This window comes from Aquimarina spongiae, assembly GCF_900141785.1.
Taxonomy (GTDB): Bacteria; Bacteroidota; Bacteroidia; order Flavobacteriales; family Flavobacteriaceae; genus Aquimarina; species Aquimarina spongiae.
Window position 1 is genome coordinate 1 of record NZ_FQYP01000013.1, and the last position, 57,671, is coordinate 57,671.

The 57,671-nt window shown below is 35.5% G+C and carries 57 protein-coding genes (1 of these 57 running past the window's edge); 25 read left to right on the top strand and 32 right to left on the bottom strand.

Annotation, left to right across the window (positions count from 1 at the left end):
* A partial coding sequence (locus tag BUE24_RS22040) for a T9SS type A sorting domain-containing protein (protein ID WP_139242086.1) occupies positions 1 to 1,152 on the top strand: 1,152 nt, incomplete at its 5' end.
* A 196-nt stretch (positions 1,153 to 1,348) separates the two neighbouring features.
* On the opposite strand, the gene BUE24_RS22045 is transcribed toward BUE24_RS22040, so the two are convergent.
* The 3 genes from BUE24_RS22045 to BUE24_RS22055 form a co-directional block, all read right to left on the bottom strand.
* On the bottom strand, positions 1,349 to 1,534 hold the full coding sequence (locus BUE24_RS22045; RefSeq protein ID WP_073321422.1) for a hypothetical protein: 186 nt from the start codon (positions 1,532 to 1,534) through the stop codon (positions 1,349 to 1,351).
* A gap of 166 nt (positions 1,535 to 1,700) precedes the next feature.
* Entirely contained in the window at positions 1,701 to 2,555 is an 855-nt protein-coding gene (locus tag BUE24_RS22050) for a DUF4249 domain-containing protein (RefSeq protein WP_073321424.1), read from the bottom strand.
* 3 nt (positions 2,556 to 2,558) lie between these two features.
* Positions 2,559 to 4,964 (bottom strand): TonB-dependent receptor, encoded by a 2,406-nt coding sequence (locus BUE24_RS22055; protein ID WP_073321426.1) that lies wholly within the window; start codon positions 4,962 to 4,964, stop codon positions 2,559 to 2,561.
* Between the two features lie 160 nt (positions 4,965 to 5,124).
* On the opposite strand from BUE24_RS22055, the gene BUE24_RS22060 reads away from it, so the two are divergent.
* The 5 genes from BUE24_RS22060 to BUE24_RS24115 all read left to right on the top strand — a co-directional run bounded on the left by BUE24_RS22060 (position 5,125) and on the right by BUE24_RS24115 (position 8,166).
* A complete protein-coding gene (locus tag BUE24_RS22060; protein WP_073321428.1) occupies positions 5,125 to 5,664 on the top strand; it encodes an RNA polymerase sigma factor in 540 nt (179 codons plus the stop codon).
* A complete protein-coding gene (locus BUE24_RS22065) occupies positions 5,664 to 6,209 on the top strand; it encodes a hypothetical protein (RefSeq protein ID WP_073321430.1) in 546 nt (181 codons plus the stop codon). The genes BUE24_RS22060 and BUE24_RS22065 overlap by 1 nt, the downstream gene beginning before the upstream one ends.
* Complete coding sequence (locus BUE24_RS22070) at positions 6,193 to 7,278, top strand: hypothetical protein (protein ID WP_170864656.1); 1,086 nt, start codon at positions 6,193 to 6,195, stop codon at positions 7,276 to 7,278. The genes BUE24_RS22065 and BUE24_RS22070 overlap by 17 nt, the downstream gene beginning before the upstream one ends.
* Before the next feature lie 64 nt (positions 7,279 to 7,342).
* Positions 7,343 to 8,005, top strand: coding sequence for a hypothetical protein (locus BUE24_RS22075; protein WP_073321434.1), 663 nt, complete (start codon positions 7,343 to 7,345; stop codon positions 8,003 to 8,005).
* Entirely contained in the window at positions 8,005 to 8,166 is a 162-nt protein-coding gene (locus tag BUE24_RS24115) for a hypothetical protein (RefSeq protein WP_170864657.1), read from the top strand. Before BUE24_RS22075 ends, BUE24_RS24115 begins: the two co-directional genes overlap by 1 nt.
* 85 nt (positions 8,167 to 8,251) lie before the next feature.
* Here the strand turns inward: BUE24_RS24115 and BUE24_RS23650 are convergent, their stop codons facing one another.
* Positions 8,252 to 8,764, bottom strand: a complete 513-nt coding sequence (locus tag BUE24_RS23650) for a hypothetical protein (RefSeq protein ID WP_084549660.1) — start codon at positions 8,762 to 8,764, stop codon at positions 8,252 to 8,254.
* Positions 8,765 to 8,998: 234 nt separating this feature from the next.
* Here BUE24_RS23650 and BUE24_RS22085 point away from each other — a divergent pair, with 234 nt between their 5' ends.
* The gene (locus tag BUE24_RS22085; RefSeq protein ID WP_073321438.1) at positions 8,999 to 9,385 is read left to right on the top strand and encodes a Fur family transcriptional regulator; all 387 of its coding nucleotides are present in this window, start codon (positions 8,999 to 9,001) and stop codon (positions 9,383 to 9,385) included.
* 78 nt (positions 9,386 to 9,463) lie between these two features.
* Here BUE24_RS22085 and BUE24_RS22090 read toward each other — a convergent pair whose 3' ends face one another.
* Positions 9,464 to 10,732 (bottom strand): S8 family serine peptidase, encoded by a 1,269-nt coding sequence (locus tag BUE24_RS22090; RefSeq protein ID WP_073321440.1) that lies wholly within the window; start codon positions 10,730 to 10,732, stop codon positions 9,464 to 9,466.
* Positions 10,733 to 11,170: 438 nt separating this feature from the next.
* Here BUE24_RS22090 and BUE24_RS23770 point away from each other — a divergent pair, with 438 nt between their 5' ends.
* From BUE24_RS23770 to BUE24_RS22120, 7 genes are all read left to right on the top strand, one after another.
* Entirely contained in the window at positions 11,171 to 11,479 is a 309-nt protein-coding gene (locus BUE24_RS23770; RefSeq protein WP_139242087.1) for a hypothetical protein, read from the top strand.
* A 151-nt stretch (positions 11,480 to 11,630) separates the two neighbouring features.
* The gene (locus BUE24_RS22095) at positions 11,631 to 12,848 is read left to right on the top strand and encodes a GTP-binding protein (protein ID WP_073321443.1); all 1,218 of its coding nucleotides are present in this window, start codon (positions 11,631 to 11,633) and stop codon (positions 12,846 to 12,848) included.
* A 145-nt stretch (positions 12,849 to 12,993) separates the two neighbouring features.
* On the top strand, positions 12,994 to 13,530 hold the full coding sequence (locus tag BUE24_RS22100) for a hypothetical protein (RefSeq protein WP_073321446.1): 537 nt from the start codon (positions 12,994 to 12,996) through the stop codon (positions 13,528 to 13,530).
* A gap of 11 nt (positions 13,531 to 13,541) precedes the next feature.
* Complete coding sequence (locus BUE24_RS22105; RefSeq protein ID WP_073321449.1) at positions 13,542 to 15,746, top strand: DUF5916 domain-containing protein; 2,205 nt, start codon at positions 13,542 to 13,544, stop codon at positions 15,744 to 15,746.
* Positions 15,747 to 15,812: 66 nt separating this feature from the next.
* A complete protein-coding gene (locus BUE24_RS22110; protein ID WP_139242088.1) occupies positions 15,813 to 16,331 on the top strand; it encodes a DUF6702 family protein in 519 nt (172 codons plus the stop codon).
* 19 nt (positions 16,332 to 16,350) lie between these two features.
* A complete protein-coding gene (locus BUE24_RS22115; protein WP_073321455.1) occupies positions 16,351 to 16,935 on the top strand; it encodes a HupE/UreJ family protein in 585 nt (194 codons plus the stop codon).
* A 227-nt stretch (positions 16,936 to 17,162) separates the two neighbouring features.
* Positions 17,163 to 17,984 (top strand): hypothetical protein, encoded by an 822-nt coding sequence (locus BUE24_RS22120; RefSeq protein ID WP_073321458.1) that lies wholly within the window; start codon positions 17,163 to 17,165, stop codon positions 17,982 to 17,984.
* A gap of 67 nt (positions 17,985 to 18,051) precedes the next feature.
* On the opposite strand, the gene BUE24_RS22125 is transcribed toward BUE24_RS22120, so the two are convergent.
* From BUE24_RS22125 to BUE24_RS22140, 4 genes are all read right to left on the bottom strand, one after another.
* Positions 18,052 to 19,929: a purple acid phosphatase family protein gene (locus tag BUE24_RS22125; RefSeq protein ID WP_073321460.1), complete on the bottom strand. Its 1,878-nt coding sequence runs from the start codon at positions 19,927 to 19,929 to the stop codon at positions 18,052 to 18,054.
* Between the two features lie 109 nt (positions 19,930 to 20,038).
* On the bottom strand, positions 20,039 to 20,479 hold the full coding sequence (locus BUE24_RS22130) for a hypothetical protein (RefSeq protein ID WP_073321462.1): 441 nt from the start codon (positions 20,477 to 20,479) through the stop codon (positions 20,039 to 20,041).
* Entirely contained in the window at positions 20,472 to 21,737 is a 1,266-nt protein-coding gene (locus BUE24_RS22135; protein ID WP_280174052.1) for an ABC transporter permease, read from the bottom strand. Before BUE24_RS22135 ends, BUE24_RS22130 begins: the two co-directional genes overlap by 8 nt.
* Before the next feature lie 2 nt (positions 21,738 to 21,739).
* Positions 21,740 to 22,372, bottom strand: coding sequence for an ABC transporter ATP-binding protein (locus tag BUE24_RS22140; RefSeq protein ID WP_073321466.1), 633 nt, complete (start codon positions 22,370 to 22,372; stop codon positions 21,740 to 21,742).
* A 101-nt stretch (positions 22,373 to 22,473) separates the two neighbouring features.
* Between BUE24_RS22140 and BUE24_RS22145 the strand changes: the two genes are divergently transcribed.
* The 4 genes from BUE24_RS22145 (at position 22,474) to BUE24_RS22160 (ending at position 25,343) form a co-directional block, all read left to right on the top strand.
* Positions 22,474 to 22,878 carry a MerC domain-containing protein gene (locus BUE24_RS22145; protein ID WP_244548196.1) on the top strand — a complete coding sequence of 135 codons (405 nt, stop codon included), beginning with the start codon at positions 22,474 to 22,476 and terminating at the stop codon, positions 22,876 to 22,878.
* Between the two features lie 6 nt (positions 22,879 to 22,884).
* Positions 22,885 to 23,547, top strand: a complete 663-nt coding sequence (gene folE, locus BUE24_RS22150; RefSeq protein ID WP_073321468.1) for a GTP cyclohydrolase I FolE — start codon at positions 22,885 to 22,887, stop codon at positions 23,545 to 23,547.
* Between the two features lie 155 nt (positions 23,548 to 23,702).
* Entirely contained in the window at positions 23,703 to 24,578 is an 876-nt protein-coding gene (locus BUE24_RS22155) for a zinc-dependent peptidase (RefSeq protein ID WP_084549662.1), read from the top strand.
* Positions 24,579 to 24,632: 54 nt separating this feature from the next.
* Positions 24,633 to 25,343, top strand: coding sequence for a Bax inhibitor-1/YccA family protein (locus BUE24_RS22160; RefSeq protein WP_073321470.1), 711 nt, complete (start codon positions 24,633 to 24,635; stop codon positions 25,341 to 25,343).
* A gap of 54 nt (positions 25,344 to 25,397) precedes the next feature.
* On the opposite strand, the gene BUE24_RS22165 is transcribed toward BUE24_RS22160, so the two are convergent.
* The 11 genes from BUE24_RS22165 to BUE24_RS22215 form a co-directional block, all read right to left on the bottom strand.
* Complete coding sequence (locus tag BUE24_RS22165; protein ID WP_073321473.1) at positions 25,398 to 26,369, bottom strand: YpdA family putative bacillithiol disulfide reductase; 972 nt, start codon at positions 26,367 to 26,369, stop codon at positions 25,398 to 25,400.
* Positions 26,370 to 26,523: 154 nt separating this feature from the next.
* Entirely contained in the window at positions 26,524 to 28,284 is a 1,761-nt protein-coding gene (locus BUE24_RS22170; protein WP_084549663.1) for an FG-GAP-like repeat-containing protein, read from the bottom strand.
* A gap of 81 nt (positions 28,285 to 28,365) precedes the next feature.
* Positions 28,366 to 29,496 (bottom strand): AraC family transcriptional regulator, encoded by a 1,131-nt coding sequence (locus BUE24_RS22175; RefSeq protein WP_073321479.1) that lies wholly within the window; start codon positions 29,494 to 29,496, stop codon positions 28,366 to 28,368.
* A 12-nt stretch (positions 29,497 to 29,508) separates the two neighbouring features.
* The gene (gene rpe, locus BUE24_RS22180; protein ID WP_073321482.1) at positions 29,509 to 30,171 is read right to left on the bottom strand and encodes a ribulose-phosphate 3-epimerase; all 663 of its coding nucleotides are present in this window, start codon (positions 30,169 to 30,171) and stop codon (positions 29,509 to 29,511) included.
* Between the two features lie 49 nt (positions 30,172 to 30,220).
* Positions 30,221 to 30,628 carry a BLUF domain-containing protein gene (locus BUE24_RS22185; protein WP_073321485.1) on the bottom strand — a complete coding sequence of 136 codons (408 nt, stop codon included), beginning with the start codon at positions 30,626 to 30,628 and terminating at the stop codon, positions 30,221 to 30,223.
* 261 nt (positions 30,629 to 30,889) lie between these two features.
* Complete coding sequence (locus tag BUE24_RS22190; RefSeq protein ID WP_073321488.1) at positions 30,890 to 31,285, bottom strand: helix-turn-helix domain-containing protein; 396 nt, start codon at positions 31,283 to 31,285, stop codon at positions 30,890 to 30,892.
* A 60-nt stretch (positions 31,286 to 31,345) separates the two neighbouring features.
* Positions 31,346 to 31,708 carry a hypothetical protein gene (locus tag BUE24_RS22195; protein ID WP_073321491.1) on the bottom strand — a complete coding sequence of 121 codons (363 nt, stop codon included), beginning with the start codon at positions 31,706 to 31,708 and terminating at the stop codon, positions 31,346 to 31,348.
* A gap of 568 nt (positions 31,709 to 32,276) precedes the next feature.
* The gene (locus BUE24_RS22200; RefSeq protein ID WP_027395748.1) at positions 32,277 to 33,140 is read right to left on the bottom strand and encodes a sigma-70 family RNA polymerase sigma factor; all 864 of its coding nucleotides are present in this window, start codon (positions 33,138 to 33,140) and stop codon (positions 32,277 to 32,279) included.
* A gap of 230 nt (positions 33,141 to 33,370) precedes the next feature.
* Positions 33,371 to 34,687 (bottom strand): hypothetical protein, encoded by a 1,317-nt coding sequence (locus BUE24_RS22205; protein WP_073321494.1) that lies wholly within the window; start codon positions 34,685 to 34,687, stop codon positions 33,371 to 33,373.
* Positions 34,677 to 35,234, bottom strand: coding sequence for an RNA polymerase sigma factor (locus BUE24_RS22210; protein WP_073321497.1), 558 nt, complete (start codon positions 35,232 to 35,234; stop codon positions 34,677 to 34,679). Before BUE24_RS22210 ends, BUE24_RS22205 begins: the two co-directional genes overlap by 11 nt.
* A 154-nt stretch (positions 35,235 to 35,388) precedes the next feature.
* Positions 35,389 to 36,444, bottom strand: coding sequence for a hypothetical protein (locus tag BUE24_RS22215; RefSeq protein WP_139242089.1), 1,056 nt, complete (start codon positions 36,442 to 36,444; stop codon positions 35,389 to 35,391).
* Between the two features lie 188 nt (positions 36,445 to 36,632).
* On the opposite strand from BUE24_RS22215, the gene BUE24_RS22220 reads away from it, so the two are divergent.
* The gene (locus BUE24_RS22220; protein ID WP_139242090.1) at positions 36,633 to 37,019 is read left to right on the top strand and encodes a hypothetical protein; all 387 of its coding nucleotides are present in this window, start codon (positions 36,633 to 36,635) and stop codon (positions 37,017 to 37,019) included.
* Positions 37,020 to 37,085: 66 nt separating this feature from the next.
* Here the strand turns inward: BUE24_RS22220 and BUE24_RS22225 are convergent, their stop codons facing one another.
* Positions 37,086 to 39,257, bottom strand: a complete 2,172-nt coding sequence (locus tag BUE24_RS22225) for a polyribonucleotide nucleotidyltransferase (protein ID WP_073321505.1) — start codon at positions 39,255 to 39,257, stop codon at positions 37,086 to 37,088.
* 229 nt (positions 39,258 to 39,486) lie between these two features.
* Entirely contained in the window at positions 39,487 to 39,756 is a 270-nt protein-coding gene (gene rpsO, locus BUE24_RS22230; RefSeq protein WP_073321640.1) for a 30S ribosomal protein S15, read from the bottom strand.
* Between the two features lie 165 nt (positions 39,757 to 39,921).
* Between rpsO and BUE24_RS22235 the strand changes: the two genes are divergently transcribed.
* Positions 39,922 to 40,752 carry a hypothetical protein gene (locus BUE24_RS22235; RefSeq protein WP_139242091.1) on the top strand — a complete coding sequence of 277 codons (831 nt, stop codon included), beginning with the start codon at positions 39,922 to 39,924 and terminating at the stop codon, positions 40,750 to 40,752.
* A 62-nt stretch (positions 40,753 to 40,814) separates the two neighbouring features.
* On the opposite strand, the gene accD is transcribed toward BUE24_RS22235, so the two are convergent.
* The 3 genes from accD to tamL all read right to left on the bottom strand — a co-directional run bounded on the left by accD (position 40,815) and on the right by tamL (position 45,669).
* Positions 40,815 to 41,672 carry an acetyl-CoA carboxylase, carboxyltransferase subunit beta gene (gene accD / locus BUE24_RS22240; protein WP_073321511.1) on the bottom strand — a complete coding sequence of 286 codons (858 nt, stop codon included), beginning with the start codon at positions 41,670 to 41,672 and terminating at the stop codon, positions 40,815 to 40,817.
* Between the two features lie 64 nt (positions 41,673 to 41,736).
* Positions 41,737 to 42,804: a class II fructose-bisphosphate aldolase gene (gene fbaA, locus BUE24_RS22245; RefSeq protein ID WP_073321514.1), complete on the bottom strand. Its 1,068-nt coding sequence runs from the start codon at positions 42,802 to 42,804 to the stop codon at positions 41,737 to 41,739.
* Between the two features lie 285 nt (positions 42,805 to 43,089).
* On the bottom strand, positions 43,090 to 45,669 hold the full coding sequence (tamL, locus tag BUE24_RS22250; protein ID WP_073321517.1) for a translocation and assembly module lipoprotein TamL: 2,580 nt from the start codon (positions 45,667 to 45,669) through the stop codon (positions 43,090 to 43,092).
* Between the two features lie 37 nt (positions 45,670 to 45,706).
* On the opposite strand from tamL, the gene BUE24_RS22255 reads away from it, so the two are divergent.
* Complete coding sequence (locus tag BUE24_RS22255) at positions 45,707 to 46,444, top strand: TrmH family RNA methyltransferase (RefSeq protein ID WP_073321520.1); 738 nt, start codon at positions 45,707 to 45,709, stop codon at positions 46,442 to 46,444.
* Position 46,445: 1 nt separating this feature from the next.
* Here the strand turns inward: BUE24_RS22255 and porT are convergent, their stop codons facing one another.
* A complete protein-coding gene (porT, locus tag BUE24_RS22260; protein WP_073321524.1) occupies positions 46,446 to 47,153 on the bottom strand; it encodes a type IX secretion/gliding motility protein PorT/SprT in 708 nt (235 codons plus the stop codon).
* A gap of 1 nt (position 47,154) precedes the next feature.
* Positions 47,155 to 47,883: a bifunctional demethylmenaquinone methyltransferase/2-methoxy-6-polyprenyl-1,4-benzoquinol methylase UbiE gene (gene ubiE, locus BUE24_RS22265; RefSeq protein ID WP_073321527.1), complete on the bottom strand. Its 729-nt coding sequence runs from the start codon at positions 47,881 to 47,883 to the stop codon at positions 47,155 to 47,157.
* 197 nt (positions 47,884 to 48,080) lie between these two features.
* Between ubiE and trkA the strand changes: the two genes are divergently transcribed.
* Both trkA and BUE24_RS22275 read left to right on the top strand, forming a co-directional pair.
* Positions 48,081 to 49,430, top strand: coding sequence for a Trk system potassium transporter TrkA (gene trkA / locus BUE24_RS22270; RefSeq protein ID WP_073321529.1), 1,350 nt, complete (start codon positions 48,081 to 48,083; stop codon positions 49,428 to 49,430).
* 3 nt (positions 49,431 to 49,433) lie between these two features.
* Entirely contained in the window at positions 49,434 to 50,930 is a 1,497-nt protein-coding gene (locus tag BUE24_RS22275; RefSeq protein ID WP_073321532.1) for a TrkH family potassium uptake protein, read from the top strand.
* A 35-nt stretch (positions 50,931 to 50,965) separates the two neighbouring features.
* On the opposite strand, the gene BUE24_RS22280 is transcribed toward BUE24_RS22275, so the two are convergent.
* The 3 genes from BUE24_RS22280 to BUE24_RS22290 all read right to left on the bottom strand — a co-directional run bounded on the left by BUE24_RS22280 (position 50,966) and on the right by BUE24_RS22290 (position 53,789).
* A complete protein-coding gene (locus BUE24_RS22280) occupies positions 50,966 to 51,235 on the bottom strand; it encodes a hypothetical protein (RefSeq protein WP_073321535.1) in 270 nt (89 codons plus the stop codon).
* Between the two features lie 221 nt (positions 51,236 to 51,456).
* A complete protein-coding gene (locus tag BUE24_RS22285) occupies positions 51,457 to 52,647 on the bottom strand; it encodes a pyridoxal phosphate-dependent aminotransferase (RefSeq protein WP_073321538.1) in 1,191 nt (396 codons plus the stop codon).
* A 41-nt stretch (positions 52,648 to 52,688) separates the two neighbouring features.
* On the bottom strand, positions 52,689 to 53,789 hold the full coding sequence (locus BUE24_RS22290; RefSeq protein WP_073321541.1) for a fatty acid desaturase family protein: 1,101 nt from the start codon (positions 53,787 to 53,789) through the stop codon (positions 52,689 to 52,691).
* A 168-nt stretch (positions 53,790 to 53,957) separates the two neighbouring features.
* On the opposite strand from BUE24_RS22290, the gene rsmG reads away from it, so the two are divergent.
* Positions 53,958 to 54,587, top strand: a complete 630-nt coding sequence (gene rsmG / locus BUE24_RS22295; protein ID WP_073321544.1) for a 16S rRNA (guanine(527)-N(7))-methyltransferase RsmG — start codon at positions 53,958 to 53,960, stop codon at positions 54,585 to 54,587.
* Between the two features lie 5 nt (positions 54,588 to 54,592).
* Here the strand turns inward: rsmG and BUE24_RS22300 are convergent, their stop codons facing one another.
* Complete coding sequence (locus BUE24_RS22300; RefSeq protein ID WP_073321547.1) at positions 54,593 to 55,348, bottom strand: LytR/AlgR family response regulator transcription factor; 756 nt, start codon at positions 55,346 to 55,348, stop codon at positions 54,593 to 54,595.
* A gap of 171 nt (positions 55,349 to 55,519) precedes the next feature.
* Here BUE24_RS22300 and BUE24_RS22305 point away from each other — a divergent pair, with 171 nt between their 5' ends.
* Positions 55,520 to 56,827, top strand: coding sequence for an alpha/beta fold hydrolase (locus BUE24_RS22305; protein WP_073321550.1), 1,308 nt, complete (start codon positions 55,520 to 55,522; stop codon positions 56,825 to 56,827).
* Positions 56,828 to 56,838: 11 nt separating this feature from the next.
* On the opposite strand, the gene BUE24_RS22310 is transcribed toward BUE24_RS22305, so the two are convergent.
* Positions 56,839 to 57,671: the 3' portion of an AraC family transcriptional regulator gene (locus tag BUE24_RS22310; RefSeq protein ID WP_084549664.1), read on the bottom strand. The gene runs 49 nt beyond the window's last position; the window shows 833 of its 882 coding nt (coding positions 50–882); its start codon lies beyond the right edge, outside the window — the gene reads right to left on this strand; it ends in the stop codon at positions 56,839 to 56,841.

Consider the following 57,671-nt stretch of genomic DNA (forward strand, 5'->3'; position numbering starts at 1 on the left):
GGAGATACTACTGCACCAACCACTAGTATTAGTGCTAGTGGAGGGACTACGCAAGCTGGTGATTTTACGGCCAACTTTACGGATAATGATAATGTTGGGGTAACGAGAAGGTTTTATCAGGCTTTAGAGAAATATGGTGATAACTGGTATGCTAATCGGGGTAATGGATTTTTTAATGATAACTGTAATGTGCTCTATTCTGGCTATACGATTGGAGCAGGAAACTGGTCGATTAGTAATAAGCATCTTCGGCAATCCAACACAGGTTCTGATAACACTCAACTTAGCTCGTTTTTATCTCAGAACTCAGGATTGCCCTATTTGTATGAGTTTGCCGCCAAAGTAGAATCGACCTCTGGTTCTCGTAAGTTTGGGATACATATCATGGCAAGTGATGGTAGTTTATCTCAACGGGGTAATTCTTACCTGATATGGTTTAGTGGCGAAGATAATAAGGTGCGTATTTATGAAACGGTGAATAATGTCCTTAATACCAGAGCTATTGGTGATGCGCCACAGGATAACAAATGGGCGAACTACAAAATTACCTATAGCCCAGCATTTGGAGTATTAGAAATCTTTAAGAATAATAGGTCTTTGTTGAAATGGACAGATACTTCTCCGATCAAGAATGGTAGTTCTATTTCGTTAAGAACCAATAAAACGGTTGTAGAGTTTGATGATCTTAAGGTGTACAAATTCAGAGCTGGAAATAGCCAAGTCATTACAGCAGGAAGTGCAGTGACCAAGGATATGAGGAGGAGAAATGGTAAGGTAAAAAGTCTGGTAAGAGATGCAACAGGAAACTGGTCTGCACCAGGAAATCTAGATGTAACGATTAGTAGTTTGTCTAAGCAAAACAATACGATAATAGATGATACTTTTCTTACGAATACCGTGGTGGTTTATCCTAACCCTACTAATGGTAAACAATTGATGCTTACCTACGATAGTGACTATACATCAAAAGCAACCATATCCTTATTTGATCTCGCAGGTAAACTAATACATCAAAAGTCAAATCAATCCGGTAAGGAGCCAGAAAGAAATATAGATATAAGCGATATGGTACATGAGATTCCCACAGGGACTTATTTCCTCAAAGTGAATAATGGTGCCCAAATTAGTACTACTCGTATCATTAAGCAATAGCTGTGAGCAATGATCTAAATAGAAAGAACCCTTCAAAACTACTACAACAATCCCAGTTTTGATTTGAATATTGTTTACCTGATCTAAAATTCTAAAGAATTTAGGTTTGCATCTTAGTTTACTCATTTAGGATAACCAACAAAAAGCGAGCATAAATTCATGCTCGCTTTTTTCTTTTCATATCGTTTACGAATAACTAGATACAAGGAGAGTTCCAGGGGAGTTCGCATAAACCTCCATTGAGCGGAGTAGGAATCCAGCTGATACCTCCGCATCGATAACAATCTTCTTCGGTTTGAGGCCAGGCACCTCCATGTATTGTTTTTTTCTGATTGGTGTCAAGCGTTTTTACTCCATTAAGATTTAAAATACGGTGTAACATAGTATTTGGTTTTAAGATTCGATAAATAATTTACATAAAAATTAGCTGTTTTGAGTATAATTAACAAAAAGTAACATTTTGATAACGAAGCATGCGATGCAAATACAGATTCAAAAAAAAGTGCCAGGCCCTAGGAACCTGACACTCGACATCAAACCAACCAAACCTATTCTTCTGTAAACGTATAGCTCGTTCTTACCACTTCAGTCAATCTGAAGTAACCGAATGGGTAATTATCTGGATTTGTTTCGTTAATACAGTTTCCTCTTACCGCAACAGGAGTGGATTCAAAAAGACCAACACCTCCTATTTGAGAGATTAAAATTTTGATATAATCATAATACTGTCTGGATATTCCGAAAAATTCGATATCTACAGTATCTCCTGGGGCAAAGGGCCCTTGGTTTTCTCCGTCCTCATCATCATCTTCTAGTTCATACCACCAATCGATTTCATTTCCATTTACGAACTCATCTTCTGCGACTTCTAATTCGGGTAACAAATCTCCTCTACGTTGAAACTTGAATAGGTAATTGTTCTCTTCATCTACAGGATCGGTAAACACAAGGTGAACTTCTAGAAGCTCCTCGTCGAACCCATCTTCTCGATCTTGAAAAACATTGGTAATATCAGCAACAGATGTCATGGTCTCTGTGGCCGTATAAATTTCTCCGTCATGGGCTATACGAAGTGAATAAGATTGCCCTAAAACAGGTACAAAAGAATCCGTAGTATAGGTTCCATCGTTCTGATCTGTAAAAACAAACTGTTCTTGAGTATTGGTATTGGTTATGTCTACTGTAGCTCCTGTTACTGCTGTGTTAGTATTGGTATCAAAAAACGGTGTTGATTTACGTAATCGGATTGTTTGTTCGTTGCCAGGAGTTCCTTTCTCCCAATCTATAGAGGCTTCTATGACCAGTCGTTCAGGACCTTGTTGTACTTCTACATCAATAACATCTTCGCAAGATGTAAATAAGATGGCGATTGTTACTATAAAAAGTTTAACTACTGTTTTCATGGCTTAAAATGTAAAGTTGTATGTTATAGAGGGAACAATACCAAAAATGGCAGTTCGGGTAGCTTCGTTAGCTCCGGTTTCCAGATTTTGTCCAAAAGAAATGGAGGCTGCATTTTTTCTATGATATAAGTTGTAGACACTTAATACCCATTCTCCTTTAAACTTTTTGTTTTGATATTTTTTAGGTTTATAGTTTAAAGAAATATCCATTCGATGGTAGGCAGGCAAGCGATCTGAGTTTCTTGGCGAATAACTCGCAATAGATAAATCCTCATACTCATATTGACCATTGGGATAGGTAACAGGTCTACCGGTTTGGAAGACCATATTGGCGCCAAAACTCCATTGATCGTTGAATCGATACGAGCCAGAAATAGAAATGTCGTGAGTCCTATCAAAAACGGCATTATACCATTCTCCGTTATTGATACCAGGCCCACCTGCAATTCCTCCAGGAGTACGTTGCTCTGATTTGGAAAGAGTGTAGGCAATCCATCCTTTGAAATTACCTTTGTTTTTGCGAAGTAACACTTCAAGACCATAGGCACGCATTTCACCATTTAGAATTTCGGTTTCAATATTGTTTTGTCCTATAAGTTCGGATCCATCGATATAATCAATACGATTGTCTACGGTTTTATAATAGGTTTCTACCTCCAGGGAATATTTTTTATCCAAAAAATTACGGAAATATCCTATGGCGTATTGATTTGATAATTGAGGTTCGATAAATGGGCCACTAGGTGTCCAAACATCCAATGGTGTAACCGATGAGGTATTAGATAATAAGTGAATATACTGAGCGGTTCTGGAAAAGCCTGCTTTTATAGAAGAATTCTCATTTAATAAATACGCAAGAGATATTCTGGGCTCAAAGTTCCCAAAAGTTTTTATTGCGTCACTTTTGGAAAAAGTTTCTTCTCCAATTTCTTGGCCTCTTTCATAAATCCCCAGCGTTGGATTATACACTACAGGTTGATTATTGGCATATTGAGCTATAGGTTGTCCTCCTAATCTTGAAAATGTACTATAGCGCAATCCTAGTTGTGTGCTTAAATTTTGTGTAATTTTATATTCTGCGTTGATGTATGCGCCACCTTCGATTGCACGTTTTGGATCTAATGTCAATGGGTTAACCGGAGAAGTATCTGAAGTAGTCTTAATTTGACCGGGATCAAAGTCATAATAAATTCCATTCACCCCAAAATCAAAAGTAAGTGCATCGCTCGAATAATACTTAACGTCGTATTTAAGGTTGTAATTCGTGATGGAAGAGATCCATTCAAATTGATCTTGAGAAAACCCTAAATCATAATCATATTTACTCCATATTGCCGACAGATTAGAAAATATTCTATCATTAAAAATATGATTCCATCGTAAGTTTCCAGAGGTATTTCCATAACTGCTATCAAAGTTATTTCCAAGTTCGAATGCATCTCTACCAAAATACCCACTCAAAAATAATTTGTTGTTTTTGTTGATCTTGTAATTTGTTTTAAGGTTGAGATCATAAAAGGATACACTGTTGTCTTCGCCTGACGCTTTTAGGATCAAATCGATATACGATCTTCTTCCCGCTACCAAAAAGGAACCGTTATCTCCAAAGAGAGGCCCTTCTGCAGTTAGACGGCTAGAGATGAGTCCAATTCCTCCAGTCAATCCAAAGTTTTTACTGTTCCCATCTTTTTGACGGATATCTAATACAGAAGATACTCTACCACCAAAACGTGCGGGGATACCACCTTTATAGAGTTTTACATCTTTGATGGCATCAGCATTAAAAACAGAGAAGAAACCGAACATATGCGAAGTGTTGTAAATGATAGCTTCATCAAGCAACACCAAGTTTTGGTCTTGCGCACCTCCGCGAACATGAAATCCACCTGTTCCTTCGCCATTGTTGGCTACTCCGGGTAGCATTTGTAGCGATTTTAAAATGTCTACTTCACCTAGGACGACTGGCATTTGTTTGACAGTACCGATATTCATCTTGGCCACACTCATTTCAGGTTTACGAAGAATAGCACGTTCTACACCTTCGGCCTTGACAACAACTTCTTCAAGTTCTGAAGTTAATTGATCAATTTCAACATCATGTTTTACATCTTGAGTAAGATCGATATTAATAGTAACATCACTGAATCCCATATAGGAAACTGTAAGTACGTAAGAACCTTCGGGTGCAGTAATAGAATAAAATCCGTATTCGTTGGTAACACCGCCAATGTTAGTGCCGTTAAGGAATACTGTAGCTCCAAAAATACTTTCTCCATTGCTCTTGTCGGTAATGGTTCCACTAACGGTGTGATTGTTTTGTGCCATTGATATGACGGAACTTAAAAAGAATAGCCACAGTAACCAGCGATTAGGTTGGGTAACTGAGGACAGTTGTGGTTGACTGATCATTTTTTGATTTTTTATGGTTTATAAAATTTTCACCATTAATGACAACCCAAAAAATAGAGAGTTGCATGAGCAAACTTTTTTTTAAAATTTTTATGCCTAGATGCAACCCTTTATTTTTTACCTTGTCTTTAGCAACATCAAGACATCAACCTAATACCCTTTGGAAACCGACATCCGCTTTACGCACAAGACCCTAGTCGAGCAATGCAAGGCAGGGAATAGCAGTTCTCAATTTGAGCTGTATGGGCTGTATGTGGATGCGATGTATAATGTTGGTATACGTTTTTTGGGAAGTAAAGAAGAAGCAGAAGATATCGTACAAGATAGTTTTGTAGACGCTTTTAAAAACCTGAATAACTTTAAGTATGACAGTAGTTTTGGAGCTTGGTTAAAGCGAATTGTCATTAATAAGAGTATCAATAGATTAAAGGCGAAGAGGATTCCCGTTGTGCCTATGGATGCACATGAATATCATCTATCGGATGAAACACCTTTAGAAACAAACCCGGTAGATATTAAAAAGGTAAAATTAGGAATTGCCAAATTACCCGACGGCTACAGACAGATCATCAACCTATACTTAATAGAAGGATATGACCATGTGGAGATTGGAGAAATACTGAATATTTCGACCAGTACTTCCAAATCACAATATCACAGGGCAAAGAAAAAATTACTAGAAATTATAAGCGAAATGTGATGGATAATTTTGAAAAACATATACGAGAGAACGCTGCTCAATTTGACGAACATAAGGCTGATCGCGCAAAACTTTGGGCACAGATCTCAGCTCAACTTCAGGAAAAAGAAAAAGAAACCAAAGTAATCCCACTTTGGAGATCGTCTTTATTACGTATCGCTGTGGTTATTGCTGTAATTGTTAGTGTGGCAGGTTTTGTTGGTCTGTCCATGTTTAACAAGAATTCTGGAGAGGATCAATATGTTTCGAAAGAATTGTTAGAAATCAATATGCATTATAAGGATCTGGTAGCCTATCAGGTTGAGTTGGTAAAGAAAAACCCCAATCTTTCAGAAGAGGATAAAGCCGAGTTTTTGTCTTTTATGGATGAATTGGACACAGAATATGAAACCCTTCGTTTGGAAATGCAAAAAAATCTGGATAATGAGCGCGTACTTGAAGCTGTGGTGGCTAACTACAAAAAACGTATAGAGCTTATTCAAAGATTACTGCAAAAGATAAACGATTCAAAAAAAATAGAAGATGATTATGGATACACGTTATAAATTGGTGCTCTTGATTGCTTGGGTATTATTTTCGATACCCATAGGCACCGCGCAAGAAAGAGTATCTAAAACTATAAAGAAGAGTTTTCCGCTTACCAATGACGGAGAGTTACTGCTCGAAAATAAGTATGGAGATATTACCATGACAGGATGGGATCAAGACAAGGTGTCTGTAGTAATCACTATAAAAGTAAATCATCGTAAAAAAGAAAATGCAAAGGATTTATTAAGTCGAATAACCCCGTTGTTTAGATCAGCAAGTGGATATGTTTCTATGACTTCAGAGATCACTAATAAAAATACGGGGTGGTTTGCAGACTTTTTTAACCGTAATAACCCTATTGATCTAGATCGAAGCCATATAAAAATTGATTATAAAATCTTTTTGCCGAAAAAAGCAAAGCTAAAAGTGACTAACCGTTTTGGAGATGTTTTTATTGAGGATTGGAGTGGAAGTTTGACTGCAATAATTGAACACGGAGATCTTTGGGTAGGAGAAGATTTAAGTAAAGCCGATATCGAATTGAAATTTGGAAAAGTAAGAGCGAATAATTTGAGTTATGCTAAGATCATGATTAAAAATGGTGAGTTGGAAATGAAAGATGCTAAGAGTTTGCAGATCAAAAGTGATGGTACAGACATGAAAATCAATTCGATTACTTCTCTAGAGATTTATTCAAATAAAGATGATATTGTGTTGGAGGAGGTAGGGTCTATTTATGGAGATTTAAAATTTACCACGATGGACTTAAATCGCTTAACTCAAGATGTGAATTTGATTATGAAAATAGCAGATTTCAGAATAAAGCATATCGCTAACCCCAAAGGAAAAATAGAAATAGAACAAGAATCTTCAGAAATCAATCTTAAAGTTTCAGGGTTTTCACATCGTTTTACGGCAAAATTAGAACAAGGCGTAGTGCGCTTGCCAAAATCTTTTGAAAATGTGAGTTCTACGATGTTGAACAAACTTAAAAAAATGCGTGAGATCGACGCTACTTTTGGAAAAGAAAGGAAAGGATTGATATCCATTCAAGGAGCAAAGGGTATTGTAACGATCAATGATTAAAAGATACTAGTTGTACTAACAAACAAAACTTCATTGTCAATAAAAATCAATTAAAACGAACAAAATGAACAATCAAAAATCGATTTTATTTTTACTATTATCTGCCTTTTCTTTAGGGGGGTATGCACAGGTGGATGAAGGTAATTACATCACTTTTAATGACCGTAGGAATGTGGTGCATGGCGTATATTTGGGATTCTCGATGGGTTATGGTGAAATTGAAGGAGAAGACACTTATGTAGCAGGATTCAAGTTGGCCTATGTGGCGAATCAACAATTTGAACTAGGGTTTTTAACCAAAGGGTTGTACTCCAGACAAAATGTTTTTAATCCTCTAACTCAGGATAACGCCGATCTTATTGCAGGGTATGCCGGATTTCATTTCGAACCTATTTTTTTTGGTAAATCAAGAGTAAGTCTTTCCTTTCCTCTATTTATAGGAGGAGGTGTTGCAGGATTTGTAGATCGCGATGTCGTAGAGAGTGATGAAGATAATGAAGTGGATGTAGATGTCGACGCAGTATTTGTGGTAGAGCCTGGTGTAAATGTGCTTTTTAATATCTCCCGATATGCGCAAATAGAAGCAGGAATTAAATATCGATTTTCGAGTAAAATAGAATTAGTGGACAGTCCTATAGATCGTATTAATGGTTTTACTAGCGAAATAGGAATAAAGTTAGGAATATTTAATATGGGTAGAAATCGATACAAAAAACAACTGGACTAATGAAAAGTAATTCAAAAGAGCAACGAGTACCTATCCATACGGTTAAGGTCTATGCAGAGGATCAACAAGTATTTGCTCAAAACGGCAACGAAAACTGGCATCCAATTAATTTTAGTTGGATATCTCAAGAAAATGGTTTTTCTAAAGGAGTTCATTTTTGATTAAATACGTATACCTTTAAAAAACAAAAGCAAGCTCAAATCAAATGAGCTTGCCTTTTGTAATTCTTAAAATAAAACAATCAGTTTATTCGCTTTTATCAGTTTCTTCTTCTTTAGCTTTTTCCTGATCTTCTTTTATCATTTTTTGATCTTCTTCAGTAATACGTTGGTGCTCTGCTGCCATACTTTGGTGTTCTTTTTCCATTGCATTATGGGCTTCTTTCATAGCTTCGTGTTCTGCAGTCATTTGTTCCAAAGTGATTTCTCCGGCTGCATGTTTGGTTTCTAATTCTGCATGTTTTGCGATTAATGCCTGATGTGCAGAAATAAGATTCTCATGCTTAGCCAACAAAGACGTATGATTCTTTTCTGTTACCAAGTGAAGAGAGTCATTTTCTATAGCTTTGTGAGCATCTACCATTTCCTGGTGATCGTCTTTCATTGTTGCATGCTCTTTGGCCATAGTCTCATGAGAGGTTTCCATTTCTGTATGATCTGCCACCATTACCTTATGCTCTGGAGTTTCTGCTGGATTTTGTTTACAAGAAGCTAATAAAAGTACTGCTGCAATTACTGTTAGTTTAGAAAGTGTTTTCATGATTTTGGTTAATTTATTTATTGTTCAAATCTATATAGAACTTGTTTTTTGTTAAATTATTCTAGTATTATCATTTCTTTAAGAAATATACGGGAATAGTTTAAATTTTTCATAAAATTATTCAAACAATTAAATAAATGTTTTGGTTTTGATTTGTACTCTTTTAGTGAAGCCATCTCTGATAATCAAAAAAATCCGTAATTTCGATAGCAGGAATCGGTTGAATAGTACATCATGGAAGTGAAGAAAACCAGGAATACAGAGAAACAAAATCTTGTAAAGGATATTTTGTCAAAAACAGAACATACCATGTCTGCTGAAGACATTATGGCGGCAATGCCCATAAAGGTGAATAAAACTACAATCTACAGGATTTTGGATCGTTTTGCTGCAAAAGGAGAGGTACATTTTGTGACCGGCAAAAATGGAAAGGCCTATTATGCATTGTGTAATGGTTGTGGAGTATCACACGATATTCATAATCACATACATTTTGAATGCCAGGAATGTCAGGAAGTGACTTGTTTACCTAATAAACTTAGTATTCCAAACCTTGAAGGGTTTACTATAAATGAAACACAGTTCTTGATAATAGGTGTTTGCAACAAATGTAAAGCATAAAAAAGTAAACCACCTGTTCTCCAACAGGTGGTTGTAACTACACATTCCCAATGTAAAATGAATAATGGAATTTCCTATTTATCTTACAGCAATGGGATAATTTTCTCCTCTATTACTTACAGAACCAGAAGTTCTTGGTCCACTACCTCTTGCATGCATGATACCTGCAACGTGAGGTGAAGCCATAGAAGTACCACTTAGAGTAGCATACCCACCATTCAGATAAGTACTACGTACACTACTACCAGTAGCAATTACATCAATTGGATTCATGTTGTAATTCGAGAAAGACGAAAACCCTCGATTACAAGTCATTGAAGCCACAGTGTATATATTTGTTCCATTTACGCATGCTGGTTGGTAACTAGCAGCATTTGCACTACTGTTTCCAGCTGCAATTGCTACCATTGTACCACCATTTCCTAAAGCCAATAAGGCACTACGGTAAGAAGAATTACTAGAACATCCAGAACCAAAGAATCCTCCTAAACTTAGGTTGGCAACATCTCCGGCAATGTCATAACGACCAACGTGGTTGATACCAGAAAGTATAGTCGAAGTACTACTTCCGCCGCTACATCCAAATACGCGAACAGGAACTACAGAAGCACCAGCAGAAACTCCTACTACACCAACATTATTGTTAATTGCGGCAGCAGTACCAGCTACGTGAGTTCCGTGACCGTTACAATCGTTTGCAGAACCTCCCACAAAAGATCTCGCGTAAGTAGTGTTTGTTACCACATTTAAATCTGGGTGATCCAAATCAATACCACTATCGATTACCCAAATCCATTGATCTTTTCCAGCTCCATTTGCAGCTCCCCCAGCTCTAGAAATTCCGCATGGTGTTTGCTGAGGCATTTTTACTGCAGCGTCACCTGTGATTGCTTCTTCTACCTCAAATTTAGGAAGCTGAACTACTCGGTCAAATTCGATCCCTATAACGCTAGGGTCTTTAGATAGTTGTTTAAATTCACTATCATTTAGTTTTACAGCAATACCTGAAATTTTTGTAGTGTAATAATCGATTACTTTAGACTGATCCACATTATTGTCTGTCAAAATCGTGTTGATTTGCTTCTTAGAAACTTCAGAGATTTCTCTTACCGCCTTGGCTTTTGCATCTCTGCTTGTAAATGATGTTTTGGCTAGAATTTTTGACGCCGGCTTGATTTTGTCCGGATTAAAAACAACGATATACTGATCAGGAATAATGTTGCCTTCAAAGCTCGAAGTTTCCACCGCAGACTCAACAACTTCTTCGGTAACAGTGTCGTCTTGACACGAAGTGAGTGCCAGTGCCGAGAGCATAGCGCCCATGGCAATTTTGCTAAAAGTTTTCATATAAGTTTAATTTGTGTTAAGACTCAAATGTATTAAATCAATCAAAAATATTCGTAGGGTAAAACCGTAGGGTAAGTAGCTGAAAATTAAAAAATAAGGTGTAATTTTGGATGAATCAATCAATTTATTGCAACAATGTTGCTTTAATAAAATTAGGAGCTTAGAAGTATTTGTTAGGAAAAATCTTTCAGGTTGTAAAGAGTAGGAAATACTTGTTTGCACTATATGTATTTTTTAACTTTTTTTAACATTTTTAACTAAAATTTAACTTAAAGTTAATGATTGATCCATTTTTATCTTTGGTTAATTCCCTTGGTTTGTTTAACCGGGATATTTCTTTTTTTGAACAAAATTGGGAGAGAAAACCCTTAAAATTTCAATTATTATAAAAGTCTTAAGATTTGATTTTTGATTAATTGGTATATTTACCCAATGGACATGAATAATAAAAGACGGATGTATTCTTATTGCTTTGTCTTAGCTTTTCTACTTCTTAGAATAGTTAATGTTCATGATTTTGTGCATTTTTCTGAAGATGAGGACCAAATCCATTGCGAATTGTGCGATATGGTTGAGGTGTCTCATAAAATAACTCCTTTCTCAAGTCCTACGTTCATTGAGTTGGAAAAAAAGGTTGACATCAATTTTCAGGAACTTACAGCTAGGTTTTGTTACGAGACCTCTGGATACTTCATCACTTTACCAAGAGGTTTATACAACAAGCCACCTCCTACAGTTATTTCCTAGAATTTATCTCTAAAGAATAAACCTATTTCAAAGATATAGGTGATCTATAGTTCATTGTCACTTGCCCATGAGCTATCGCTTAGCTGCTATGTACCTATTTACATAGATAGCTAAACTGCTAAACTACTTTTAATATCTTAATTCAAAATACATGAATAAATTACCAGTTACCGTATTAAGTGGTTTCTTGGGAGCGGGTAAAACCACTTTGCTGAATCATATTTTACATAATAAGGAAGGGCTCAAGGCTGCTGTCATTGTTAATGACATGAGTGAAGTTAATATTGATGCTCACCTGGTCGAAAATCAAAATACGCTATCTAGAACCGAAGAGAAATTGGTCGAAATGTCAAATGGGTGCATTTGCTGTACATTAAGAGAAGATCTTATGGTCGAAGTAGAGAAACTAGCCCTAGAAAATCGATTTGATTATCTGATCATTGAAAGTACGGGGATTTCCGAACCTATTCCGGTAGCTCAAACCTTTAGTTTTGAAAGTGAGGACGGAACCATCGACCTTAGTCGTTTTAGCTATGTGGATACGATGATTACTGTAGTTGACGCCTTTAATTTCTTAAAAGATTTTTCAAGTCCTCAATATTTGGTAGATCGGGATTTAACCAATATTGAAGGAGATGATAGAACTATCGTTAATCTTTTAACCGATCAAATAGAATTTGCCAATGTGATTTTGTTGAATAAGGTAGATTTGGTAACCGAAGAAGAATTAAATAATGTACGTGATATTATTGCTAAGCTTAATCCTAAAGCTCAAATATTTTTTACTGAAAATTCTCGGATTCCATTAGACAAGGTGATTCATACGGGGCTTTTTGATTTTGAGGAAGCAGAGAACTCGGCAGGATGGATACGTGAATTAGAAAATGAACACATTCCTGAAACTGAAGAATATGGAATAGGATCGTTCGTCTTTAGAAGTCGGAAACCGTTTCATCCTGATCGATTTTTAGATTTTGCCAGAGCTACTTTTCCCACCAATGTGATACGTAGTAAGGGGTTATTTTGGCTGGCATCCAGATCTGACCAAGCTTTGATATGGAGTTCTGCTGGCGGATCTTTAAAAACAGATCCTGCTGGAGTTTGGTGGGCCTCTATGCCTTTCAATGAGCGGATGAATTATCCGATGTTTTTACAAAATCAAGATATGATAGAATCTGAGTGGGACACAGTCTATGGAGATCGTAAAATTGAATTGGTCTTTATTGGGCAACACTTGGATGTAGGCGAGATTACTGCTCAGCTAGAAAAATGTTTGCTTACTCATAAAGAGAGTATTGCCTGGAAAAGCGGACTATTTGGAAATACAGATAATTGGCCAATCAGTAGATACCAGGAAAATTCATTTTAGTGCAAGTAGTTTTGGCTAGTTTGAATTGTTTTTAATAACGCTACTGTACGAAAGGTTGAAGTAGAATACACTTGGGTGTTCTAAAGGACCAAATCAATGACTGAAAATCTGATGTATAGTAAGTATTCAATACAATATATAAGATATGAGTTTCAATAAACTGGAATATGGAAACTGTCTGTTTCTAATCTGCCCAACGGACCATATAGAAAATGTTTTGAGTCAAACTTGTAGCACGAAATCATTTTTCTATACAGCCCTTGGGGCCAGTTTTAATTGGGATGTTCCGACTCAGCAAAGCCTTACAACCCTGATTAAAAAGCAAAAGATTACTCAGGCTGTTTTTATTACCAAACACACTAATTTGTTTTACAAAGAAGCGCTTGAATCCGATTGTGAATCTCTTTTTCAAGTTAGTGATGCGTTGTTAGCATTGGATAAAACGCTGCCAGATTATTTTTTGAAACAAAGTCATCCGATTTTGAGAAGGATGCTTTTGGCATCTCGGCATTTACAAAAACAGCAGAGGCATATTTTGGAGACTTCAATTTTGGGAGAAACTTTGAAAACACATAAAGTGATTACACAGAGTTTTGTGTATCATTCTGATAACGAGGTTTTTTATCCTCCGCGAACCATAGAAGAAAGAGTACTGGCCTACGGGAAGGTTCCACTCAATTAATTATATAAACTATGTCAAGGTTCATTCTTTTTTTAGTCTTTATGTTTCATTGTACTTCTTGGTCTCAAGAGGGAGATCAAAATTTTCCTCCTCCTGAAACCCCAGAAGAAATAAGAGCTACCAGAACTGCTGGAAAAATAACCATTGATGGTAAATTGAATGAAGCCGATTGGCAAAATGCAGCACCAATTACAAATTTTTTTAGAGTAGAACCGGTACAAGGAGGAACTATTAAAAATCCAACCACGGTTCGCGTACTTTTTGATAATTCAAATCTATATTTTGGAGTATTTGCCGCGGATTCATTGGGTAGAGCAGGGGTTCGAATGCAGGATCTAAGACGAGATTTTAATAGTGGAGAAAATGATGTTTTTGGAATTCAAATAGACGCTCAAAATACCAAGCAATATGCAGCCTCCTTTCAGACCACACCTTATGGAAACCAATTGGATTTACAGAGTTTTAATGATAGTAATTCTGATCGAGATTGGAATGCTTTGTGGAGTGTTCGAACGCAACGGACAGATACTGGATACTATGCAGAATTTGCAATCCCTTTTAAATCCATACGCTATGATAAACCGGTAGATGGTGTTCCAGGAGCATGGGGGATTACTTTTTATAGACTAGCTAGGAAGGATTTTGAAAAAACTGTGTTTCCGGCCATTCCCCAGTCTTTTTCACAAAATAGAATGGTATATGCTGCAAAACTTACAGGTTTAGAAGTGCCTCCGCCTTCTGCTAATATCAGAGTAGAACCCTATGTGTTATATCAATACGATGAGAATAAGGCAGGGAGTATGATTACCGATAAATCGAATGACCCCAAAATAGGGGGAGATGTAAAATGGGCAATCAATCCTAATGCGGTTTTGGATCTTACCATTAATACCGATTTTGCACAAGCTGATGTGGATAGGGCGGTAAATAACTTAGAACGATTTAATATTTTCTTTCCAGAAAGACGTCAGTTTTTCTTAGAAAACTCTGGTATTTGGGCCGGAGGGGGGAACTCGCAATTACGTCCATTCTTTAGCAGAACCATTGGATTAGAAAATACTTTTAATGCTGCGCCAGCTCCTTTGGATGCAGGGGTAAGATATACGGATAGAAATGAAAATCGGACTATTGCAGCACTTGCTGTTCGCCAGCGTGATACAGATAATAGTCCTGCCAGTACGTTTGGAGTGGCTCGATATATGCAAAACTATGGTAAAGAGAATAATGTTGGAGCCATGATGACCTACAGATTGGATGACTCCTTAAGCGATTTGGGAGTTTCCTCCCAGAATAACACCACTATTTCTATTGATGGATTCATGCGTCCAAAAAGCGAGATTACTATTTCTTATCTATTATCTACTTCATTAGATAGTGAAGGGGATACTGGGTATGCCGGAAGATTATTTGCTGGGGCTCGAACTAATAAATATTACTTAGGATACCTCAATACATTTGTGAGTAATGCATATTCCCCGGATATGGGATTCGTTTTTCAAAAAGATGTGATGTATCATAGCCCTGGAGGATATGCTATCGTAAGACCAAAAAGCTTGCCTTTTATAAGGAGATGGGATCCAGGAGCATTTTTTAACTATTACCACGATTTTAAGGATTTTGGAAATTTTCAACAAGCTAGTATCTATATTTTTCCTATTTACACCTGGTTCAAAGACAATAGCTTTGTCGAAGCATCATTTACTCCTACCTGGCAAAATATTAATTTCAATTTTGCTCCCTTAGGTCTTGAAATTGAAGAAAGAGAATATCAATATACTCGATTTTTGCTGCGATATAATACCGATCAATCCAAAAAATTATCTGGATCAATCCGTTATGATTTTGGAAATTTCTACAATGGTAAACGAACTACAATTACCGCTGGATTGCGGTATGCACCACTTCCTCATGTTGCGTTGTCTGCGGATTATGAACATAACAATATAGATGACGTAGGAATTTTAGAACAAGATTTGAATACCGATTTATATACGGCCAGTCTAAGACTGGCACTTAATCCAAGAGTTCAACTGTCGACATTTTATCAATACAATAGTTTTGATGAGCAAGGAAGATGGAATGTGCGTTTTAGTTGGGAATATATGCCTTTGTCATTTATCTATTTGGTATTTAATGATACGCAAACCGATGCCTTTGATCCCGTGCAACGTACCACACAATTCATTAGTAAAATTACCTTTTTAAAACAGTTTTAATCATATGCGTTCCATCACAACTTATGTTGTTTTACAAAATAATCAGATAAACAAAACTCCTAAAAAATGAAACATTATAAAATACTGTTGTTATTATGCTTGTCATTTCTTTCAACGTCATTTAACAGTTCTCATCCTATCAAATTAACATCGTCATTAATCGAGCACAATGCTAAAACCAACACTTTCGTAATGGAGTGTAGACTTTTTATAGATGACTTTACATTTAGCATAAATGACACTTTTACAAAAAATATTAATTTATCAAACCTATCAAAGACAGATATCAAGGGGATTGAAAGTTATTTTGCTAGATACTATAAAGTTTCAATTAACGACGAGTATTTTCCTTTTAAATATAAATCCTCTGAAGTGATGGAAAAACAAAATGTGATCTCAATAAAATTTTATCGGGATATCCCTAAGATTGAAGAAGGTGATCAGATCTGTATTGAAAATACGTTGTTTTTTGAGGAATTTGGATTTCTACAATCCAATAGAATTACACTAAGGCTACCTCCTTTTATCGAAGAGAATTATTTTGATATCACCTCTTTCGACGAACCTATATCTCTTAATTTATAATATATAGTAAGAAGTACTCATGGATAATTTAAGCTCTTTCTTTATTAGTGGATGGCATCATATCGTAGATATCAATGCCTATGATCATTTATTGTTTGTAATGACGTTGTGCGCAGCTTTCAAGCTAGAACAATGGAAGCAGATTTTGGTTATTATTACTGCTTTTACAATTGGTCATAGTGGAACGTTGATACTTAGTACTTTGGATATCATTCCGGCTAACTCCAAGATTATCGATATGCTAATTCCTTTCACTATTATGATTACGGCATTGGCAAATATTATCAACTATAACAAGCATGGTAATTTTTCGGATACTAAATTTAAGTATGGTATCGCGCTTATTTTCGGTTTAATTCACGGCTTGGCATTTGCAAGTAATTTTAAATTTATGCTTTTTAGCGATAGTATCATTCTGCCGTTATTTGCATTTAATATTGGTATAGAAGTAGGACAGCTATTTATCGTATTTCTGTTTATGATTTCCTTATGGGTTTATACTAAGTTTATCAAAGGAGAGCATTTTAAATGGAATTTATTTGTCTCTGGAGCTGGTTTTGGGATCGCAGGAACAATTTTATTAAATGCGATTAATGGAGGGTGATATATAACTTTGTTATTGTTATTTTTGATACAGAAAGAATATCTTGTAAGCTCAATGATCTTTTTAAGCAATCACACTATTTTGAATAGAACCTTGTTATTGATTACCATATGTTTTGCTTGCTTTTCTTTTAAAATGTCACCGTAGATCTAAAACTCCCTAGTTGGGATCTACTTTGTAAAAATAAAACTTGAAAAGAATTGACTAATACTTAAAACTATATTAAAATGAACAAAAACGCTAATCACTTAATTATTACAGTATGCCTGGCCATGTTTATGATAGCAGGATGTAAACAGGAGAAAAAAACTACTGAGGAAGAAGCGGTTGACACTGCTACCGAAACTACCGAAAAAGTAGAAGAGCCAAAAATTACACTAGAAAAATTAAAAGGTTCTCCCGCATATGCTGATGCTTCATTAGTTTTGGATGGAGAAGAAACCATTAAGGGGCAAGCCGGAGAGATGGATTTTGCTTTCAAAGTAGAGAACTATGAATTAGGCGCTCAAACTGAAGGAGAAAATGCTCAAAAATTAGCAAATTCTGGAAAAGGACAACACATCCACTTTATTCTGAATAACCAACCGTATTCTGCACATTATGAGCCAACATTTAAAAAAGAAGTACCAGAAGGAGTTCATCATCTGGTAGCTTTTTTAAGCCGATCTTTTCATGAATCTGTAAAGAATGAAAATTCTGTGGTAGTTCGTAAATTAGAAATAGGTGATAACCCAGAAGATGCTGTTGGTTTGGACATGAAAGCTCCAACACTTATTTATAGCCGACCAAAAGGAGAATACAAGGGTAAAGATACCCAAGCGGTGTTGTTAGACTTTTTTGTACTTAATACTACTTTGTCAGAAGAAGGAAATAAAGTTAAAGCTACTATCAACGGTAACGAATTTATGATTACCGAGTGGGTACCTCACGTTATGAAAGGATTACCGATGGGAGAGGTTACTATTCAACTAGAATTACTAGATGCTTCAGGGGCATTGCTTCCTGGTCCATTTAATAAGGTAACTCGTACCGTTACCTTGAAAGAATAATAACAGAATAGTTTAGAAAAACAAAAGCCTGTGTTATTTTGGACACAGGCTTTTTTATGGTTTAATTTTATTTCCTTAGAATAATTTCATCTATCACATTTAAAGTGTCGGGGTTGATCACCTTCATGGATACTTTTTTTCCATCTACGTAAAAGAGACAGACCGCATTCTCAACGCTAAAGGCTTCAGTGAATTTGCTCCATGGTAACACTTCTTGAGCGTAGTATGGTGCTCCCGAGGCCCCATTGTTGATTTGAAAAATAGGTCTTGATACATTTAGTTTTTTATGAGGATAGTTGTCTGGATAGATCGGAACTTCTTTGGTCAATTTCAAACGATTGTAGTTATGCTCATCACCAGTAAGCACACCCACAACCTTTTGACTTTGGTTGATTAAAATATCCAAGTACTCATCTCTGCGTTCTAGAATTCCTTTTGCCAGTGGTTTACCAGCAACTACCGGTCTTTTTTCATTATTTCCGCTATACCACATATCATCACGACTATGCCCTCCATTAGGAAATACGGGTGTGTGTTGTGTCACAAAAATATGATCAATATTGTTATTCGCTTCTAATTCGGCAACGGTCTTTTTAAGCCAAGACAATTGATTATCCATAATGTACCCGTGCAATCCACCGGATGTTAATGTGTTTCTTGATAAGCTTGGAGCATACCAATAATCACTATTTAAGACAATAACTGCTAGGTTGTCGTAAACGTAATGAAATACATTTTCGGCATAACTCGGGAAATCAACTTCGTTTTGATCGGGATCATATGAGCTCCCGTCTTCACTTTTAAGACTGGTGTTCAAGGGATTTACAAAAGCTTCGGCAAAAGCAGCTTCTGCAGACGAGGTGTGAAAAGGAAACTTGTCTACGAACCCTCTACTTTGTCCTTGATCATTTCTGAAGATATGTCCAAGAGCTTCATGATTTCCCATACCCACTTGAAAAGGCATGTAATGCCAAAATGGTTCTACCGCTTTTTTCCAATTGGTATATTGCAATTGCGTTTCTTCGTTGGTAGTCAAATACCCATTGATCATGTCTCCACTAAATTGCACAAAAGTGGCGTTATTGGAGTAGGCTACAGCAGCCATTTTTTTCATGATGTAGGCGTTGGCTCCATAGATTTTACGTTCTCCACCACCAGTAGCATGTCGACTATCACTAGTATAAGCAAAAACAAACGGTTTACGACTTCCTGGATTGGGAGCAGTAGTAAGATGATATTGTTGTTCAAATACACCATATCCAACCTTATACTCATATTTTTGTCCAGGTTTCAAATTGGAAACCGTAATTTCGTGATGTGTTCCTTCTGGGCTTTCAATAACCCGGTTGTCAATATGCAATTGCGCTTTTGTTGGGATGGTTGTATTAAACCAAACCGTAGCGCTGGTATCTGTAAGTTTGTTTACAAAAGGGCCTTCATACATGCTGGGTACGGCTTCAAAGGGTCCTTTCCCTTTTAAAGATATCTCTCCATCATATACGATCATTCCATCTTTATCTTTTAATCGGTACCCGAAATGCAATTGTTCTTTTTCTTGCCAATCCACAAAATCATAAGGGTACCTAAAATCTTTTTTAATGTTGATTTCTGCTTTTCCTTCTACTAATGTTTTAACAAAACGAAAAACAGGTAAGGGGTGCGGTGCTTTTCCGTAAGGGATAAGACCGTAGGTGATATTTCCTTCAAAATCTCCAAAATCTAAGATAACACCGTCTTCTGTTCCTTTTGGATTTCCAAACAGCTGTTGTAATGAATATTGAGCAACTGCTTTTGCGGCATAATAACGTTGATCTCCATCAGCAAGGTATAGACCTTTTTCGTCACTATGGATATTGCTATAACTTTTAGGGACTTGTACGTTTTTGTCTTGGGCTTGTAGTAGAGATACTACAAAAAGGAACCCAATGTAAATTATGTTTTTCATTTAATGCGTGAATTATAAGATTGCGCTGTAATAACGAAGTTTAATATAAACTGTAGTTTATTAAGAAATTATTATTGCTTAAAAAATTAGTGGGTAAAGTTATAAGTATTTACTGAATTAATTTGCCTGTGGCGTCCTTTATGATATAATTACAGTGGTCCACGTCGTCAAGATTGAGGATAAGAACGCCTGTGATTTCTACTAATTGATCAGTCTTGAAATTGGCCTTTTTAGTAAACATAACCTCTAAAACACTCTCGGGTCCAGCTCCTCCACAAAAAAAGCAAGATGCTCTGGGGTTTTTAGAGAGTAAAAAGAACTCATCATCTTCTAAAGAAAAATCCAAAAAATAACCTTTTATACGAATTCGTCGACCTTCATATGATTTTATGCCATCTCCAAATTTTGGTTTTAAAAAAATATCATCATATACCGGGCTGTAGACATTAGAAAACTTAACATCTGCAAAGTCCTCCCAGGTTAATTGTTTTTGAGAAAATGCGCCGTAGCTTATGATTAAAAATAGGATTGTAGGGATTACTTTATGCATTCGAAATTGTTTTTGATACATTCAGTTTAAATATAGATAAAGAAGCGATTATCGCAGCTAAAAAGGTCGTTAAAGTTACCAGAAACAGTATTAAAAGCTCTCTATTGTCTGGAAGGCTGAACTCAAAACTGTACCCATAAAGATCTTGTGTAAAAAAGGAAAGTAACCAGGCACCAAATCTTCCTAGTAACCATCCTAGAAGGAAACCGAATACTGACAAGAACAATGCTTCAAAAAATACCAATTGTAACAGCTGAATCGAACTGGCTCCGTAGGTCCGTAATAGTGCTAATTCTTGTTTTCTTTCTCGTACTGTTTTTATGAGATTTATAAATATGCTAAGACCGGCTACTATCAATATAATAAGGGCAATGCTGTTTATCGCTTGAAAACCGATACCTAAAAATTCCATTAACCGCTCTATTTCAAATTTAGGAAGTGCGGCTTGCATTGATGTTTGCTCATTAATGTATCTGGAAAGTTGTAAAGTTGCCAAAGGATTTCTGAATTTTACAAGTAAGGAGGTAATTTCTCGTTCATCCTCATGTTGTTCATGATGGTCATGCTCTTCATCATGTTCGTTTTCATGTTTTTCATGATCATCATGCTCTTCTGTGTGTTCTTCTAAGTGCTCCTTTTCATCGCCATGCTCATGTACCTCCCAAATACTTTCCAGGTTGGTAATGATAAGATGATCGATTACAGATCCTGTAGGTTCTAATATACCAACAACGGTAAAAGGCTTTTCGTCATGAGTTTCGAGAGTATTGTCTGCTAAACCATGAGCACTAACCAAGGTACTTCCAAGCTGTAAATTCAATTTTTGAGCCGCATAGCTTCCCAATACAACCTCAAAAGACTTTTCAAACAATTTTCCTTCATGTAGTTTTGCTTCGTACTGTTTTAAATAAGTATCGTAGGTTCCCAAAATCCTATATCCCTTATAATTGTCTCCATAAGAAACAGGAATCACCTCTTTTACCATGGGGTTTTTGCTAATCTTCAGAGCATCTTTTAAAAGGATGTTTCCGGTAGGATTGTCAATATGTAAGACCGAAGAAAGTACCAGTTGCAATGGACTTCCTTTTGCACCGATAACCATATCGAATGGTTTTATGTTGATTTCTAAATGTTGGTTAAGTTGATTTTTTATTTGCAAAATACATGTAGCCAACGAAATACTAAGCATTAGCAGTAAAATACTTAAAAAAGTATTTAAAGGTTTGGAAATTAGATTCTTGTATGCTAGATATAACAACTTTATAAAATTATATGATTATCAAAATGAGATTTAACTCTTTGATCATGAGTAATGATCACTAGATTGCTCTTGCATATTTCGGCTTCTTTTTTGAGCAAAGAGATCACTTTCTCACAATTCACATCATCAAGATTGGATGTAGGTTCGTCTGCTAATAGTATTTTTGGTTTATGAATAACCCCAAGAGCTATTGAAAGACGTTGTTGTTGTCCTTCACTTAATTCGTACACTTTTTTATTTTGAAGATCAGAGAGCCCAAGTTGCATGATCAATTGCTCTTTACGGTATCGATCATTTTTCGTTTTAGAAATTCGTTCACGTAAGCTGAGATTTTCTATTAAGGACAAGGATTTTATAAAATAACTACGTTGAAATATTAATCCTATATGTTGCCCTCTGAATTTGTCCAGTTGTTTTCTAGAGAGGGTATTGAGATGCGTATTGGCAACAAAAATATCGCCACTTTGTGCAGGTAATAACCCAGCCAAAAGATGTAATAGTGTAGTTTTTCCCACCCCCGAAGGGCCCAATATCAAAAGGCCTTGTTTAGGTCCTATAGTAATGTCAGGAAAGGATAAAGTCTCATTTTTTGAGTCCTGATATGAAAACTGAAGGGATTGGGTGCGTAACATAAAATTGTTTGAGCAAAAATAAATAAATTTAATTAACGCAACAAAGTCGCATTTGTAAAATTATAGTATCTTTGCGTTCTTAAATTGTAAATATTTTTCCTTTGAATATATCATACATACGTAATAACTCAGATGCTGTAGGAATTCTGGCGAGTGGTTTGTGTTTAGTCCATTGTTTATTAACCCCGTTTGTATTTGTTGCACACAGTAGTATAACAATGATAGGAGATGGTCAAGCCCATTGGTGGAAGTTGTTAGATCTTATTTTTCTAGCTCTTTCTTATTTTGCTATTCGTAGATCTATTAGAACTACTTCAAAGCCAAGTATCAAATATGCCTTTTGGGCAAGTTGGTCGTTTTTGGTGGGGATTATCATCAATGAAAAACTGGAGGTTATTCCTTTACCAGAAGAGATGATTTATATAGGATCACTATCACTTGTGATTTTACACTTTTACAATTTGAAATATTGCCAGTGTAATAAAGAATGTTGTACCACTAATTAGTGTAAAATGAATAAAAATGAAATAGAAATGATGGGTGATTCGCATATTTCTGGTGCTACAGAAACCCCATTGAGAGCCGATGCCTTTGAAAAATCAGATGATGCCAAAATTGAAAGGATTCAACATCATTTTTCAGAAATTATGAAAGAACTAGGGCTTGATTTGACCGATGATAGCCTTTCGGGAACTCCTTATAGAGTTGCCAAAATGTATGTAAAGGAGCTTTTTTATGGGTTGAATCCCAAAAACCGACCTAAAGTTTCGACTTTTGATAATAAGTACGAGTATCAAAAAATATTAGTAGAGCAAAACATCACAATAGATTCTGCCTGTGAGCATCATTTTTTGCCCATTGTAGGTAATGCTCATGTTGGATATATTCCTAAAGATAAAGTGGTAGGATTATCAAAACTAAATAGGTTGGTGGATTATTATGCACATCGACCGCAGGTACAAGAAAGACTTTGTTTACAAATTCTAAGAGATCTCCAAAAAACCTTAGGAACAGAAGATGTTATTGTGGTGGTAAATGCCAAACATCTTTGTGTGTCTTCAAGAGGAATTAAAGATAAAAGCAGCTTTACGACTACCGTAGAGTTTGGAGGGCAATTTGCAGATCCTATGATCAGAAAAGAGTTTTTTGATATGGTAAGTTTTCAACTAGATTAGATGAAATTGTAGGAGTACCTTCTTTTGTAAAAGGATCAAATTTCACTAATATGTTGAGAATAAGTACTAGGAAATAATGTTAAATAACGATTTTAATGAGATAATTGTTATTAAAATACTATTTTTAAGTGCCTTAACCTACATTTTTTCTTTTTTTGAATTATCATGTATTCTCTTTATTAGTGCTTCAGGAAGAAGAAGTTTCTAACTCTATACTTCAAAATATTATTGGAGTCGTAGTGACTGTTGGAATCGTCTCTATTTGTGTCTATTATGTGCTTCGGTATATGGAGTCGGTATATTATAAACACAAGCAGAAGCCTTATTTTATTCACTTTTATCCCTCTCTTAAAAAACTACCCTCTTATCTCGAAGAGTTTTTAGAGGAAAATGACTTCTACAAGTCTCTCGATAAAAAAAGGAGAAAATATTTTGAGCATAGGTGTGCCCGCTTTTTGGAAGAAATTCGTTTCGTGGGCAGGGAAGGGTTGGTAGTAGATGGGTTTATGAAGATGCAAATTACTATGATGTTTATCCAACTTACTTTTGGGATGAGACATTATTTGTTGGCATATTTAAGTACTATTATATTATATCCAAAGTCCTTTTATTCGATTCTAAATCAAACAGAAAATATTGGAGAATTTAATCCTCGATCTAAAGCATTGGCATTGTCATGGAAACATTTTCTAAAAGGAAAACAAAACAAGGATCATGGCAGGAATCTTGGCGTGCACGAAATTACCCATGCGATTCATTACAATTCTATAAAGAAGAATGATATTAGCTCAGAAATCTTTTACGATACATTTTTGGAACTAGAGGAATATTTGGGGGCTATAGAAATACGAAAACAAATTGTAGAAGCCAACCTGTTACGAGAATATGCCTTTACCGATAAGTTCGAATTTATCGCAGTGCTTATAGAGGTGTTTATGGAATCTCCAGATAAGTTAAAAGCTAAATTCCCCAATATTTATGAGTATGTAGTGCGTATGCTTAATTTTAGATATTTTGAAGAATTACATTAGTTTTTAATAGAAAGGGAGTATATTTAATTTATAAAACAATCAATGTATTAGTATATGGAAGAATTTCAGCAAGTATTACCGGTAAGCTCACTATCCGACGAAAAAAGAGTAGCATTTTATAAAAAAACATATACGCATTTGGCAATGGCCGTTTTACTTTTTGTGATCGTAGAATGGTTCTTTTTTCAAGTAGATGCCATTGTAGAATTTGCATTTTCAATGACACAAGGATTTAGATGGTTAATGATGTTAGGAGGTTTTATGCTAGCCACTTCTTTTGCTGAGAAAATGGCTTTTAAAAACCACAACATCAATCAACAATATCTTGGACTTCTATTATACGTGATTGCCGAAGCCTTTATTTTTATACCGCTTATCAAAATTGCTATGATGATTGCCGAAAGTGGAGGAGAGAATATCCTTTACCAGGCGGCAATTCTTACGTTATCCCTTTTTACCGGTTTATCTGCAATAGTTTTAATCACCAAAAAGGATTTTTCTTTTTTGAAATCAGCATTAGCTATTGGATTTTTTATCGCTTTGGGATTGATCGTAGGAGGTATGATATTTGGATTTAACCTAGGTTTATGGTTTAGCGCAGGAATGGTTGTATTGGCTTCGGGGTCGATATTATATCAAACTTCTAATATGGTTCATAAATATGCCGAAGATCAATATGTAGGAGCTTCTTTAGGTTTGTTTGCCTCGCTAATGCTACTCTTTTGGTATATCCTAAGTATTTTAATGAGATTGAGCGGAGACTAACAGTCAAGACAATTATATAACCAAAGCCAAATACTATAATAGTGTTTGGCTTTTTTATTGATGTATTTTTTGGGAAATAGTGTTCAAAATCGTTTTGGCATGTATTCTCGAGTTTTCTATAAACCAAATATGGGTGTCCATTCCGCCACAGATAACACCTGCCAAGAATAGATTTTCTATATTAGTTTCCATCGTTTCCTCATTATATTGGGGATATAATTTCTGATCGTCAGAAAGTTCGATGCCAATTTTCCGCAGAAACTCAAAATTGGGTTTATATCCTGTTAGTGCCAGCACATAATCATTTTCAATACTTAGTGCTCCATCGGGAGTATCTAATACTAAACTATCTTTCGAAATTTCTTTGATAGTGGTATTATAATATGCCTTAATACTTCCTTCGTTGATTCGGTTTTCGATATCTGGGCGTACCCAGTACTTTACCCGTCTTCCAATCTCTGGTCCGCGTACGATCATGGTGACTTCTGCTCCTTTACGGTAACATTCCAAAGCAGCATCAACTGCAGAATTACTGGCTCCTACTACGGCGAGCTTCTGCTTGGCAAAAAAATGAGGATCCTTGTAATAATGAGATACTTTTGGCAATTCTTCTCCGGGAACATCTATCGTATTTGGGATATCATAAAAACCAGTTGCAACAATCACAAAAGATGCGGTGTATGCTTCTTTTTCTGTAGTAATTGAGAAAGAATCTCCTTCCTTCTTTACCTCATTTACTTTTTCGAATAAGTTGATGTTGAGATCGTTTGAAGTCACAATTCTTCGATAATACTCTAATGCTTCATTACGTTTGGGTTTGGCTTCCTTGCTGATAAACGGAATATCATCAATTTCCAACTTTTCAGATGAAGAAAAGAACTGCATATTGATGGGGTAATTGAATAAGGAGTTCACAATAGGACCTTTTTCTAAAATAAGATAATTGATGCCGTTTTTTTTTGCTTCCAACCCACAGGCAATCCCAATAGGACCACCTCCAATAATAATTAAATCTATATGCTTCATTGCTAAAAAGAATATCTATGAAAAGTTGTCGTTGCTCAACAGCTTTTCTTACCTCCAAATACAGGTTAAAACTACTAATTTTAAAAGTTTTAAAAAGGGAAAAGGCAAGTTCTATTACAAAACTTGCCTTTTTTGAGATGAAATAGGAACAGGTTTATTTAATAACCAACTTTTTAACGGTACTCATTCCATCTACGACTACTTCTAAAAAATAATTACCTCCGGGAAATGCGGATGTATCCAATATGATGTTTTCGTCGGGAGCGAAGGTTTTTTCTACTAATTGATTTCCAGAATTACCTTTTAACCTTACGGTTATCGGATTTGATGATTGCCCTCCGATTACTTTAACTTTTACTCTTTTTTTTGCAGGGTTGGGGTATACTATGATTCGTTTTTTGATGTCTTTAATCGGTGGCGAAATCGGTTTTTTTTTGCCTTCTTCGATAATATAGAACTGATTCACTCTTAGGTTTTTGAAAGTATCTACAGTTCCCGAAGGCCAGTAAATGGTTAAACTGTCTATTTTTGGAGATTTGTTAAGTCCAAAATGCGCTCTCAAACTATTGTGTCCCATAAATGTGTTTGAAGCCGAAATCTCCCTTTTTTGAGTTACTGTCTTTCCTTTTATTTTTGAGGTGAGCACTAACCTCGCTCCCAAAGCAGCTTTGTTGGATGGATTGCCAATAAGTTTAAAGTTTACAAAGTGATTTTTAATAAAAAGATCGTTTCTGAATAGCCCTTTTAGGCTGTTGCCTACCACAAAAAAATCAAGATCACCGTCATTGTCATAATCTCCGATAGTGGCTCCTGTAGAATTTCCGCCTGTAAGGGTATTGATAAGGTTAGATTCACTTTCGGTAAAAGTACCATCTCCATTGTTGATATAGTATCCACTTCCTTCGGGATTGGATCCGGTAATAATAACATCCAGATCTCCATCGTTATCAAAATCTCCCCATGCATTGGATAAATTTTGATTATTTGCCGTTGTAAAAGGAGTACTAGTCTCTACATAATTTCCAGAGTTATTGACATAGAACTTGTTGGTGGTACCAGAATAGTTGGTTAAGCAAATATCCAAATCACCATCATTATCGTAATCAATAGCATTATAACATTGACCATCTTGCGGGTCTTCAGAAAATGAAAGCTCAGAAGTGGCAATTTTTTCAAACCCTTCTTGTCCGGTTTCTATCTGTAGGTTTTTGAATAGAAAATCAGGTTTAGTTCCATCAGGTCCCGCAGCCGGACCACTAGCTATTAATAAATCAGTGTCTCCGTCTTCGTCATAATCCGTCCAGTTGGAGACGGTATAGGCGGCTTTTTCGGTTAGAAACTCATAGGGCTCGGTAACTTCAGTAAATGAACCATCGGCATTACCTCTATACAAGCGATTTGGAAAACTAAGAGGATTCAAAAAGCCGTCGGCAAAGGTGAGTATAAAATCGGGATAACTATCGTTGTTGTAGTCACACCATTGTGTGCTCCATGTACCAGAACTAATGGTGTTTAGTATGGTGTTTGCTTCTTCAAAGTTTCCATTACCATCATTGGTGTATATTCGTGTTTGTAAGGTTGAAGGCGCAGAAAACCGAGAGTAAATCAGATCCAGATCTCCGTCATTTTGATAATCTGCCCAACTGCATCCTACCAAGGCCGTTGCCGTAGGGATTGAATCGCTGCCCACGGCAACTTCAAATTTCCCTTTTCCGAGATTTCTATAAATCGTTCCTCCATAGAATAGGTCGATCAATTGGTCATTGTCGATATCTGTCCATGAAGTTCCGAAATAGGTGCCTCCAATTGTAGGTTCGGATACAATAGGATTGGAGGTATCTGTAATTAATGTGAATTTTTGAGAAAAAACAGTGAATGAAATACTGCAAAACATAAATAATAATGACGCTCTCATAAGCCCAGGTTTTAAAGATTGATGATTCTAAATTCTTCAAAAACAGGGGAGAAAGGGTTTAGAATTATAATTTTTTACTTCTTATTTATCTTGAACCACTATGTTTTGCTTTTTAAATTCTGAAGGTGTGCAGTTGAATTTATTTTTGAACGCAGTATTGAAGGTAGCTTTGTTGTTGAATCCAACATCAAAATAAATAGTTTTGATACTGGTTTCAGGATCTTCTAAAAGCATCTTTTTTGCTTCTTCCAAACGATAATCATTAATAAACTGATTAAAATTCTTTTGTGCTTTTTCATTAATCAGTTTAGATAAGGTGTGGCTGGAAAAGCCAATCTTATCTGCCAAATGAACCAGCCTAAGGTTATTATCTAGGTAGGGTTTTTCTTTTGCAATATAGGAGAGTAGCTGTTGGTGAAATTCATTTTTTGTGGCTTCTGTTAATTCATTCTGATTAGAGTTTTTAATAAATAAATTAGCCAATAACTCTCCATTAAAAATAGAAGGTTCTTTATAAACCATATATCCCAGGCCGTATATGGCCAATGACATAGAAAATGAAATTCCATAGTCCCAGGCTACATTAAAGAACGAGAATCTAACTAGTGTATAATAGCTGATATAAGAAATGGTAAATACCAGAAACAAATTAATTAATAAACGAATCCATTTTGTTCTAAGGATTTCAAATTCTGAAGTTTGTTTTCCTTGGTATAGAGCGATAAAATCTTTTATGATTACAATGTAGATAATCAAGGATAAGGCTGCCAACCAAGGAGATTTGATAGACCAATAAAAGTAAACCAGGTTTTCGTTATTATAGTCCTGTATATTTTGAAAACCATTGGATTTCACATAATAAATAAGATGCAATACAAAAGAAAGTAGGGCAGGGACATAATGATACCATCCTATTTTGAAAGATTTGTCATAAAACCTGGTAATATAGTGATACACCAAAGGACCAAAGGATAAATACCATACTGCATCAAAAAAATACAAATGTGGGTATATGCTCTGGTATTTTGTCCAAAAAAAGACATACTGCAAGAGGATGAAAGAAAATCCTAGAATAAGTAGGATAATCGGTAGATTATGAGCTCTACTTCTTTTATGAAGACTTAATATGATGCTCAGGAAAAATCCAAACGAACTGACCAACAGGAACATTGAAGTCCAGGTGTCAAATGATGGAGATAATTCCTGAGGCATGACGAAGTTTATTTAGGTTTTGATTATTGCTTTGAGCTCTTTTATGGTCTGAGTAGGGTTCTCGCTTTTGAATACAAAACTTCCGGCAACAAGTACATCTGCACCGGCTTCTACCAGTTGTTTAGCATTTTTGTCGGTTACTCCACCATCTATTTCTATACGGGTGTTGGCACCATTTCTATCGATAATCTCTCTTAGTTGTTTTACCTTTTTATAGGTGTTTTCTATAAAAGATTGTCCTCCAAATCCTGGGTTTACACTCATTAAGCAAACCAAGTCAATATCGTTGATAGTGTCTTCAAGTAAACTTACATTGGTATGAGGGTTAACCGCTACACCAGCTTGCATTCCTTCTGCTTTTATGGCTTGCAATGTACGATGAAGATGTGTACAGGCTTCATAATGCACTGTAAGGATATTGCTTCCAAGATCGGCAAAAGTTTTGATGTATCGATCTGGCTCTACAATCATCAAGTGCACATCAATTGTTTTGTTGGCATGTTTTACAATATCCCGTAACACTGGCATCCCAAAAGAAATATTGGGCACAAAAACGCCGTCCATGATATCGATATGAAACCAATCTGCTTCACTATTATTGATCATTTCTACATCTCGTTGCAAATTTGCGAAGTCCGCCGCCAGAACAGATGGGGCAATAAGTTTTGAAGCCATAAAATTGTTTGTTTTTCGCTAAAGTACTATTTAACTTTCAATTTATAGCCTAGGAAAGCTTCATAAATTTTTGGGTCAAATACGATATGCTTTTAAAATGTTCGGGGTTATTGGTTTTTAATCTTTTTAAAAAATGTTGTAGTTCTTTATGGCCGCTTTGACTAGAAATTACGGCAAAAGAAGAGTGATATTCTGTAAAAGTGCTATTGTTGATTTCTTTATCCAGTATTTTAATCACATTGTAGTGTCGGCGATCTTCTTTTATTTTATGAAATAAAGGGAGAATGACTTCTTTTTCGCCTTCAAGAACCTGAAAAAAATTCCCTTCAGAATGCATTAATATACCAGTAATGTCTAGTTTGGAATTGTTTTGTTTAACGTGCGCCATGATTTCCGAAAGCATGGTGTCGGATACATCGGGGCTAACAGTACTTACATAGCATATGGTATGCCTCATAGCATGAGCAATTGTGATACCCTCTAAATTACGATATTCTTAACTATTGTTTAGGGGTAATATCATTTTTTCTAGAAAATTTCACATAATTCGTTAAATATAACTTAAAGAAAAAACCTCCGGTATTCCAATAAAACTATGGTTTAAATGAAGTGAATCGCGAAAAATCATGTGGTTAAAACAAGGTAAGTTGATTTTAGAATCGGAAATGTTGCTTTTTGTATCGATTGACTGACTTAAATTTACTTTATTTACTAGTAACTAGTCTTGTGTTTCATCTTTTTGCTTTGATTTTAGCATTTTTTGATACATTTGTTCACGTTCTTCCATAATGGCACGTTGTTCAATTGTTTCTTTGTACATCTGCATAAGAGGCATTTTCTCAGCTTCTTTAATATTGTCAAATATTAATTTGATTGCATCATTTAGATCGAATTTAACACCTGCTTTCTCATAATATGCAGTTTGAGTGTTTTTGTAAGATTTTTTATTATTATCAAGAAGCCTATTTACTGTTTCTATAGCTGTTTTAGGGATTTTACGATCTCCTTGTTCCCAATTTTGGTAACCTCTTAGAGATAAACCGAGCTCTTCAGCCATTTTGGCTTGGGTAAATCTTAGTTTTTTTCGGATTTCTTTGAGGTTTAAATTATTCATTATTAAAATTTTGTATTGATCGACGGACTTAAACTTCTTTATATACTAGTACTATACTAACTAGCCTTGTGTTTCATTTTGTTGTTTTGATTTTAACATTTTTTGATAAATACGTTCACGCTCTTCCATAATTGCGCGTTGTTCAATTGTTTCTTTGTACATCTGCATAAAAGGGGTTTTCTCAGCTTCTTTAAGGTTATCAAAGATTAATTTAATAGCGTCATTTAATCCAAATACAGTTTTTTCAGAGCTATTGTTTTTACTTAATAGTTTTTGTGCTTTTATCTCAATTTTACGAGGGATTTCACGCTCGCCATATACGTATTTTTGATAAGCACTCTTAGATATTTCCAGTAAATCAGCTATTTCTTGCTGATTTTTACCTAAAATATTCTGGACTTCTTTTAATTGTAAGCTATTCATTGTAATTTTATTATAGAATTATTTGTGTTGGAATAAATCTGATTGAAGGTAAAAGCTTTATCCAATACTGAACCACTAGATAAGCATATTATTCTTCTAAGATTTCATAAAGATTATATCCTTATTTTGCTATCCGTTTTAACTCTTTACAATAGCGCTCTAGTACTTTTTAGTACCTCTGGTGAATAGTTCTGTAATAGCTATCTTGCTTAAATCGCCGTTATTACTTCATTTTACCCATTGTTACATTTCGAAAATATCAAGTCGTCATACAACTAAGCCTTGTTTAAGAAGTGACCACTTTTCATAAATATTTTGGCGCATCTCAGTCTTTAGTCTCACCACCACAATAAATGCGAGGTTTACTGTATTGCTTTTTCAAAAGTGTTACTTTTGGTGTTACTTTGTTTATAAGATTGGTTAGTTTAGACATTGGAAACTCCTATAAAACTAGCCTTTAGCGTAATTAAATCTTAGAAAAAACCTCCGGTAATCAGCCGGAGGTCATTCATCAATCAAAAAACGAACAGTTATGTTATAAAACTGTCTGTAGCCGCAATTTAGGAATTTATCCTAAATAAGTCTTTAATATTTTACTTCTAGATGTATGTTTTAATCTACGAATTGCTTTTTCTTTAATTTGTCGGACACGTTCACGTGTTAAATCGAACGTCTCTCCAATTTCTTCTAGAGTCATTGGATGCTGATCTCCAAGACCAAAATACAGTCTAATTACATCCGCTTCTCTAGGTGTTAAGGTTTCCAAAGCACGCTCAATTTCTGTACGAAGTGATTCGTGCAATAGTGATCTATCGGGATTTGGAGATTCACCAGAATTTAATACATCATAAAGGTTAGAATCTTCTCCTTCTACCAATGGTGCATCCATACTTACATGACGACCAGAATTCTTCATTGATTCTTTTACGTCATTGATAGTCATATCTAGTTCCTTCGCAATTTCCTCTGCACTTGGTGGGCGCTCATGTGATTGCTCCAAAAATGCATAGGTCTTATTGATCTTATTGATAGATCCAATTTTATTCAAAGGCAATCTTACAATACGAGATTGCTCTGCCAACGCTTGTAGAATCGACTGACGAATCCACCAAACCGCGTAAGAAATAAATTTAAATCCACGAGTTTCATCAAAACGTTTAGCAGCTTTGATAAGACCAAGGTTTCCTTCGTTAATAAGGTCAGGAAGTGTTAATCCTTGATTTTGATATTGTTTAGCAACAGATACTACGAATCTTAAATTGGCTTTTGTTAATTTTTCAAGTGCTCTCTCATCACCAGCTTTGATACGTTGTGCTAATTCCACCTCTTCATCAGCAGTAATCAAATCTACCTTACCAATTTCCTGTAAATACTTATCTAGCGATGCAGTTTCACGATTCGTTACCTGCTTCGTAATTTTCAGCTGTCTCATCTATGTTCTCTTGAAATTTTGATTTATGAATAATTTAGGGCCTTTATTACTTATACGTAATATGTTACATAAATGTTACAAAAATGTTTAATTTTTATTTTTCCCCATCAATTATCAAAAGCTTAGTCGTTGACCTTTCCCTTTACTTACAGGGCTTTTGTACTTTATTTTAAGGATGTGAAAAAAGGAATTTATTTTTCAATTTTGTAATACTGCAATGATTTTTAACCCTAGAATTGATAACAAAACCCGGTTTGTAACTGTATATATAATGGCTGGTAAGAGGTTCGGTTCTGACTCGCATCTTGCAATTGGTATTTTACTAATGTGGTGATGCTCAAATAAATTTTGTTATAAATTGGATATTTGAAATTGGTCCCAAAATTAATGCTAAAGTTCGTTTTTTGAAGTTTGTCGTTGCTACCAAGAGAAGTATTAGTCATAGGGGATGAGAGTTTTATTTCACTGCTGTTTTGAATGACAAAACTCAATCCTCCAATAAATGAAGCTTGTACCTTTTTGTCTATAAAAAGATATCCTAACTCCATGGATATTTCGTGAAAACTAATTCTTTGTGAAAGGCTACTGTTAGTTGCTAAGGTATCAATACCGATATTAGGAGTAATGTCTTGAACGGTGGATGGGAATTGTAGAGGGGTAATATCTTTAACTTCATTTTTGATTGAGAAATGGTTGTAACCAATTCGCGAAGAAAGTCTTTTACTCAGGCCAGCATTGAAAATAATGCCAAATCCATTTCCAATGTCACCAGTATTCGAATTTTGATTCAAGTTGTCACTAATCAAAGATCCATCTGGGTTGAGATGATAGGTAGGTGCTAAATGAATTCCAATACTGTATTTTGGAGTGAAGGCTTTAGCACTCTTTATGGTATCAATAGGAATTATTTGATCCTCTGTTAGCAATGCTCCCTTAGGATAGTAAGATGCCAGTTTTGATTCTTGAGCCAGAATTGTGCTGAGTACATTATATTGGTTATTTGTGTTTGCTGAATTGGAACTTTTTCCTAAAGATGTTTCTGTGGTATTTTCTAAAATATGATTGTTGATGCTAGTTTTGTATTGAGTTATGTTGCTATTCTCAGGTTTCTCTATTTTTTTGTTGTTTGATAATGGCGTTGCAGCTTTAGTAGCTAAGGAATCAAAAGTAGTAGTATTAGGTGGTGTTTGGGTAACTCTAATGTTGTTTTGGGTTTCGGTAGGAGTGTTGAATTGTTTATTGTTGTGGTTTTCTGTTTCTAAAACAAGATCATCACAATCTGAAATTTCTTGTTCTTCTTGCAGGACAATTTGAAGATGTTCAGGGGAGGGATTCAGAGGTTTTTTTTCATCCGATATATAAAAGAAAAGGATCGTCGCACCTAACACCAACATCGCTCCTGAAGCAATGATCCAATAGGGAATCTTAAATTTTCCCTGCGGAGGTAATTCAGCTTCAATGTCCTCCCAGCTAAGTGAACTGGGAGCCGCTTCAAAGTTTTTTAACTTTTCGCTGAAAATTTTTCCTATATCTCTTTTATCGCTCATTACGTACTAGAATTTTTTTTTGGGGATTTCGCAAAGCAGTTATTTTTGTTTTTAGTAACACCTTAGCTCTATGAAGGTTCGATTTTGATGTGCCTTCTGAAATATTGAGCATTGTAGCGATTTCTTTGTGTGAATAACTATCGAGTTCGTATAGACTAAACACTAATCGGTATTGGTCAGGTAATTCCTGTATAAAAATTAGTAATTCATCCAAACGAAAATCTACCATTTCGGGCTCTATTGTGGTATCTGCAACTCTGTTTTCATCAATCTGTAATGCAGGTGTGCTAGACTTTTTATATTTATCGATAGCCTTGTTAATAGCTATACGTTTTACCCATCCATCAAAGGACCCCTTAAAATTATATTGGTTTATTTTTTTGAATATGGTAATGAAGGTATCCTGTAAATTATCCTCAGCTTCATTATAATTTTTGCAATATTTTAGACTCAAAGAGAAGAGCACATCCTTGTATAGGTGAAACAATTCACTCTGGGCGTTTCTATTATTTTTTTGACATTCTTTTATTAACTTTTTTATATTCAATGTACCTAGGCTTTACTAAGAACTATGTCTTTTGTAATATATTTAAAATAAAGTATTTACTTGTTTTAAGACTGGGTAATAAAAAAAGGTTGCGTGAATATCTAAAATAAAAACAATCTTCTCCTTTATCAATAGGAGAAGATTGCTCAAGGAACTAACGTTCATCATCGCTTTCACAGGCTTCAACAAATAATACAATTTTAATTATGTAGGTTTCATCATCTTGTTTATTGTTAACTTTTACATACACTATTTGGGGGTTAGTGATGTTTTGGTAACCCGAAGAGTCTATTGCATTTAAATCCTGTTCAGCAGATACACCATCCTCAAAAAACATTAAGGATACGTTGGAGTTATTGGTAGTGTTTTGTTGTAAAGAGATGATACAATCTTTGTAATCATCTAAGATAAATGTAGCCTTGTCTTCTGTGTTTTCTTGTGGGCATTCTCTAAATTCTACATAGTTACATGAATTTGGAATACCACATTTTTTGGTAATGGTATAGCTTTGGTCTTCATTTGCGATTTCTATGCTTTCGTCAGTAATAGAGATCACTTTCCAATTAAAATTCCAATCTTCTATTATTTCCGAATTTCCCTCAAGATGAAGGTTAATGTGCAGTTCCTCTACTACAAATAATGCTATCCAGGAAATACGATATGCAGTGCCTTGATCATAGAAGACACCCGTGCCATCTTCATAAAAATCCATTACAGAATCATTATATCTCTCATTTTCTGTAGACGAAGTTATTTGCCATATACAATTGGTTTCTTCCAATACACCTTCACAATATCTTATGATTTCTGACTCGATACAGCTTTCGATTGCTGTTTTTAACTCTTCGTTGTTGTTGATGGTAAAGGATGTACCATCTTCTAGTACGCTGGATATAGGATAGCTAAGTCCTATAGCACTATCGTCTTCGGTATTGTCCAAGGCTGCTATAAATTCTAAGTTATTTCGAATGATCTGGCTATCCACAATTTCAGATTCATCGTTGTAGCGATATACGTTGAAAGGATAAATAAAGGTAACGCACACGGCATCTTCGGATTCACTTTTAATTTCGGAGAAAATTTTCAAATCATCAAAAAGTTCTGAATTGGCATCTATTTTTCCAATATCGAATAATTCAAAAGGTTCATTGCTACAAGAAATTATCAAAATTGTTGTAGCTATAATACATAAGTTTCTAAGTTTCATCATAACCTTAAATTTCTTGGTGACATCTTATTAGACAGATGGTTTTAAAAAGGTTGCGTGGGTTATGGGTTTCTTTTGATTTTGGTAAGATAAAACCTTTGTGGGTTTGTTAAGTATCTTATTATTAACGGGTTATTTTTTGCTGGAGAAGGTTAAATATCTATATTTAAATGTCTAAACAATTTTAAATTATGAGAAAATTACACAAATTATCTACAAAGTTCTTGTATAGGATAGGGAGTCCTATGGCAAGAATAATTCCTTTATTATTTATTTTTTGTTTGCTGTTTTCTAGTTGTTATACCTATAAAAACATGGAAACTGCAGGGTATGAAATCAAGCCTAATAAAACGTACCGAATTACAACAGAAACATTAATCAAAAAAAAGATAAAGGTTATAGAGGTAACAAATTCTGAAATTGTAGGGAGGATAGACATGAAAAATGTTGTTATTCCTGTTTCAGAAATTCAAGAAATTAAATTGAGAAAATTCTCTTATTTTAAAAGCTTCGTAGTAGTACCAGCGACTTATGTTGCAGCCGGGATAGGACTTGTATATTCTGGGGTATATTATTAAATCTTAGACATAAAAAAAGTGTCTTCTTTTACTGAAGACACTTTTTTTATGATTAATAGAAAGAAATTAGTTTTCTTTCTTATTATGTTGTGGTTTTCTATCACCTTTAGGCTTTCCTTCTGGTCTAGGAGGACGTTGCAAAAGAGCTTTTCTAGAAACCTTTTCTTTTCTTGTTTTTGGATCAACACCAAAGTATTTTACATCGATAACATCTCCTAAGTTAACTACATCGGTAACGTTATTTGTACGCTCCCAAGCTAGTTCAGAAATGTGCAGCAATACTTCGTTTCCTGGAGCATCGATATACTCTACTACAGCACCAAAATCCAAAATCTTAATCACTTTTACTTCGTAAACACTTCCTACTTCAGGTTTAAAAGTAATGGCTTCGATTTTTCTGATTACAGTATCGATAGCCTCTTGCTCTACACCTAAGATTTCCACAATTCCATGCTCTCCATCTTCCTCGATTACGATAGTAGTACCCGTTTCTTTCTGCATCTCCTGGATCACTTTACCGCTAGGTCCAATAACTGCTCCAATGTATGATTCTGGAATAGTGATTTTCACCATCTTCGGTGCATGAGCCTTAACAGATTCGTTAGGAGTCTCGATAGTATCAGTTAGTTTTTCCAGAATATGTAAACGACCATCACGAGCTTGTTTTAAAGCTTTTACCAAGATTTCGTAAGAAAGTCCTTTGATCTTGATGTCCATTTGACAAGCCGTAATACCATCAGCTGTACCTGTTACTTTGAAGTCCATGTCTCCCAAGTGATCTTCGTCTCCAAGAATATCCGATAATACCGCATATTTATCTCCATCAGAGATCAAACCCATAGCAATACCTGATACTGGCTTTTTAATCTTAATACCAGCATCCATTAATGCCATAGTTCCAGAACATACGGTAGCCATTGAAGAAGAACCGTTTGATTCTAATACTTCAGATACTACACGAACTGTATATGGACAATCTTCAGGGATCATTCCTTTTAATGCACGTTGTGCCAGGTTTCCGTGACCTACTTCTCTTCTGGATGTACCTCTTAATGGTCTGGCTTCTCCAGTAGAGAAAGGAGGGAAGTTATAATGCAAGTAGAAGGTTTCTTCTCCTTGTTGAGTTGGTAAATCAATTACGTTAGCTTCTCTGGATGTACCCAAAGTTACCGTAGCTAATGCTTGAGTTTCCCCTCTGGTAAAGATAGAAGAACCATGAGTAGATGGTAAGTAATCTACTTCACACCAGATCGGTCTAATGTCAGTAGTAGCACGTCCATCAAGGCGAATACCTTCATCTAGTGTTAGGTTTCTTACGGCTTCTTTATGAGCTTTTCCGAAATATTTAGAAATTAAATCTCCTTTTTCTTCAAGCTCTTCTTCTGTATACTGTGCCTTGATTTCGTCTTTTATTTCAGAAAAAGCTAAACCTCTTTCTTTTTTAGAAGAACCTTGCTTCGCAACATCATAACACTTTTGATACGCTTGTTCGTATATTTTTTTCTCTAATTCTTCGTCTTGTGCTTCTGGCTCGTATTCTCTGGTTTCTTTTTTACCAACTGCTTCAGCTAAACGGACTTGTGCTTCACACTGTACTTTAATAGCTTCGTGAGCGACTTTAATAGCTTCGGTCATTTCTTCCTCAGAAACCTCGTCCATTTCTCCTTCAACCATGGCAACAGAATCTGCAGATGCACCTACCATTAAATCGATATCGGCATTTTCTAATTGTGCTCTACTAGGGTTGATTACAAACTCACCGTCAATTCTTGCTACTCGTACTTCAGAAATAGGAGTTTCAAAAGGGATGTCAGAAAGTTGGATCGCTGTAGAAGCTGCCAAACCTGCAAGAGCATCTGGCATTACATCTTCGTCATGAGACATCAATTGTATCATAACTTGTGTTTCAGAATGATAATCTTTAGGGAATAACGGACGTAATACACGGTCCACTAATCGCATGGTAAGAATCTCTTCTGTACTTGGGCGAGCTTCTCTCTTGAAAAAACCACCTGGATAGCGTCCTGCAGCAGCAAATTTTTCACGATAATCAACAGTTAGTGGTAAAAAATCTACTGGAGAAGGATCGTAAGAAGAGACAACAGTACAAAGTAGCATTGCCTTACCCATTTGAACAACAACAGACCCGTGAGCTTGTTTTGCTAGTTTTCCGGTTTCGAGGGTGATTTGTCTTCCATCACCTAGGTCGATAACCTCTTTATAAACTTGTGGAATCATAATTTGTTTTTGATTCGTGCCCATATCATATTTCACTTCATTTTCTGAAATGTGCTATAGGCCTAATTAAACATTGGTTTTCCGTCTTCACTCGGACGGACAAGGTTGTGTTGTTGTAGTAATTGCGCGACCAATGAAAAACTAAGGCATACATTTATAGGTATTGCTATAAATGGTTTTCTTTAAAAATATATATAATAAAAAAAGAGGCGCGCAGCCTCTCTTTTTCTTATTTTCTTAATCCTAATTCTTTAACGATTGCACGATATCTCATGATATCTTTTTTCTTAAGATAGTCAAGTAAATCTCTACGCTTACCTACTAGCTTTACCAAAGAACGCTCTGTGTTAAAATCTTTACGATTTTTCTTTAAGTGTTCTGTTAAATGGGTAATTCTGTAAGTAAATAATGCAATCTGACCTTCTGCAGAACCACTGTCATTCTTTCCTTTACCGTGTTTTGCGAAGATTTCTTCTTTAGTTTCTTTTGTTAGATACATTCCAATATTATTTAAATGATTTTTATGTATTGATAACATTCTGCTATCAGCGTGCAAATATAGTACTTTTTAATCAAGTAATCCTTTTTATTAAAAAAAATAATATTGACTTAAACCTTTTGTAAAAATCTAAGTCTTAGGATGGTAACGTTAAAATTAAATATTATGAAAAACAGCATCTTGAAATTTGGTTTAGTAGCATTCCTTTCTGTAATATTTGTAGGATGTACCCAGGATGAATCTGAAGATATCACTACTAGCGATCTAAACATTGAAGAAACTACACTCACTGCAAAAATTGATACCAATGCAGAGTTTATCAGTGATACGTTTTTGCAAATTTATGAGTACGAAGAAGTGGCAACCCCTTTTAAGAGTTCTGTTCATCCGTTTATTCCGGATTGTGCTACTATTACAGTGGTTGTGACTGATACTACAAAGAATATAACCGTTGATTTTGGAACCGAAGGTTGCGAGGTGAGAGGTCGTATAATTAAAGGTAAAGTGTTGATGTCTTACGAAATTGATTTGGAAGCTCGAGTACGTATTATCAATTATAGTCTGGAAGACTTTTTTGTCGATGATACCCAGTTCGAAGGTTCAAAGACAATTACCAGAGAACGAATGAATGACGAAGGTAATCCACAATATACCATGAATGTGGATCTGACGGTCACTTTTGCTGATGGAACAGTGGCTTCTAGAACAGGAACAAAGACTCGTGAATGGATAGAAGGAGTGTTGAATGGGAATTGGGGAGATAATGTGTTTTTAATTACTGGTGCCTGGGCAACTAATTTTGCTAATGGTAATACGCATAGTACAACCATCACAACTCCGATACGAAGAGAGGCTAGTTGTCGATTCCTGGTTAGTGGAATAGTGGATTTGGTAAGAACTAATTTTAGTGGAACCCTGGATTATGGTGATGGGTCGTGTGATAATTTGGCAGTATTTACCAATACAGATGGAGAAGAGAGAGAAATTCGATTATAGAATTTTTTGATTAGTGAGTAGAAAAGTGCCTTTTTGTACAAAAAGGCACTTTCTTATACTTACTAGTTTGATAATGGACGATTGGTAATCAAGTCCAGATATAAGTTGATCTTTTGTTTTAATTCCTGGCGAGGTGTTATGAAATCAAGGAAACCGTGTTCCAAAACAAATTCTGCCGTCTGGAAGCCTTCAGGAAGTTCTTTACCTGTAGTATCTCTTACTACACGAGGTCCCGCAAATCCGATAAGTGCACCAGGTTCTGCAATATTAATGTCACCCAACATCGCAAAAGATGCGGTGGTTCCTCCGGTAGTTGGATCTGTACATAAAGAAATGTAAGGAATACCAGCATCTGCAAGCTGTGCCAATTTTGCCGATGTTTTTGCCATTTGCATCAAAGACAAGGCAGCCTCCATCATTCTGGCGCCACCAGATTTTGATATCATTACAAAAGGAATTTTATGTTTTAAGGAGTGATCCGCCGCTCTTGCAATTTTTTCTCCAACAACACTTCCCATAGATCCTCCAATAAAAGAGAAATCCATACAAGCGATTACCAAATCATTTCCATTTGACTTTCCTACTGCAGTTCGAACGGCATCCTTAAGATTTGTTTTATCCTGAGCTTCTTTAAGACGATCTACATATTTCTTTTTGTCTTCGAATTTAAGAGGATCTTTCGAAGAAAGATTTTTATCAAGTTCTTTAAACTTGTTGTCATCAAATAAAATTTCGAAATATTCTTTACTTCCAATGCGAACATGGTATCCATCCTCAGGACTTACGTAGAAGTTTTTTTCAAGTTGCTCTGCGTCAACGATTTTACCCGTGGGGGATTTGTACCAAAGTCCTTTTGGAACATCTTTTTTGTCTTCGGTCGCGGTTTGTATACCTTTTTGTGTTCTCTTAAACCAAGCCATAAATTTATATATTAAAAAAGCTGAAACTCCAGAGGGCGGGGTTTCAGCTTGGTTTTCTAGTCTATTATAATGTGTTTACATTATTTAGATCCTCGAATGCCTTTTTAAGACGGGTTTTGAAGGTAATTTCACCTTCACGTAACCATTTGCGAGGATCGTAGTATTTTTTATTCGGTTCTTCTGCACCTTCAGGATTACCGATTTGAGTTTTTAAGTACTCAATTTTACCAGTCATATAATCACGAATCCCTTCGTTGAATGCAAACTGAAGATCTGTATCAATATTCATTTTGATCACACCATATCCAATCGCTTCTCTGATTTCTTCCAAAGTAGAACCACTTCCTCCATGAAATACAAAGTCGATGTGGTTATGCTCAACTCCATATTTCTCTGAAATAAATTCTTGCGAATTCTTAAGGATTTTTGGTGTCAATTTTACATTTCCAGGTTTGTAAACCCCGTGTACGTTACCAAAAGCAGCAGCAACGGTAAATTTATCACTTACTTTGCTTAGCTCTTCATATGCATAAGCCACTTCTTCTGGTTGAGTATACAATTTAGAGTCATCAACATCGGTATTGTCAACACCATCTTCTTCTCCTCCGGTAATTCCTAATTCGATTTCCAGGGTCATTCCCATTTTACTCATTCTCTCTAGGTACTCTTTACAGATTTCGATATTCTCTTCGATAGGCTCTTCAGAAAGATCTATCATATGAGAGCTATAAAGAGGTTTTCCGGTTTCTTTGTAGAATTGCTCTCCTGCATCTAATAAACCGTCGATCCAAGGAAGTAGCTTCTTTGCACAGTGGTCAGTATGCAAAATTACAGGTACTCCATAAGCTTCGGCCATAAGATGCACATGCTTAGCACCTGCTACTGCACCAGCGATAGCAGATTTTTGGTCTTCATTAGAAAGACCTTTACCAGCGTTAAATTGTGCACCACCATTCGAAAATTGAATGATGACAGGGGAGTTGATTTCTGCAGCAGTTTCCAAAACAGCATTGATAGAGTTCGAACCAATTACATTAACGGCAGGTAATGCAAATGATTTTTCTTTTGCATACTTAAAAATAGCCTGTACTTCGTCTCCTGTTGCAACTCCTGGTTTGATGTTGTGATTCATCTGTTAATTTTTAAAGTTTTTAGTTGTCAGATAGTAGTATTATAAAGCATTTATTATCAGATCTTAGATATAAATTCTATGGTGAAATAAACTATCTAATTTTGGTTTTTAAGCTTACAAAAATAGTAAAATTATGTAGAATCCTACACGAATAAAACAATCTTTGCATAGCGCATATTATTACGTTTTCAAATTGATTAGTGCCAAAAGGATAAAGTAGTATCTGAGATCACGGAAGTGGGGAGGATAACAAAAACAAATATATAAAATATCGACTAGGATATACTAGAAGGGATAGTTAATTCCGAAGTTATAAACGGCATTTTTAAAGTTGTATCCTTTGAACCATCTTTGGTCCTCATCATCAGAGGGGTTAAACGTTTTGAAGCCGACATCTAATCGGATCACAAAGAATTCAAAATCATATCTGAAACCAAAACCGCTTCCTACAGCAATTTCCTGAATGTCATCCAAATCAGAGAAAACGGCATCTTCGTCTTCTACATTGTCAAATACATTCCAGATATTACCAGCATCGATGAATAAAGCCCCGTTCAACGAACCCAAAATGTTATATCTATACTCGAGATTAGTAGCAATTTTCAAATTCGCTTCATTAAACTCGTTTCGTCCTCCTGTACTACCAGGCCCAAGATCATACACTAACCACGCTCTATTGTCGTTAGGCCCTCCCCCAAAAAAACTTCGAGCAAACGGAATACTGTTCGAATTTCCAAAAGGAATCGCAATTCCTCCAAAAGCTCTAAAAGCAATGATGTTTTTTCTGCCCAGATCCCAATGTTTGGTGTAATCCAATTCGGTTTTTGCATATTGAGAAAACTCCACTCCAAAAACTTCAAATCTATCATTGCTGTTTTTGTCCAAATTAGCAAGATTGGAAACTGTGCTTAGCACATTTCCTGCAAGTTCGATTTTACCCCTGAATCTCGAAAAATCTTCATCATACAGATTTTCTTTACTATTTCTAGAGTAGGTATAACTAGAACCAAAGATTAAGTTGTCTTCGGTTAGTCTAATTTGTCTTTCACTGATGTTTTGAATTTCCTGAATTTGATTTGCAGAAAGGTCGCCATCTGGATTTGCACCCAAGGATTGGTCGATAAAGCCATCAGCCCCTTCAGGAATACGAAGTACCGCATCATTGATATCGGGTATTCCGGTATCGGGTTGAAAGAATAAAGGAGAATCCGGATCCAAAACATCTCTGGCTATATCATTCAACTCGTTAAATGAGGTGTTGTAAATATTGAAGTAATTATTGGTATTTAGATTCCGTACATATTGCACATTGACCAAGTCCAATTGATTAGACACAAATTTGCTCGATTTCCATTGGTAATTAAATATTCCTGTAGCGTTCTGCTTATCCAATCCAATATTTTGCTGCACGTTCATACCAAAAAGTAGGTTGGTAGTAGGAGTCATGCTTTTCGGGATGATCTTAGTTGTTTTGAACGGGAATACTATTTTGGGGAACGTAAGTTTTACATCGGTTCCCACTTCAGAAATGTTGAAAAAACGTTCTCCTCCATCTACAGCTTCGGTAGAAGAACCAATACTACCTCGAGCAGAGATTTCAAGAATTTCTGCACCTCCAAAAACATTTCGTATCAAAAGAGAACCTCCAAATCCAATTCCGAAAGCCTGAATGGTAGAGGTGGATACATCAAACTCGACGTTGGTACTATACTTTTTTCTTGGAGTAAGTAAAATATTTGCAATCAAATCCGTCCCGGAAGGATCATTGGGATCCATGTCGTATCTAATGTTTGGATATTTAAAGGTTCTAAGATTGTTGATTTGATTATAGGTAGCTGTACGATCCCGATCTCTAAAAACCTCTCCAGGATTGATAAGGATGGAATTGGCAATTGCTTTTCGGGTGTATTTAATTTTATCAAATCCGTAAATGTTATATCCTCTGTATGAAGTGCTATCCTGAGGAATTTTATTTCGATTTTGGTAAGAATAATCGGTAAATACATTCACCTTACTTACTTTGTGTACTTTGAAAGGAACTCTAGCTACCGAATCACCAAATACGATAGGTCTGTCCTTAATATTTAAGTTCAGATTTACTTTATGATCAGTATTTACGGTGTCTGCATCAAAGTTGATGAATTCTTTTTCAAAATGAAACAGCCCAGAGTTTCTATATAATGAGGTAAGGCGTTCTCTTTCTGATTCGATATCAAGTGTTTTGTACTGCTTTCCGGATACAATGGTGGATTTGTCTTTGTGGATTTGATAGATAGAATCTGCTACTTTTGAATCTATTTTGGTGTGTAAAGAATCTATAACATAGGGTTCATTGGGTTTGATGTAGTAAGAAACCGTAGCTCTTTTATCTTCACTTTTATCAATTTTATAGTCGGTCTTAATATTGAACCAACCATTGTTCCAGTAGTAAGCTTGTAATCTTTTTTCTGACCTTTTTATTTTACCTTCGTCCAAAATAGATGGTGGTTCTCCTGTTTTTTTGATCCACTCGTTAATTCCGGTTAACCCTTTACCCAGGCGATCCACTTGTTTTTTTGAAAGGAAGTTGATCATTCGTTGCTCCCGTTTTGGTTTGCGATGCAACCAATCCTGGTATGAGGAATCTCTATCTACACTGGCAAGATTGTAAATATGAAGTCGAAAAGGAATTCCAGCCACCGGAGTGTTGGGTTGTAGTAACAGTTGATTTTCTAACTTTCGGTCCTTAGATTTAACGCTATCAACAAAAATTAGATTTTTTTCTAATAGATATTCGTTTTCCGGAACTCTTTTTACGGCATCACATGAGCTTAAAAAGATTGTGGTTAGGGTAATAAATAATATTTTTGTCAGAAAGTGTTTCAATCCCTATACATTATTGATTCAAAAATACACTATTTGTATGGTTAGCAAAAACCAAAAGAAACTAATAAAAAGTTTATATCAAAAAAAATACCGAAAACAACACGGTTTGTTTGTTGCTGAAGGGAAAAAGGTTATTCAGGAGCTATTGCAAGCCAAGTTAGAGTTGCATGCACTCTTTACCACAGAGGATGAAATTTTTGAAGTGAATGATCAAAAAAAGTATCTGATAAGTCACGAAGAATTAAAACAAATTAGTTTTTTGACTACTCCGCAGGTAGCTTTGGCGGTTTTCTTCATTCCAGAAGTTCGTCAAATAGATTTAGAAGGTATTGTGCTGGTACTGGATGATGTAAGAGATCCTGGTAATTTAGGCACGATTATTAGATTGTGCGATTGGTTCGGTGTTAAAGAGTTGGTATGTTCTAGTCAAACTGTAGATTGCTATAATCCTAAAGTTGTGCAGGCTACAATGGGTTCTATTACTAGAGTAAACATCGTTTATCAAGATATAGAGGCATTTCTTCTTCAACAAAAACCAACTATTCCAGTATACGGGACTTTTATGGAAGGAGATAACATATATGAAGCATCACTTCCTAAAAAAGGGGTTATAGTTATGGGGAATGAAGCGAATGGTATTTCTACACCAATCGAAGAGATTGTAGACAAACGTATCACTATACCTCAATTTGGTTTGGGGCAAAAAACAGAAAGTCTCAATGTAGCTACTGCTACCGCTATTGTTCTAAGCGAATTTAAGCGAAAAATAAGTTGACTTACTGGAAGGTGAAATTGATAAAAATTCCTCTTGTAGACATTTTGTCAATGGTTGATGTCCAAGGGCTATCCGGATCGTTATCCTGAACCAATTCGTCAGACATAGCAAATATTCCACGTATAGAAGGGGTAAATTTGAAATAATACAGATAAAAATCAATACCAAAACCAAGTTCAAAATAATTGGTGTTTGTCTTCATTCTAAATTCTCCCGAACTATTGTCGTCAGGGTTATCCTCGTTACTCGATAAGTTGATAGAAGTCGATACTCCACCTACGATAAAAGGTTTAAAATTATTCAAACGTTTGGTAGATACTTTTAGTAATAATGGTACGTGTACGTATGTTGATTTTACTTCTCTGAAGGATTCGAATTGAGAAGTGAATAAAGGGTTAGAAAATGTAAGATTTCTACTGGTGAAAGTAACCATAGGCTCTAATCGCAAATCCAAATAGTCATTAATCCTCATATTTCCTAATAACCCAACGCTGAAACCTATTGTATTATCTACTACGATATCTGCATCTTCAAATTCTGAAGTGTAATCAAAATTAAAATCATAACTATTTAACCCAAGAATATATCCCCAGCTAAACCTCGGTTTATCAAAGTTCTGAAGATTCTGAACTTTTTCTTTAGAAAATAATTGTGCGCTCACATTTTGAGAGCAAATTAAAACAGCGATTACGATAAAAATTCTTTTCATATTATTTTGTGGCTGTATATATTGTGGCTACTCCAAACGTTTGGGGATGATCTTCAACATGTATAAACCCAATTTTCTTCAAAATATTGTTGAACGCTTCTCCATATGGAAAAGCAGCAGCACTTTCACTCAAATAAGAATAAGCCGATTTGTCTTTAGAAAAGATCTTTCCAATAATCGGAAGAATTCCTTTTGTATATAACTTATAGCCCTGTTTGAAAGGAGTTTTTGTAGGGATTGAAGTTTCTAAAACAACAAAAATTCCACCCGGTTTGAGTACTCGGTAGATCTCTGATAACCCTTTTTCTAAATTTTCAAAATTTCTCACCCCAAAAGCCACAGTAGCTGCATCAAAATAATTGTCTTCGAATTGAAGATTTTCACTATCTCCGGTCACCATTTCGATGGTAGTGTCCAGATTTTTGGCTTTAATTTTCTTTTTACCTATTTCTAACATTCCTGTAGAAATATCCAGCCCTACAATTTTTGTAGCCCCGGTTTGCGATAAATTGATAGCAAGATCTCCTGTACCAGTAGCAACATCAAGAATAGATTTTGGCTGTACTTTGCTTACCTGTTTTACAACTTTTTTTCGCCATTTTACATCAATACCCAACGAAATAACACGGTTAAGACCATCATAATTTCCCGAAATAGTATCAAACATTTCGGTAACCTGCTCTTTCTTGGACCTGTCTTTGTCTTTATATGGTGTTATTTTCTCCGACATTCAAAAAAATTTAGGCAAATATACAGTTTTGAAGGATATAGTTTGAAGAGTTTTGTATTAAGTTAGGATAATCAAATTTTATCAGTTGTTCAATTTGCATTATCTTTGTACGCTTTTATAGGCTAAGGGATTTTTTTACGTTCAAATAGTTGCTTAGCTATATTTTACCTAGAGATGGAAAACAATACACAAAACCGATGAAAATCATTATTGCCGGAGCAGGTGAAGTGGGATTTCATTTGGCGAAACTACTATCATTTGAGTCTCAAGATATTACACTCATAGATACTGATAAAGAATGCCTAAATTATGCGGACACCCATTTGGATATTCGGGTGATCAAGGGTGATGCAACTTCGATCAGTATTTTAAAAGATGCCAGAGTCGAAAACATGGATATGGTAATTAGTGTAACCTCAAGTGAAACGACCAATATAACAGTTTGTGTATTGGCCAAACAACTTGGAGCCAAACGTACTATCGCTAGGATTTCTAACACAGAATTTATAGAGAATAAAGAAGAAGTAGGTTTTACCAAATTTGGTATTGATGAATTGATTTCTCCAGAGGCGTTGGCTGCGAGTGAGATTGAACTTCTTTTGAATCAATCTGCTTTTCATGATAGTTATGAGTTTGAAGATGGAGCGTTAACTATGGTAGGAACCACACTATCCAAGGAAGCGTTGTTTGTCGGTAAAACAGTTCGTGAAGCAGCCGAGATATTCCCAGAGCTACATTTTATGCCAATTGCGATTCAGCGTTCTGGAACGCAATATACGCTGATTCCAAGAGGAGATACCTCTTTTAAAGAAGGAGACCAGGTATATTTTGTAACCTCAAAAGGAGGGGTGGATGAGCTATACAAGCTAACCGGAAAGGTAAAAGAGCTTATCAAGAATGTAATGATTCTTGGCGGAAGTAAAATTGGTCATAAAACCTCATGTGATCTATGTGATCATAAGTTTAGAGTAAAACTAATAGAGAAGGACAAAGAAAAGTCATTTGATCTGGCAGATGATCTTCCTAATGCGTTAATCATCAATGGTGATGGGAGAAATGTGGAGTTGCTGCAGGAAGAAGGAATCGGGGATATGGATGCATTTATTGCAGTAACTGGAAACTCCGAAACTAACATCATGTCTTGTCTCGTGGCAAAATCCAAAGGAGTGCGTAAAACCATCGCTTTGGTAGAAAACATGGATTATTTTCAGTTGTCTCACTCTATAGGTATTGATACCCTAATCAATAAGAAATTATTAGCAGCAAATAATATTTTTAGATTTATCCGAAAAGGGGAGGTTGTGGCGATGACAAAGCTCAACAATATGAATGCCGAGCTTTTAGAATTTATTGTCAAACCAACTTCCGAAGTAAGTGATAATCTAATTCGTGATCTGGACTTTCCGCGTTCTGCAATTATAGCGGGAGTGATCAGAAATGGAGAAGGGATGATACCTCTCGGAAATTTCTACATTCAGGCAGGAGATAGGGTAGTGGTGTGCTGTTTGCCAAAATCTATTAAAAAAATAGAAAAGCTCTTTCTCTAGAATATGGCAAGGTTAAACTATAAAATCATCTCTCACATCATGGGACTTCTGTTACTTTGTAATGGTAGTTTTATGCTACTGGCTACAATGATCAGTTTTGTGTACAAAGATGGGGTTACCTTAGAAATCATGATGGCGGCTTTGGCGACCATGTTTGTCGGTATCGCTATGATGTTTTTGACCAGAGAGCATCAAAAAGAAATTAATAAGCGAGAAGGATATATCGTAGTAACGTTTGGTTGGATATTTATGTCCTTGAGTGGTACTTTACCGTATCTTTTTTCAGGAGCTATACCTACGTTTACCAATGCCTTTTTTGAAACCATGTCTGGGTATACCACCACCGGTGCTTCTATACTTAACGATATTGAAATTGTCCCCAAAGGCGTATTGTTCTGGCGTAGCTTAACCCATTGGATTGGTGGTATGGGGATTATTGTTTTAGCAGTGGCTATACTTCCTCTTTTAGGTATTGGAGGGATGCAGCTGTTTGCAGCAGAGGCTCCTGGTCCTAGTGCAGATAAATTACATCCTAGGATTACCGATACGGCCAAACGACTATGGCTAATTTATTTTGGGTATACTGCGGCAGAAACTATTTTTTTGCAACTCGCAGGGATGAGTTTTTTTGATGCGATCAATCATGCGATGAGTACCTTGTCTACAGGTGGTTTTTCTACCAAAAACGCCAGTGTTGCCTATTGGAACGATCAACCTTTAATACAATATATCATCATTTTATTTATGTTCCTGGCAGGTATGAACTTTGTATTGAGTTATTTTGGGTTTAAAGGAAAAGTGCAAAAGATTATAAAGGATGAAGAGTTTAAACTATACTCTTTGTTCGTTATTGTATTTACAGTAATTGCAACTTTTATTATAATCTACAAGGCAGACCCTTCTATTTCTTCTATAGATCACCCCATGGTTTTTGGTGAAGTAGAAAGTGCATTTCGTCATGCTTTATTTCAAGTATTGGCAGTAGTGACCACTACAGGGTTTGTAAGTGCAGATTTTACGATGTGGACTCCATTTTTAACGGTGTTTTTCTTTGGGATCATGTTTTTGGGAGGTTCTGCAGGTTCTACCTCTGGTGGGATGAAAGTAGTGCGTCATTTGATTACCATACGTAATGGTATTCTGGAGTTTAAAAGAACGTTACACCCAAGGGCGGTATTACCCGTACGTTATAATACCAAAGCGGTATCCAAAGAAATTACGTTTAATATTCTTGCGTTTTTTATTCTATACATGCTAGCTTTTATTATTGGATCTGTGGTGCTTGGAGCATTAGGATTGGATTTTGAAACCGCAGTGGGAGGAGCAGCTTCCTCATTAGGAAATGTAGGGCCAGCTTTTGGGAAACTCAGCCCGGTAAACAACTTTGATGTGCTGCCTGATTTTGGAAAATGGTGGTGCTGCTTCCTGATGTTAATCGGAAGACTAGAGCTTTTTACAGTGTTGATTCTACTTACTCCCTTCTTCTGGAGAAATAGATAATAATCAAATCAAATATGTTTTGTTAGCTTTTAAGGCTAAGGTAATGCGTAATGCAGATTGATAGTCCATAGCTTGGCTACCATTTTGATAGTGTCTTTTACTTTTCCCTTAATGCTATCCAAATGCTCAGGCTCTATCAAAAAAATGTCTATAATAGACTCATAATAGCAGGTGTCATTACCTTCTAATTCCTGATCTGGTTTGATGTTTAAAATCTCATCATCACTTTTGGAAACATTAAAGTTTTCTTTGAAAATTTGCAATACGTTTTTCTGAACAATGCGTTCTTTTTCAGTGGGGGACATGGTTTTAAGTTTAAGTTGGTATCTCCGAAAATAACTTTATAAAACAGAGTTTTTTTATAAAGTTGAAAAGTATAACTCCTATATTTTACATTTATTATCTGGAAACTGTGATAAAAATGATAAAATATGGTTAATATTTCCTAAGGTTTTGATAATAAGCAACAAAACCGATTGTATTTGAGTCTACAATCGGTTTTTTTAGGTTGTAAAAAGCAATAAAATTAGTCTAAAAGAGCTTCTTTTATTCTTTTAATTGCTTCTATAATTTGTTCTGTGCTGGCAGCATAAGATATTCTAATGCAATTGGCATTTCCAAAGGCATCTCCTGTAACTGTTGCTACGTTGGCTTTTTCTAAAATAAACATAGAAAAATCGGATGCATTTTGTATAGTATACCCTTTTATTGTTTTACCAAAGTAATGAGAGATATCTGGGAAAACATAAAATGCTCCTTCTGGTTCGTTACACTCAAAACCTGGTATTTCGGCAAGTAAATCTAATATGAGTTTTCTACGCTCTTTAAACTCATCCACCATATATTGGATTTTGCTTACTGGTGCTTCTAATGCAGTGATCACTGCGCGTTGCGCGATACAGTTTGCTCCACTGGTAACCTGACCTTGCATTTTATTACAAGCACGTGCAATAGAGGTAGGTGCTCCTATATAACCTATTCGCCATCCTGTCATGGCAAAAGCCTTGGCAACACCATTTACAGTAACAGTACGATCGTACATGTCTGCAAATTGTGCCATGGAAGCGTGTTCTTTTCTGTAATTGATATGCTCATAAATTTCATCACTTACTACTACAATCTCAGGATACTTTTGTAAAACATCTGCCAATGCTCTTAGTTCTTCCTTGCTGTAAATAGAACCACTAGGGTTACAAGGTGAGCTGTACCAAAGCATTTTTGTTTTTGGTGTAATAGCAGCTTCCAACTGTTCGGCAGTCATTTTAAAATCCGTAGTAATAGATGTCTTTACTTCTACAGGTACTCCTCCTGCTAATTTTATGATATCGCTATAACTTACCCAATAAGGACAAGGTAAAATCACCTCATCTCCTGGGTTGATATAAACTTGTGCCACATTATACAGTGCTTGCTTTGCTCCGGTAGAAACTACGATTTGAGATCTGTCGTACTCAAGATTGTTATCACGTTTAAATTTGGTGATGATGGCGTCTTTTAATTCTACATATCCATCTACAGGAGTGTAAGAATTGTAATTGTCGTTTACCGCTTGAATAGCAGCTTCTTTAATAAAATCGGGAGTATTGAAATCTGGTTCTCCCAGACTTAAACCAATGATATCTTTCCCTTCAGCTCGTAATTCTCTTGCTTTGGCTGCCATTGCTAAAGTGGCAGAAGCTTTAAGTGAATTGATTCTGTCTGACAAATGTGCGCTCATTTCCGATACTTGTGTACTCATTTTAATTGGTAAATAAAAAGTTATGATTGAATTGCAGGTTCCATGCCCATTTCTTTTAAATGTTTGAAATGTGCCATGATCGCCTTGCGTGTGGTTTTGTACTCGTTATAAGGTAGGTTAAACTCTTGAGCAGTTTGCTTTACAATTTTAGAAATTTTGGTGTAATGAATATGGCTGATATGGGGAAAAATATGATGCTCTACCTGGTGGTTCAATCCTCCGGTAAACCAATTTACCAATCTGTTTTTGGTAGAAAAGTTAACTGTGGTAAATAATTGATGAATGGCCCATGTGTTTTTCATTGTGCCTGTTTGGTCAGGCATTGGCATATCAGCGCCTTCTACCATATGTGCCAATTGAAAAACAATACTAAGAATTAGACCGGCTACATAATGCATTACAAAAAAGCCAATCAGAATTTTCCACCATGCAATCGACATAATAATCATGGGGAGTACAATCCAAATCAACAGATAAATTGCTTTTGTGATCACCACCGTACTCCACTGTTTTATAGGGCTTGGTAGTTTGCCATATGCTAGTTTTCTAGCTAAATACCTTTTGGTTTGTTTGAAATCTGTCGTCAAAGCCCAGTTAAAGGTTAGTAATCCATACAAGAATATGGAGTAGTAATGCTGAAACTTGTGAAACCTTCTCCATTTGGCATGTTTGGTAAAACGAATTACTCGCCCTGCGTCCATATCTTCGTCATGTCCATGGATATTGGTATAGGTATGATGTAAGACATTGTGTTGTACCTGCCAGTTGTACACGTTTCCTGCAAGAACATACATGCTGCTTCCCATTAGCTTGTTTACCCATTTCTTTGACGAATAAGATCCGTGATTACCATCATGCATCACATTCATTCCAACTCCTGCCATTCCAACTCCCATAATTACGGTGAGTAGTAACATCCACCATTGTGAAATATTAAGTGTTAGGATCAAAAAATAAGGGGTAAGAAAAATGGAAAACATAATGATGGTTTTCAAATGTAATTTCCAGTTTCCTGTACGCTTTATGTCGTTTTCTTTGAAATACTGATTCACACGCTTATTCAACGTTCTGAAAAATTTAGAAGAATCTACTCTACTAAAACGTATATTCGGTTTAGTCATATTGTTGAGGTTTATGACTAAACGAAATTAGCCACAGTAATATTGGGTAAATTTAGGTATTTAAATTTTTTTAACTTCCTAAAAAGAAATAAAATGTATCGATTTAACATGTATTTTTGCGCTTTCATAAAGATGGATTTATTCTTAAAATAATAAAAAGGCTAAAGTGTGACTCTTATACAAAAATATTTTTCAGATTTAACAGAAGAACAACTAGATCAATTCTCAAAATTAGGTGATCTATATAGAGAATGGAATTCGAAAATTAATGTCATATCTCGCAAGGACATTGATGCCTTATATGAGCGTCATATATTACATTCTTTAGGAATTGCAAAGGTTCAAACCTTTCGGCCAGGGACTACAATATTAGATGTTGGTACAGGTGGGGGATTCCCGGGAGTTCCTTTGGCGATTATGTTTCCTGAAAGCCAATTTTATTTGGTAGATGTTATTGCAAAAAAGATTCGAGTGGTTAACGAAGTGGTAAAAGCGCTGGGACTTACCAATGTGAAAGCAGAACAAAGAAGAGCAGGTACTTTTGATGATCGCTTTGATTTTGTGGTGAGTAGAGCGGTGACCAATATGCCCGATTTTGTAAAGTGGGTACGTAAAAATATTGCCAAAAAAAGTGTACACGAATTACAAAATGGGATTCTGTATCTCAAGGGAGGTGATCTTACCGAAGAATTGGCTAGCTTTCCAAAAGCTACACAATACAATCTTTCTGATATTTTTGAAGAATCTTTTTTCGAGACCAAAAAAGTGGTGCACTTACCCTTAAAGTATAAGTTGTAAATAGGTCAAGAATCATATATGGATAGTTCTTTGATATCAAACTTGGCACCTACAGGTAATGAAGCTCCGTTATTCATCTCAACCGAGTCGTTATCATAAGATCTTAAGTGGTTAGTGTTGATAATGAAGGACTTTTGTATTCGAGCAAATTTATCGTCTTCCAATTGTTCAAGGCACTTTTTTAAACTTTGATATACCGTGATTTTTGAATGGTCTTGTAGATGATAATTAACATAGTTTCCAAGTCCTTCAATATAAACAATGTCATAAATAGCAATACGATGAGTACGTCTATTAGACTTTAATTCTATCATTTTATCAGGTATTTGTTCGTTGTTCTCCTTTTCTTTAAAATAAAGCAATAGAATATAAACCGACGAAACAAATATGATCGTTGTGTTAATCAATACAGAAGATCGAATCATTGCTGGAATATCAAATATCTTAGAAAAGACAAATTGATCAAAGTCTTCAATAAAAAAGAACATAAAAAGCCGTTGAGCGATACTAGCAAATAGTAGCAGCAATATGTAATACACAACAAATGCTATAAACTTTTTTTGCAGTAAGTATTTTGGGATTAAAAAAAGAATACAACAGTATACAGTAAGAATACGAATAGGCAGTAAAACAAATTCCAAGAAGAAAGAAGCTTTGTAATCTCCATTCTGTACCCATATTAAACTAAATAAAAGATAATAGGTAATCCAGAATACTACCTGGATAATGACTTTGTTTTTTCTGTCTAGCGTTATTGTCATAATACATTCTGTAGGGAAAAGGTGATTTGATATAAAAACCGAAGTACTTTATATAAATTAACCCTTACTACCTCCCAATCTTTTTACTATTGCTCTATCCGGAAGTAAATACGTTTATCCAGGATTTGAGCAGGTAACCTTTTAATGAATCACAAATATAAAAACTAACAAATGAAAAAAATAGGGGTATTAGTATTGGTTTTTTTTAGTATCACCACACAATGTTTATCTCAAACATTAAAAAGAAGAGCTTCGTTTGAAGCTAAAATTTCATGGCCGGATAACAAAACACCAGGAGCAAAGGTTGAAGAAATCGATGAAGGGTCTCCATTGCTTAACGCAGGTTTTAAAGTAGGAGATGTGATCATAAATGTAGATCATCGACCGGTACTTAATTCAGAAGATTGGAGTGCTATAATCTACGGGATTCGTTCTGATCAAAAAACTTATATCGTGGTCAAAAGAGGAGTTGATAAAATTAGTCATGAGGTAGTGTTAAACCCTTTGCCAAAAGAGCAGCATGATGTTTTAGATACTTTTTATGAGAGCGTAACTAGCGAATATGGAATACGCCAACGGGTAATTATTACCAAACCTAAAGGGAAAGGACCTTTTCCTGCTATTTTCTTGATTCAGGGGTTGAGTTGTTCCACAATAGAAAAATACTCGGGTAGAAGTAACAACTGGGTGCGATTAATTAAAGATTTGGCCGAGAAATCGAATATGGTTTTGGTCAGGGTAGAAAAACCAGGAGTAGGGGATAGTGAAGGAGATTGTGGGAAAACGGACTTCCAAACCGAGATTAGTGGATACGAAGCTGCGATGCAATTGCTCAAATCAAAAACGTATATCCAACAAGATAAAGTGATCGTATACGGAAATAGTATGGGGAGTGCTTTGGCTCCATATATTGCGAATCAATTTAATGCTGCAGGAGTCATATCAGATGGAACGTTTTTCAAATCCTGGTACGAGCATATGCTGGAAATAGAACGTAGAATATTAGGGATCGAGGGCAAATCTCAAAAAGAAATTTATGACTTGATGAATACAGTGTACATTCCTATCTACTATAAAATGTTGATTGAAAAGAGAAGTTATCATGATATTTTAGAGGAAAACCCGTTGTTTAAAAAATATCACAGGCATGGTCCTTTCCATATGTATGGCCGTCCTGTTGAATATTACCATCAGGTACAAGATTTTAATTTTGCTTTCGAATGGCAGAAAATAAAAGTGCCAGTTAGAATTCGATGGGGGACTAATGATTGGATTATGACCGAGAATGATAATGATATGATCATAGCTCTTTTAGAAAAATCAAATCATAAGGATCATCAACTCTATAAATATCCAAAGTTAGATCATTGGTCAACGATTCATCCGGATTACGGTTCAAGTTTTAATTTTAAACCTGGAAAATGGGAAGATAAAATCAGCCAGCAAATTATTGATTGGGCATGGGAAATGGTGAAATGATTCGTGCAAGGCTATAAAACCTTTTTGACACCTTCGAAGTTTTTGATGTATTCTGTAGGGGTGCAGTTTTTTCGGGACTTGAAGATGCGATTAAAATTTGATACATTATTGAAGCCAGCTTTGTAAGCGATTTCTGCAATGGATTCATCATTCTCTAATAACCATTGAGAGGCAAAACCAATACGAACATCGTTAAGATAGTCTATAAAAGTTTTGCCTGTTCTTTTCTTTATGAAACGACTAAAGGAGACTTCTGTCATATTTACTAGTGCTGCTACGTCTTTAACTTTAAGTTTTTCCCTGAAATTTTCTTTAACATACTCATTGATGACTTTGATTTTTTCGCTATTGTGAAAATTTTCCGTGGTAGGAGAATAGGAGGACAACTTCTTTTGACCTTCAGAAATAGCCAGAAAATGCAATAAAGAAATAAAAGAAAGAAAGTATTCGAGGCCTTCTAATTTTGATAAGTTCCTGATTTTAGAATATGCAGCGATTGCTGTTTCTCTAGAAAAAAGGATCCCATAAAAAGAGTCTTCAATTAGTTTTTTTATGGGCTTCATTAGGGATCTGTTCAACAATGAATCCTGCAAAAGATTGTCATGAAATTGAAGTGTGATCTCATGAATTTCCTTTTGTTTACAGTTATGTAGTGTCCACCCATGAAATAGATTAGGCCCTATAAGAACTAATTCGTAATCTTCGATGTCTTGCATATGATCACCAATGATTCTTTGAACTCCTTTACCGTTATGAATGAAATTAAGTTCGAATTCAGGATGAAAGTGAACAGGAAAATCAAAATCATCTTTGATTCTATCAAATACAAGAAAACAATCGCTCG

Excerpts from the sequence above, each read along its gene's own strand:
- BUE24_RS22055 (WP_073321426.1), bottom strand. The coding sequence starts at position 4,964 with ATGATCAGTCAACCACAACTGTCCTCAGTTACCCAACCTAATCGCTGG.
- BUE24_RS22200 (WP_027395748.1), bottom strand. The coding sequence starts at position 33,140 with ATGAGACAGCTGAAAATTACGAAGCAGGTAACGAATCGTGAAACTGCA.
- BUE24_RS22090 (WP_073321440.1), bottom strand. The coding sequence starts at position 10,732 with ATGAAAACTTTTAGCAAAATTGCCATGGGCGCTATGCTCTCGGCACTG.
- BUE24_RS22280 (WP_073321535.1), bottom strand. The coding sequence starts at position 51,235 with ATGTCCCCCACTGAAAAAGAACGCATTGTTCAGAAAAACGTATTGCAA.
- trkA (WP_073321529.1), top strand. The coding sequence starts at position 48,081 with ATGAAAATCATTATTGCCGGAGCAGGTGAAGTGGGATTTCATTTGGCG.
- BUE24_RS22125 (WP_073321460.1), bottom strand. The coding sequence starts at position 19,929 with ATGAAAAACATAATTTACATTGGGTTCCTTTTTGTAGTATCTCTACTA.
- BUE24_RS22205 (WP_073321494.1), bottom strand. The coding sequence starts at position 34,687 with ATGAGCGATAAAAGAGATATAGGAAAAATTTTCAGCGAAAAGTTAAAA.
- BUE24_RS22050 (WP_073321424.1), bottom strand. The coding sequence starts at position 2,555 with ATGAAAACAGTAGTTAAACTTTTTATAGTAACAATCGCCATCTTATTT.
- BUE24_RS22075 (WP_073321434.1), top strand. The coding sequence starts at position 7,343 with ATGAACAATCAAAAATCGATTTTATTTTTACTATTATCTGCCTTTTCT.
- BUE24_RS22160 (WP_073321470.1), top strand. The coding sequence starts at position 24,633 with ATGGAAGAATTTCAGCAAGTATTACCGGTAAGCTCACTATCCGACGAA.
- BUE24_RS22120 (WP_073321458.1), top strand. The coding sequence starts at position 17,163 with ATGAACAAAAACGCTAATCACTTAATTATTACAGTATGCCTGGCCATG.
- BUE24_RS22185 (WP_073321485.1), bottom strand. The coding sequence starts at position 30,628 with ATGAGGCATACCATATGCTATGTAAGTACTGTTAGCCCCGATGTATCC.
- BUE24_RS22110 (WP_139242088.1), top strand. The coding sequence starts at position 15,813 with ATGAAACATTATAAAATACTGTTGTTATTATGCTTGTCATTTCTTTCA.
- fbaA (WP_073321514.1), bottom strand. The coding sequence starts at position 42,804 with ATGAATCACAACATCAAACCAGGAGTTGCAACAGGAGACGAAGTACAG.
- BUE24_RS22100 (WP_073321446.1), top strand. The coding sequence starts at position 12,994 with ATGAGTTTCAATAAACTGGAATATGGAAACTGTCTGTTTCTAATCTGC.
- rpe (WP_073321482.1), bottom strand. The coding sequence starts at position 30,171 with ATGGCTTCAAAACTTATTGCCCCATCTGTTCTGGCGGCGGACTTCGCA.
- folE (WP_073321468.1), top strand. The coding sequence starts at position 22,885 with ATGAATAAAAATGAAATAGAAATGATGGGTGATTCGCATATTTCTGGT.
- BUE24_RS22215 (WP_139242089.1), bottom strand. The coding sequence starts at position 36,444 with ATGATGAAACTTAGAAACTTATGTATTATAGCTACAACAATTTTGATA.
- BUE24_RS22290 (WP_073321541.1), bottom strand. The coding sequence starts at position 53,789 with ATGACTAAACCGAATATACGTTTTAGTAGAGTAGATTCTTCTAAATTT.
- BUE24_RS22190 (WP_073321488.1), bottom strand. The coding sequence starts at position 31,285 with ATGAATAATTTAAACCTCAAAGAAATCCGAAAAAAACTAAGATTTACC.
- BUE24_RS22170 (WP_084549663.1), bottom strand. The coding sequence starts at position 28,284 with ATGAGAGCGTCATTATTATTTATGTTTTGCAGTATTTCATTCACTGTT.
- BUE24_RS22255 (WP_073321520.1), top strand. The coding sequence starts at position 45,707 with ATGGTTAGCAAAAACCAAAAGAAACTAATAAAAAGTTTATATCAAAAA.
- BUE24_RS22220 (WP_139242090.1), top strand. The coding sequence starts at position 36,633 with ATGAGAAAATTACACAAATTATCTACAAAGTTCTTGTATAGGATAGGG.
- BUE24_RS22285 (WP_073321538.1), bottom strand. The coding sequence starts at position 52,647 with ATGAGCGCACATTTGTCAGACAGAATCAATTCACTTAAAGCTTCTGCC.
- ubiE (WP_073321527.1), bottom strand. The coding sequence starts at position 47,883 with ATGTCGGAGAAAATAACACCATATAAAGACAAAGACAGGTCCAAGAAA.
- BUE24_RS22115 (WP_073321455.1), top strand. The coding sequence starts at position 16,351 with ATGGATAATTTAAGCTCTTTCTTTATTAGTGGATGGCATCATATCGTA.
- accD (WP_073321511.1), bottom strand. The coding sequence starts at position 41,672 with ATGGCTTGGTTTAAGAGAACACAAAAAGGTATACAAACCGCGACCGAA.
- BUE24_RS22175 (WP_073321479.1), bottom strand. The coding sequence starts at position 29,496 with ATGCCTCAGGAATTATCTCCATCATTTGACACCTGGACTTCAATGTTC.
- BUE24_RS22105 (WP_073321449.1), top strand. The coding sequence starts at position 13,542 with ATGTCAAGGTTCATTCTTTTTTTAGTCTTTATGTTTCATTGTACTTCT.
- BUE24_RS22305 (WP_073321550.1), top strand. The coding sequence starts at position 55,520 with ATGAAAAAAATAGGGGTATTAGTATTGGTTTTTTTTAGTATCACCACA.
- BUE24_RS22085 (WP_073321438.1), top strand. The coding sequence starts at position 8,999 with ATGGAAGTGAAGAAAACCAGGAATACAGAGAAACAAAATCTTGTAAAG.
- rpsO (WP_073321640.1), bottom strand. The coding sequence starts at position 39,756 with ATGTATCTAACAAAAGAAACTAAAGAAGAAATCTTCGCAAAACACGGT.
- BUE24_RS22130 (WP_073321462.1), bottom strand. The coding sequence starts at position 20,479 with ATGCATAAAGTAATCCCTACAATCCTATTTTTAATCATAAGCTACGGC.
- BUE24_RS22095 (WP_073321443.1), top strand. The coding sequence starts at position 11,631 with ATGAATAAATTACCAGTTACCGTATTAAGTGGTTTCTTGGGAGCGGGT.
- BUE24_RS22195 (WP_073321491.1), bottom strand. The coding sequence starts at position 31,708 with ATGAATAGCTTACAATTAAAAGAAGTCCAGAATATTTTAGGTAAAAAT.
- BUE24_RS22275 (WP_073321532.1), top strand. The coding sequence starts at position 49,434 with ATGGCAAGGTTAAACTATAAAATCATCTCTCACATCATGGGACTTCTG.
- BUE24_RS22045 (WP_073321422.1), bottom strand. The coding sequence starts at position 1,534 with ATGTTACACCGTATTTTAAATCTTAATGGAGTAAAAACGCTTGACACC.
- BUE24_RS22070 (WP_170864656.1), top strand. The coding sequence starts at position 6,193 with ATGGATACACGTTATAAATTGGTGCTCTTGATTGCTTGGGTATTATTT.
- BUE24_RS22235 (WP_139242091.1), top strand. The coding sequence starts at position 39,922 with ATGAAAAACAGCATCTTGAAATTTGGTTTAGTAGCATTCCTTTCTGTA.
- BUE24_RS23770 (WP_139242087.1), top strand. The coding sequence starts at position 11,171 with ATGAATAATAAAAGACGGATGTATTCTTATTGCTTTGTCTTAGCTTTT.
- BUE24_RS22300 (WP_073321547.1), bottom strand. The coding sequence starts at position 55,348 with ATGACAATAACGCTAGACAGAAAAAACAAAGTCATTATCCAGGTAGTA.
- BUE24_RS22065 (WP_073321430.1), top strand. The coding sequence starts at position 5,664 with ATGGATAATTTTGAAAAACATATACGAGAGAACGCTGCTCAATTTGAC.
- BUE24_RS24115 (WP_170864657.1), top strand. The coding sequence starts at position 8,005 with ATGAAAAGTAATTCAAAAGAGCAACGAGTACCTATCCATACGGTTAAG.
- BUE24_RS22225 (WP_073321505.1), bottom strand. The coding sequence starts at position 39,257 with ATGATTCCACAAGTTTATAAAGAGGTTATCGACCTAGGTGATGGAAGA.
- BUE24_RS22140 (WP_073321466.1), bottom strand. The coding sequence starts at position 22,372 with ATGTTACGCACCCAATCCCTTCAGTTTTCATATCAGGACTCAAAAAAT.
- BUE24_RS22165 (WP_073321473.1), bottom strand. The coding sequence starts at position 26,369 with ATGAAGCATATAGATTTAATTATTATTGGAGGTGGTCCTATTGGGATT.
- porT (WP_073321524.1), bottom strand. The coding sequence starts at position 47,153 with ATGAAAAGAATTTTTATCGTAATCGCTGTTTTAATTTGCTCTCAAAAT.
- BUE24_RS23650 (WP_084549660.1), bottom strand. The coding sequence starts at position 8,764 with ATGAAAACACTTTCTAAACTAACAGTAATTGCAGCAGTACTTTTATTA.